The organism is Nocardia sp. NPDC058480 (assembly GCF_042720495.1).
Taxonomy (GTDB): domain Bacteria; phylum Actinomycetota; class Actinomycetes; order Mycobacteriales; family Mycobacteriaceae; genus Nocardia.
Window position 1 is genome coordinate 47986 of sequence record NZ_JBHXMN010000002.1, and the last position, 56771, is coordinate 104756.

The window sequence follows — 56771 nt, forward strand, 5'->3', positions numbered from 1 at the left end:
CGGGTGCGTCGTGGGTGTTCGCGTTTGGTCGCGGCCTAACCCCCCCGACTTGGCCCAACCATACACGCCGGCGCGCGGGGCCCAATCAACCCGCCCCGCCGCGCGGCGACTGCCATCCACCTGGCACCGATGAGCCTGACGGCCGGTAACTCCGAACTATCGGCGGCGGACCACCGCCGACTGACTGACCGGCCATCGACGTGTGGTGCGGAGTTCCCGGGCGGTGTCGGTGTGCGGGCTTAGGCTGAGCGAGTGTCGGTGCTACCTCTGATCTTCACCGCGGGCTGGGCCAGCGGGATCAACGCGTACGCGGTGGTGTTTCTGCTCGGGTTGTTCGGTCGGATCGGCTGGGCCGGTGACGTGCCGCCGGGGCTGCAACGCACCGATGTACTCGTCGCCGCCGGTGTGTTGTTCCTGATCGAAGCGGTCGCGGACAAGATCCCGTACCTGGACTCGTTCTGGGACGCGGTGCACACGGTGGTGCGACCTGCCTCCGGCGCGATCGTCTCGGCTCTGATTGCGGGCCAGGATGATTCACTGCCGACGATGTTCGCCGCGGCGGTGGGTGGAACAACCGCGTTGCTCAGCCACATCGTCAAGGCGGGCACGCGGATGGCGATCAATACCTCGCCGGAACCGGTCACCAATATTGCGATGAGCACCGCCGAAGACGCCACTGTCGGCGGTGTCATCACCCTGGCGGTGTTCTTCCCGGTGCTGGCGGCGGTGATCGCCGCGGTCCTCTTGGCGATCGGCCTGTGGGTGGTCTACCTGTGCGCCAGCCGAATCCGCCGCTATCTCCGACGACGGCGAGAACGCCGCGCGACCGGCGTCGACTCAGCGCTCGAATAGAACTCCGCCTGCCGAGAATCCGGTGAGTGGGTCGAAGAACCGGGCCCGGCCCCGATCGCCATTCGCCGGATCCGACCTCATCGCACCTGCGGTGCGACCTTCGTCCCCAGCAGGTCGATGCTGTGCAGCACCTGCTCCGGCGGCAGCGTCCCCACGCTGGTGTGCAGCATGAATCGGTCGAGGCCGAGGGTGTCGCGGACCTCGGCGATCTTGCCCGCCACGTAGTCGGGGGTGCCGACGAACAGCGAACCATCCTGCGAGCGCAGGGCGTCGAACTGTGCGTGCGTCATCGGACCCCAGCCACGTTCCCGGCCGATGGTCGACATCGCCAGGGCGTACGGCTCGTAGAACTCGGCAACGGCCTGCGCGTCGGTATCGGCGATATAGCCGTGCGCGTGCACCGCCACCGGCTGCTTCTCGTGACCGCCCTCGGCGAGCGCCCGGTGATACAGCTCGACCAGCGGTTTGAACCGCGCGGGCTCACCGCCGATGATCGCGATGGCGAGCGGCAACCCGAGCAGCCCGGCACGGATCACTGATTCAGGACTGCCGCCGACCGCGATCCACACCGGCAGCGGGCGATCGTCGGTGCGCGGATACACCGTCGCGTCGTGCAGCGGCGCCCGGAATCGGCCCGTCCAAGTAACCGGACCTTCCTCGCGCACACGCAGCAGCAGTGCCAGTTTCTCCTCGAACAGCGCGTCGTAATCGGCGAGGTCGTATCCGAACAGCGGGAAAGACTCCGTGAACGACCCGCGCCCCGCCATCAACTCTGCCCGCCCGTTCGACAACCCGTCCAGCGTCGCGAAGTCCTGGTACACCCGTACCGGATCGTCGGAGCTGAGTACTGTCACCGCGCTGGTCAACTGGATGCGCTCGGTCCTGGCGGCGGCGGCGGCGAGTACGACAGCGGGGGAGGACGCGGCGAAATCCTGGCGATGATGTTCGCCGACGCCGTACACATCGAGCCCGGCAGCCTCGGTCGCGACGGCCTCGTCGACCACCTGACGCAGCCGCTCGGCGGCGGTCGGCGCAGGCCGGTCGCCGGTGGGGTACAGCTCGGCGAAGGTGGTGAGCCCCAGTTCCATGTGAACCTCTCTTCGGGATGCGATCCTCTTCTAAACGGACCGCAGTCCGATAACATTCCCCCGGTTTATGGATGGATGCGGATTATCTATGACAAAACTATAGTGAGCGGTATGACCGCCCTGGCGCCGACGCGCACCGAACCCGATCTGTCCTTCCTGCTCGATCGCACCAGCCATGTTCTGCGCACGCAGATGGCCGCGGCGCTGGCCGAGATCGGGCTGACGGCCCGCATGCACTGCGTGCTGGTCCACGCACTGGAGGCCGAACGCACGCAGGCCCAGCTCGCCGAGCTCGGTGACATGGACAAGACGACCATGGTGGTCACCGTCGACGCGCTGGAAAAGGCAGGTCTGGCCGAACGTAAACCGTCGAGCACCGACCGCCGTGCTCGCATCATCTCCGTGACGCCCGCGGGTGCGGAGCTCGCCGCGCGCAGTACCGAAATCGTCGACGGCGTCCATCAGCACGCACTCGGTTCGCTGCCGAAGGCGGAGCGGGAATCTCTTGTACAGGCACTGAATCACCTGGTGGAGGGGTATTTGTCGACGGTGGTCGAAGCGGCGCCCGCGCGTCGCGCCAGGCAATAGTCCGTAATAGATTGTCTAGTACGGAACTATCTAGTACGGTCTCTCTTGTTCGCTTCTAGCAGGAGATGACCCATGACCAAGTCCCAGCGCACTGCCCTCGCGGTGCTGTCGGCCGCGATGCTGATGACCATCCTCGACGGCAGCATCGTCACCGTCGCCATGCCGGCGATCCAAGAAGATCTCGGCTTCTCGCCCGCCGGTCTGAGCTGGACCGTGAACGCCTACCTGATCGCTTTCGGCGGTCTGCTCCTGCTGGCCGGACGCCTCGGTGACCTGATCGGCCGCAAGACGATGTTCGTCACGGGCAATATCGTCTTCACCGCCGCCTCGGTGCTGGCAGGCGTGGCGAGCACCCCCGCGGTGCTGGTCGCGGCCCGATTCCTGCAGGGTGTCGGCAGCGCGATCGCCGCTTCGGTGGTGCTCGGCATCCTGGTGACGATCTTCACCGAACCACGTCAACGGGCCACGGCTATCGGTGTTTTCAGCTTCACCGGTGCTGCGGGCGCCTCCATCGGGCAGGTGCTCGGCGGCGTCCTCACCGACGCGTTGAACTGGCACTGGATCTTCCTGATCAACGTGCCGATCGGCGTGCTCACCGTGCTCGTCGCGAGCAAGGCGCTGCCCGCCGACCGTGGACTCGGCTGGTCCGCCGGTGCCGATGTGCTGGGTGCCGCCCTGGTCACCGCCGGTCTGATGCTGGGCATCTACACCGTCGTCGAGGTCGAACGCTACGGCTGGGTCTCGGCGCACACCCTCGGCCTCGGCGCGCTGGCCGCCGCCCTGCTCGCCGCCTTCGTCATCCGTCAGGCCACCGCGGCCAACCCACTGTTGCCGCTGCGAATCTTCCGTTCCCGCACGGTCTCCGGCGCCAATGTGGTCCAGATGCTCACCCTGGCGGCCATGTTCGCCTTCCAGATCATCGTCGCGCTCTACCTGCAGAAAGTGTTGGGCTACAACGCATTGCAGACCGGCCTTGCCATGCTGCCCGCCGCCGTCGCCATCGGCGGGGTGTCACTGTTCGCCTCGGCCCGCCTGATCACCCGTTTCGGTGAGCGGACCGTGCTCATCGCCGGTCTCGCCCTGCTGCTGGGCGGGATGTCGTGGCTGATGCGCCTGCCCGTCGACGCCGAGTACCTCACCGACGTGCTGCCGGTGATGGTGGCCATCTCCGGTGGCGGGCTGGTGCTGCCCGCACTCACCGCGCTGGGCATGTCGGGCGCCGAAGCCGACGACGCGGGTCTGGCCTCGGGGCTGTTCAACACCACCCAGCAGGTCGGCATGGCGATCGGCGTCGCGGTGCTTTCCACCCTCGCCGCCGCGCGGACCGGTACCGAACTGGTGGCCGGTGCCTCCGATCCCGTTGCCCTGACCAGCGGTTATCGGCTGGCGTTCACCGTCGCGGCCGGACTGCTCGCCGTGGCCCTTGTCGTCAGCGCCACCGTGCTGCGCAAGCAGCACACGTCCCAGGCAGCACCGGCCGCGCAGGCGGTCCCCGCCCTCTGACGCGACGAATCGCCGGGAACTACCCCTGCGATTCACCCCCCGGGTGGATGTCCGCCCGGGGGGTTCGGTGGTGTTCTCGAAGGATGCTGACCGATCGCACGACGTTGACCAAATTCCTCATCGAAGAGCGCCGCCGCCATCCCGGTTCCAGCGGTGAACTCAATTCCCTGATCCTCGACGTCGCGCTGGCCTGCAAGGCGATCTCCCAGCGCATCGCCTCCGGTGCGCTCACCGGCGTCCTCGGTGGCGCCGGCGTGGTGAACGTGCAGGGCGAGCAGCAGCAGAAGCTCGATGTGGTCGCCAACGACCTCTTCCTCCGTGCCAACGAATGGGGTGGTCAACTGGCCGGCATGGTGTCGGAGGAACTCGATGACCCCTACCCGATCCCGCCGGACTACCCGCGCGGCAAATACCTCCTGGCCTTCGATCCCCTCGACGGCTCGTCCAATATCGACGTGAATGTCGCGGTGGGCAGCATCTTCTCGATCCTGCGCGCACCGAACCCCGGCGTACACGCGACGACGGCGGACTTCCTCCAGCCCGGCACCGAGCAGGTCGCCGCAGGCTATGCGATCTACGGCCCCGCGACGCAACTCGTGCTCACCGTCGGCACCGGTGTGCATGCCTTCACCCTCGATCCCGAGCTCGGCGAGTTCTTCCTCACCGGACAGAACCTGCGACTGCCGGAGTCCACGTCGGAGTACGCGGTCAACAGTTCCAACCGCCGCTTCTGGGAACCTGCCGTGCGCCGCTACATCGATGAATGCCTGGCGGGCGCGACGGGCCCGCGCGAGAAGGACTTCAACATGCGCTGGGTGGCGTCGCTGGTGGTCGAAACCCACCGCATCCTCACCCGCGGCGGCGTGTTCCTCTATCCGCGCGACTCGAAGGACCCGGCCAAAGCGGGCCGGTTGCGCCTGCTCTACGAGGCCAATCCCATTGCTCTTCTGATCGAGCAGGCAGGCGGTCTCGCCTCGACCGGCCGTGACCGGATCCTCGAGGTGACTCCCACCGAGCTGCACCAGCGGATCGCGTTCATTTTCGGTTCCCGCGACGAGGTTGCCCGCATCGTGAGTTACCACGCCGAAGCGGCTGAGGAGCCCGACGGCCCGTGGAATCCGCTGTTCGGTCTGCGCGGTCTCTACCGTTCCACCACCTGAGGAGGAGATTCATGTCCGCCAAGCACCCCGTTGTCGCCATCACCGGATCGTCCGGTGCCGGAACAACTTCGGTGATGCGCACGTTCGATCAGATCTTCCGCAGGGAAGGCATCGATGCCGCGTACGTCGAGGGTGACAGTTTCCACAAGTTCGACCGTGCCGGTATGAAGGAGGAGCTGGCACGCGCGCTGTCGAACGGCGACCACACCTTCAGTCACTTCGGGCCCGAAGCGAACCTTTTCGAAGAGCTCGAGAAACTGTTCCGTGGCTACGGCGAGACCGGTACGGGCCGAGTGCGAAAGTACCTGCACGACAAGGAAGAAGCCTCGCCACACGATCAGGATCCCGGCACGTTCACGCCCTGGGAGGACCTCCGTTCCGGCACCGACCTGCTGTTCTACGAAGGCCTGCACGGCGCGGTGGCCAACGACCGGGTCGATGTGGCGCAGTACGCGGATCTGCTCATCGGGGTGGTGCCGGTGATCAACCTCGAGTGGACCCAGAAGTTGCACCGGGACAAGGACAAACGCGGCTACTCCACCGAGGCGGTGACCGAGACGATCCTGCGCCGCATGCACGACTACGTGAACTTCATGTGCCCGCAGTTCTCCCGCACCCACGTGAACTTCCAGCGGGTGCCCGTGGTGGATACATCGAATCCGTTTGTGGCCCGGACGATTCCGACGCCGGACGAATCGATGCTGGTGATCCGATTCGCCGACCCGCACGGCATCGACTTCCCGTACCTGCTGTCGATGCTGCACGATTCGTTCATGTCCCGCCCGAACACGATCGTGTGTCCGGGCGGGAAGATGGACTTGGCCATGCAGCTGATCTTCACGCCGATGTTGTTGCGGCTCATGGAACGTCGCGGCCGCACACGCTGATCGATGCGACGACCACGTCACGCGAGGTGGTCGTCGAACCAGGCCACCAGCTCCGGATCGTCGAGCCCATCGGCGACGAGCACCGCCGCCGAGAGGTCGTCGGTGCGCGTGTAGGCGTTCTGCGCGGCCACGCACCGCAGCCCGGCGGCCACCGCGGACCGCACGCCGTTCGCTGAATCCTCCACGGCCACTACTCGATCGGCGGGCAAGCCCGTCTGGATCAGCACGTCCAGGTACACCGCGGGGCTCGGTTTCAGCACGGGCACTTCGGTTCCGGTGGTCACGGTGTCGAAGGGCTCGCCGAAAGCGTGCTTCAGCAGGGGCTCGACCCACGCACGGGTGCCGGTGGTCGCCACATGCAACCGAACGCCACGCGACCGGAGCCGTTCGATCAGTTCCAGCGCCCCGGGACGGGGAAGGATGTGCCCGTCCGAGGCCATCTGCCGCATGATGCGGGTCTTGTTGCGGTGCAGCCTCTGTGCGAGTTCGCGTGCTGGCTCGGCGGGCATGGCGTGCTGTTCGAACCAGAACGCCAGCCGCTGCGCGCCACCGGCGACCTTCAGTAACCGCCCGTATTCCTTGACGTCCCAGCGGTCGGGGAGCCCTGCCTCGGCGAATGCCGTGTTGAAGGCCACCCGATGGCCGTCTCGTTCGCTGTCGACGAGGGTGCCGTCGACATCGAAGATCACCGCGTGCAATGGAGTCATGGTGCGCCGTCGAGGTATTCGCGGATCCGGTCGAGCACGGCCCGCACGGTGAACCCGTGGTGGGCCATGACCTCGCCGCCCGGGCCGCTGTGCCCGAACTCGTCGATGCCGATCGCCAGGTCGACCAGTCCCGCCCAGCCAGCGGTACTTCCTGCTTCGATGCTGACGGTGTGCGCCGACGGGTCCGCGGTGAAGCGCGAACGATCCAGTGCCGATACCACCCGCACGTCGTGACCTTCGGCCCGCAGCTGATCGGCCACCGCCGCCGCCAGCGCGACTTCCGAACCGGTAGCCACGATTTCGAGCACGCGTGCGGTGGCAGACGATGATTCGCGCGCCGTCGCTCCGACAGCGGTGGGGCAGGCTGCCGCACCCTCGGCCAGAGTGGTTCGGGCGCCGTCGGCACCCGCCTCGGCGTCCAGCTGGGGGAGCGACTGCCGGGAGAGAATCAGTGCGGTCGGCCCATCGACGCGGGTCAGCGCGAGTTCCCAGGCGAGAGCGGTCTCCACATCGTTGGCCGGCCGCAACACCTGAACGCCGGGAATCACCCGCAGCGACTCGACGTGCTCGACCGGCTGATGCGTCGGCCCGTCCTCGCCGACCGCGATCGAATCATGGGTCAGCACATAGATCACCGGCTGCCCCATCAACGCCGACAACCGCAGCGCGGGCCGCAGATAGTCGGCGAACACCAGGAAGGTACTGCCGAAAACCCGGAACCCACCGTGCAGGCTCATGCCGTTCAGAATGGCCGCCATCCCGAACTCGCGAACGCCGAAAGCGATAGCACTGCAGGTGAAGTCGTCCCGACTCACCACATCGCCACATACCGTGCCTGTCGACCCGGCGAGGTCGGCCGACCCGCCGACCAATTCCGGCATCGTCGACAGAGCCGCGTTCAAACAGGCCTGTGAGGACTGCCGGGTGGCCCGGGGTGCCTGCGCGGCAACGGCTTCCAGTGCGGCAGACAATTCGGCAGGCAGCAGTCGTGCACGGGCACGCCGGAACTCAGCGGCACGCTCGGGCGCGACCGCGTCGAACGCCGCGAATTCCTCGAGCCAGATCGCGTGTTCCTCGCTACCGATCGCGGCGAGCACGGCACACGCCGTGCCGACCTGCGCCGGCACCGCGAACGGCGGAAGCGTCCATCCTGCGAGCTCTTTGGCCTGCGCAAGCCGTTGCGCACCCAGCGGGGAGCCATGCGCCTTCGAGGTGCCGGCGACACCGGGCGCACCATGTCCGATCACCGTGCGCACCGCGAGAAAACTCGGCCGAGGATCGCTCTTCGCCCGGGTGATTGCGGCGTCGATCGCCTCGATGTCGGTCCCGTCGGCCACCACCTCGGTGTGCCACCCGTAGGCCGCGAACCGTGCCACCTGATCGTCGCTGCACGAACGCCCGACGGCTCCGTCGATGGTGATCTCGTTGTCGTCCCAGAGCACAATCAACCCGCCGAGCCCCACATGCCCTGCGAACGAGGCGACTTCGTGACTGACACCCTCCATCAAACATCCGTCGCCGACGATCGCGTACGTGCGATGCCCGGTGATCTCCGGATACCGGGCAGCGGTCATCCGCTCGGCGAGGGCCATCCCCACCGCCATCGCCAGCCCCTGACCCAACGGTCCGGTGGTGCACTCCACGCCCGGCGTGTCACCGAACTCGGGATGACCCGGCGTGCGCGACCCCCACTGCCGGAACCGCCGCAACTCCTCGACGGGCAGGTCGTACCCGAACAGGTGCAACAGCCCGTACAACAGCGCCGAGCCGTGCCCGGCCGAGAGCACGAACCGGTCCCGATCAGCCCACTCGGGGTCGGCCGGATCATGGCGCAGGTGCCGGCTCCACAGCGTCCACGCCATCGGTGCCGCCCCCATCGGCATGCCGGGATGGCCCGACTGCGCGGCCTCCACCATGTCGGCCGCGAGGAACCGCAGGGTGTCGACGGCGAGCAGGTCGGTCTCCACCGACGACACGTTGGTCGGGTGCGCGAGGTCGGTCAGTTGGGTGCCGCTCGCGGCATCGGCGGGCACTATGAGCGGGCGGCGAACTGAGGACTCCGGCATGGCGCGGCCTTTCTGATCGGGTCCGTTCATCGGACCGCATCAGCGCCCCCGCCGCACTCCCCCTCGGGGGTGGGGACCCGGGTGAGATCTCGTCAATGCCCGTAACCCGGGTGCTGCCCGCCGTAGGGTGGAGGGATGCCGGAGTTACCTCCGACCCCGTTGAGGCTTGCGCTCGTCGACGATCACGAGATGGTGCTGCACGGGCTCGACGCCATGCTCGGTCACTTTCCCGACGAGGTCGTCATAGTCGGCCAGTCCACCACCGACACCGCCGCGCTGCGGATGGTGGCGCAACATCGGCCCGATATCGTCCTGTGCGACGTGCGGATCGGCAAGGCCAGCGGCCTCGACCTGTGCCGTCAGATCACCCTGCAGTACCCCGAAACCAAGGTCGTGCTGCTCACCGTCTACGACGACGAGCACTACCTGTATCAGGCGTTGCGGGTGGGGGCGTCGGGCTACATTCTCAAGCGGGTCGACGGGCGCGAACTCGTTGCCCAGCTGCGCCGGGTCCGCGAGGGCGAGACGGTGGTCGACGCCGCACTGGCCGGGCGGGTGGCGCTGGCCGCGGCCCGGCTCAGCGCGGGCCAGTTCTGGTCCGGCGCGCACCTCGGACTGACCCAGCGTGAATCAGAAGTGTTGGGGCTGTTGGTATCCGGTCATTCCAATCGGGCGGTCGCGAGCAAGCTGGTGGTCAGTGAGGACACCGTGAAAACCCATATTCGCGGTCTGTATCGCAAGCTCGGGGTGTCCGATCGCAGCGGGGCAATCGCAGTCGCGTTGCGCGAGGGGCTGTTTCGGTGAGCAACGTGGGCGGCGCGGTCCCCACGGCGGCAGAACTCGCCCCACACCTCGGCGCCGAAGGCGTGCTGCTCTACGCCGTCGACGGCCAGGATCTGAGCATCGTCGATCTGTGGCCCCCGCATCCCTCGGCGAGTTCCTTGCGACTACAGGTCGGTTTCGGGGTGACCGGGTCGGTGGCCCGCACCGGCAAACCGGTGCTGCTCGACAACGACTCGCCACGTAATGCCCTGCACCGCAGACTCTTACATCTGGATCCGCACCAGACGGTGGCGCGGATGTGCCTGCCGTTGCCGGGGCTGGAAGGTGAGGTGGTCGGCGTGCTGGCCGCGCACCGCGGGCCACGGAACCCGTTCGGGCAGCACGACCTCGATGACGCGCGACAGCACGCCGCCGTGCTCGGCCTGTGGCTGCACGCGCGGCGACTGTTCCGCACCGTCAACCGGCAGCGCACCGAGCGGGATCGCTTGGTCGAGCAGGCGATCACCGCCCAGGAAGCCGAACGCCGACGCATCGCCTTCGATCTGCACGACGGTGTCACCACCGCCCTGGCCTCGATGTCGTTCCACCTGTCCGCCGCCGACCTCACCGTCTCCGAACTCCGCGCCCACGTCGACATCACCGACGAGGCCAGCCTGCGCGACCTCGCCAGGGCCCGCGCCGAGCTCGTCAGCGCCCGCGAGCTGGCCGATTTCGCCTACAACGAGACCAGAGCGGCGATCTCGGGCCTGCACAGCCTCGTCCTCGACGACCTCGGCCTGGTCGCCGCGATCGAATCGTTGGTGCGCACGGTGAGCGGCGACGGGCCGCCGGCGATCGAGTTCCTCGTCGACCACGCCGCCGCCATCGACGACATCCCCGACCACGCCGCGGCCACCCTGTACCGAATCGCGCAGGAATCCCTCAATAACGCCGTGAAACACGCTGGGGCACAGCGGATCGTGCTGTCGCTGCGCCGGGTCGGCGACTCGGTCATCCTCGGATGTTCCGATGACGGTGAGGGTTTCGACCCGGCGCAGCGGCGCGCCGACCGCGCCGCCGACTCCGACGGCGAACAGCACTTCGGCCTGACCTCGATCGCCGAGCGCTGCGCCATCATCGAAGCTTCGCTGCGCGTGGAGTCGATGCGGGGACGCGGAACCACCTTGCTGGTCGACCTACCGTTGAGATAGCCGCTGTCCGACCGACGAACGCAGCAGCGGTGCCCGAGGGGTGGCGCCGCTGCTGCGCGTTGCCGCCGCGCTCACCGAGGCGCTGCCGAACGCATCACACCTACGTGGCGGGCTCGGTGGCATCGGCGGCGTTGCGGCAGTTTTCGAGCAGAACCTGTTGTGCTACGGCAACTTCGGAATCTGATCCACCCCAAGTGTGCAGGGCCGCGCTCACGAGCGCACGTCCGAAGGAGAATGTCACAGGCCACGCCCGCTCGTCGATGGTGACCAGCTCGCTCAGGAATTCACACACCCGGGCCGTCGGATGCCCACCGGACAGGAACGCGATCCCTGCCACCTCGGCGGGCACCAGGTCACGCAGTACCGCGAAGGTGGCGGCAGCGACCTCGGCAGGCGGCGTGGCCGCGGCAGCCAGGCCGGCAGTGACGAAGTTCGGCTTGAGCACGATGCCGGTGAGATCCACTCCGGCATCGACGAGTTCGGTGAACAGCGCGCTCAGGGCGAGCCGAGTCGCCCGCGCCGAGGCCGCCGAATCGTGGTCACCGGTGCACAGCACCTCGGGCTCGACGATCGGGACGATGCCGTGCTGCTGACACAGTGCCGCGTAGCGGGCCAGCGCGTGCCCGTTGGCGTCGGCGGAGTAGGGGGTGATCGTGCGCACGTCGAACACCGCCCGCCACTTGGCGAACGCGGCACCGCGATCGGCATAGGAGGCCAGCCGCGCGCCGAGGCCGTCGAGCCCTTCGGTGATCAGCGCACCGCCCTGGCCGGGCAGTGCGGTGGTGCCGGTGTCGACCTTGATGCCGGGCAGGATGCCGAGTTCGCGCGCCGCGATCGGGAACGGGCGCCCGTCGGCGAGATCCTGGCCGAATGTCTCGTCGCACAGGATGATTCCACTGATCCACGCCGACAGGCCGTCTGCGGTGAGCAGCAGTTCGCGATAGTCGCGACGGGTGGTCGCGCTCGCGGGCACCCCTTCCTGTGCCAGCCGCGATGACATGGTTTTGATCGACTCGTCGGCGGCGAGAATGCCGCGGCCGCCGCTGGTCAGCTGCTGGGCGACGTCGGCGAGGGCGGTGGCGGGGAGTGTCGTCATGACGAACAGCATGCGAGCACCCGCGCCCGCCGTCCTCACCCCTTCGGGCGAGACCGGGTGTGAAATGCGGCCGCGCCCACCCGCTCCGGATCGCACAGGTGGGCCACGAACAACCGGGTCGCCGAGGTGGGTTCCTGGGTCGTGCAGACGTGCCACGGCCGGTCGAGAGGGGTGCCCGGCACGGCGTAGGAGACCAGTTCCCCCGAGGCGAGTTGTTCGCGTGCCGCTTCCTCGTGCACCAGCGTGACCCCGAGCCCTTCCCGTGCGGCGGCCACGGCGGCGCCCGAGGTGCCGAGGGTGAGCAGCGGCGGCGCGGCCTGCAACCGGCTCAGCAACGACAGCGCGGTATCGCGGGTGCCGGAGCCGATTCCGGTGAGCAGCCAGGGCGTGGTGAGCGGGTCTTCGACGAGTCCGGGCCGTCCGACCAGCAGCAGTCGATTCGAACGCCGGGCGGCGGTGACCAGCCCGGACCCGCGCGGAGGTCGCCCGGCCAGGGCGATATCGAAGACGTGGTCGGCGGCGCGGGCGAACAGCTCGCCGCGCGTCAGTACCGACAGTGACAGTTCGACATGCGGATGGGCTTGGGCGAATGTGGCCATCAGCACCGGGAGCACATATTCACTGGCCGTCGCGACCGCGCCGATGCGCACCCGTCCACGGTCGGCATCGTGCACCGCCCCGGCCGCTTCGGCGAGTAACCCGAGCAATTTGCGCACATATCCGGCGAAGATCTCGCCCGAATCCGTCGCCACGATGCCACGGCCGGACTTCCCGAACAGCCTGGTGCCCAACGCGTCTTCCAGTGCGGCGATCGCGGCCGACACCGCGGGTGGCGTCACGTGCAGCGTCTCGGCCGCGGCCCGCACGCTGCCGGTCTCGTACACGGCGAGGAAGGTGCGCAGCCGACCCCAGGTGGCGGCGGCGGGCAGGTCGGGACTGGCGAACATCGTTCAATGATGCCTGAACTGTGCGCAGTAAAGATTCCATTGTCGTTGAACAGTCCGCGCCCACACACTGAGAGTGCTTCATAGGCGTGACCCGGAAGGAACGGCGATGACGACGATCGACAACGACGGCGCGGCGACCAAAGAGCGTTGGGATCCGGGCGTACAGAGTTACGCCGGAATGGGTTACTGGAACCCCGATTACGTCCCCAAGGACACCGATGTCCTCGCCGTTTTCCGGGTCACCCCACAGGACGGCGTCGACCCCATCGAGGCCGCGGCCGCCGTCGCGGGCGAATCGTCCACCGCCACCTGGACGGTCGTGTGGACCGACCGCCTCACCGCGAACAGCCATTACCAGGCCAAGGCGTACCAGGTCGACGAAGTTCCCGGCAGGCCAGGCGAGTACTTCGCCTACATCGCCTACGACATCGACCTTTTCGAGGAGGGCTCCATCGCGAACCTGACCTCCTCGATCATCGGCAACGTCTTCGGATTCAAGCCCCTCAAGGCACTGCGCCTGGAAGACATGCGCATCCCCGTCGCCTACACCAAGACCTTCCAGGGCCCCGCTCACGGCATCGTCATGGAACGGGAAATGCTCAACAAGTACGGTCGCCCGCTGCTCGGCGCCACCATCAAGCCCAAGCTCGGCCTGTCGGCCCGCAACTACGGGCGCGTGGTCTACGAGGCCTGTCGCGGCGGCCTCGACTTCACCAAGGACGACGAGAACATCAACTCCCAGCCCTTCATGCGCTGGCGTGACCGCTTCCTCTACGCGATGGAGGGGGTGAACCGGGCGATGGCCGAAACCGGCGAGATCAAGGGCCATTACCTCAACGTCACCGCGGGCACGATGGAGGAGATGTACCGCCGGGCGAACTTCGCCAAAGAGATCGGCAGCGTGGTGGTGATGATCGACCTCACCATCGGTTACACCGCCATCCAGTCGATGGCGCACTGGGCCCGCGAGAACGGCATGCTGCTGCACCTGCACCGCGCCGGGCACTCGACCTACACGCGGCAGAAGACGCACGGCGTGAGCTTCCGGGTGATCGGGAAGTGGTGCAGGTTGATGGGTGTCGACCACGTCCACGCGGGCACCGTCGTCGGCAAGCTGGAGGGTGACCCGGCTACCACTCGCGGTTTCTATGATTCGTTGCGTGAGAACACTGTTCCGAGGAATCTGGGCAACGGCATCTTCTTCGACCAGGACTGGATCTCGATGCCCGGCGTGATGCCGGTGGCCTCCGGCGGCATCCACGCCGGCCAGATGCACCAGCTGCTCGATCTTTTCGGCGATGACGTGATCCTGCAGTTCGGTGGCGGCACCATCGGTCACCCGTACGGCATCGCCGCGGGCGCCGAAGCCAATCGGGTGGCGCTCGAGGCAGTTGTCAAGGCGCGCAACGAAGGTCGCGATCTGCTGATCGAAGGGCCTGACGTACTGCGCAGGGCGGCCAAGCACTGCACACCACTGGAAGCGGCCCTGAACACCTGGGGCGACGTCACTTTCGACTACACCAGCACCGACGCGCCCGATGTGGTGGCGACGCCGGTGCCCTCGATCTGACCAGGAGCACCTGATGAGACTTCGCTACGGAACCTTCTCCTACCTGCCCGATCTCACCGACGACGAGATCGCGGCCCAGGTGAAATACGCCCTCGACCACGGCTGGCCGGTATCGCTGGAGTACACCGACGACCCGCACCCCCGCAATGTCTACTGGGAGATGTGGGGGCTGCCGATGTTCGACCTGGTCGAACCCGACGGCGTGCTCGCCCAGCTCAACGCCTGTCGGGCCACGTTCCCCCAGCACTACATCCGGCTGCTGGCCTACGACGCGACCCTGGGCAGGCAGTCCACCGCGATGTCGTTCCTCGTCCAGCGCCCGGCCGAAGAACCCGGTTTCCTGCTCGAACGCGTCGAGGGCCCGGACCGCACCCAGCGGTACTCGGTGAAGTCCTACGCCACCACCCGTCCGACCGGTGATCGGTACGCGGGCGAGTGAACTGATGGACACACCAAAGGGATTCGGGTTCCATCGGCCGTCGGCAGGCGGCTCGGCGCAGACCACGGCCGTCGAGGAACAGACGCCCGAGCCTGCGATTCTCGGCGACGACGAGGTGCTCGATCTCTCGGCCGACGAGGCCGCGGCCAGGGTGGGCGACACCCTGGCAGCCCTCGACGCCGAACTGGTCGGGCTGGCCGCGGTGAAGCGTCGCGTCCACGAGATCGCCTCGCTGCTCCAGGTCGACCGGGCGCGGCGCCGGTTCGGGCTCACCACCACGCGACCCACGTTGCACATGAGTTTCACCGGTGGCCCCGGCACCGGCAAGACCACGGTCGCGCTGCGGATGGCGGCGATCCTGCACGCGCTCGGCTATATCAGGGCGTCGCGCGTGCACACCGTCACCCGCGACGACCTGGTCGGGCAGTTCATCGGCCACACCGCGCCCAAGACCAAGGAGGCGATCGCCCGCGCGGCCGGGGGAGTGCTCTTCATCGACGAGGCCTATTACCTGTTCCGGCCGGAGAACGAGCGGGACTACGGGCAGGAGGTCATCGAGATCCTGCTCACCGAGATGGAGAACGAGCGCGGAGATCTGGTGGTGATCTTCGCCGGCTACCCGGACCGGATGGCGACGTTCTTCGCCGCCAACCCGGGCCTGGGCTCCCGGGTGCCGCACCATCTCACCTTCGAGGACTACGACCACGCGGAGCTGACCCAGATCGCGGGCCTGATGGTGGAGTCGGAAGGGTTCGCCTTCGACGACGACGCCCACAAGGCGTTCGCCGAGTACCTCACCCTGCGCATGGGCCAGCCCCGGTTCGCCAACGCACGCAGCGTGCGCAACGCCATCGAACGCTGCCGGCTGCGGCAGGCCCGCCGATTGGTCGCGCTCGACCGGCCACTGGGCAAAACCGACCTCATCACCCTCACCGCCGAGGACGTCTACGGCAGCAGCGTGTTCGAACCGGACTGAGTCCTCGCAGGCCGAGCGGGAAGCCCGATTACCGAGATCTATCAGGTGATCGGGCTTCCGCTTTGACAAGGGTGGACAATGTGAGCAGCCTTTTGTCACAGATGTCGGCGCGCGCGATGCCGCGGAACTGAGGAGAGCGGATACATGACCTCGATCCAGGATCCAGCAGATGATCTGAGCGTGACCCCGCCCAAGACCTGGGCGGTCGGCGTTCCCGCCGTAGCGCACGCGCTCGAGTACTCGCTCTCGCAGAACTCCCCGGTGCGCACCGCGCTCACCTTGCTGAACATCAATCAGACCAAGGGCTTCGACTGTCCGGGGTGCGCGTGGCCCGAACCCAAGCACCGGGTCATGAACGAGTACTGCGAAAACGGTGCCAAGCACATCAATGACGAGGCCACCACCCGCCGGGTCACCAGGCAGTTCTTCGCCGAGCACCCGGTCACCGAACTCGACACCATGTCGGACTACTGGCTCAACCAGCAGGGCAGGCTCACCGAGCCGATGGTGAAGCGCCCCGGCGCCACCCACTACGAGCCCATCGCCTGGGGCGACGCCTTCGACCTGATGGCACGCGAACTGCGCGGCCTGGCCACCCCGGACGAGGCCCTGTTCTACACCTCGGGGCGGCTCAACAACGAGGCCGCGTTCCTGCTGCAACTGTTCGCCCGCGCCTACGGCACCAACAACCTGCCCGACTGCTCGAACCTGTGCCACGAGTCGAGCGGTTCCGCGCTGACCCAGACCATCGGCGTCGGCAAGGGCACCGTGTCATTGGATGACATCTACGAAGCCGACCTGATCTTCGTCGTCGGCCAGAACCCGGGCACGAACCATCCGCGGATGCTGACGGCGCTGGAGCAGACCAAACGCAACGGCGGCAAGATCGTCGCGGTGAACCCGCTGCCCGAGGCCGGGCTGATCCGGTTCAAGAATCCGCAGAAGGCGCGCGGCGTGATCGGGCGTGGCACCGAGATCGCCGATATCTTCCTCAAGATCCGCCCCGGTGGCGACCTCGCCCTGTTCCAGATGCTGAACAAACTGCTCCTCGACGCCGAGGACGCGGCGCCGGGCACCGTGCTCGACCACGACTTCATCGCCGCGCGAACCACCGGTTTCGACGCCTTCGCCGAGCATGCCAGGACGGTGAGCTGGGAGCACGCGCTCACCGCGACCGGGCTGGCGCGCGAGGAGATCGAGGCCGTCCACCAGCAGGTACTCGGCAGCAAGAAGATCATCGTGTGCTGGGCGATGGGTCTGACCCAGCACAAACACGGCGTCCCGACGATTCGCGAGATCGTCGACTTCCTGCTGCTGCGCGGCAATCTCGGTCGCCGGGGCGCCGGGGTATGCCCGGTGCGCGGGCACAGCAATGTCCAAGGCGACCGCACCATGGGCATCTGGGAGCGGATGCCGCAGTCGTTCATGGACGCGCTCGGCAAGGAATTCGACTTCACCCCGCCCGTCGAACACGGCCTCGACGCGGTCGGTTCCATCCGGGCCATGCGCGACGGCCACGCGAAGGTATTCGTCGGTGTCGCAGGCAATTTCGCGCGTGCGACGCCCGACAGCGAGGTCACCGAGGCGGCGCTGCGGCAGTGCTCGCTGACCGTGCAGATCTCCACCAAACTCAACCGCTCCCACACGGTCTGTGGCGGGACGGCGCTGATCCTGCCGACCCTCGGCCGCAGCGACCGCGATATCCAGGCCACCGGCGAGCAGTTCTACACCGTCGAGGACTCGATGAGCGAAGTCCACGCCTCGCGCGGACGCCTCGACCCGGCCGCACCCGACCTGCTGAGCGAGGTGGCGATCATCTCCCGGCTGGCGCGCGCCACGCTGGGGGCGGAGTCCGCGATTCCGTGGGAGGAGTTCATCGCCGACTACGGCACCGTGCGCGAACGCATCTCCCGGGTCGTGCCCGGCTTCGAGAACTTCAACGAACGCGTCGCCGAGCCGGGCGGGATGCTGCTGGTCAATCCGGTCAACGAGGGCATCTACCGCACCGCGAGCGGCAAGGCCGAGTTCACCCGCAACGACTTCGACATGATCGACGCCCCGCCGGGATACCTTGTGCTGCAGTCGCTTCGGTCTCACGATCAGTGGAACACCATTCCCTACGCGAGCAACGATCGCTATCGGGGCATCCACAACGCACGACGGGTGGTGATGGTGAACCCCGACGATCTGGCCGAGCGCGGAATCGCCGACGGGGATGTGGTCGACATCGTGAGTATCTGGCACGACGGCACCGAGCGGCGGGCGGCGAAGTTCGTCGCCGTCGGGTATCCGGCCAGCCGGGGGTCGGCGGCCGCGTACTACCCGGAGACCAATGTGCTGGTTCCGCTCGACAGCACCGCCGACATCAGCAACACGCCGACGTCGAAAGGCATCATCGTTCGTTTGGAACCTGTGGTCTGACGCACAGCTGCGCCTCGGCAGGCGCAGTGCCCGCCGCGAGCGCGGGCGGTGACGCACGGCAACGTGGGCGCATAGATACACTGCCCTTATGTCCGTGCGCACCCGTCAGCCACTAGTTCCCGGCACCCAGTCGCCGATCCGGGAAGTTCCCCGCTCCATCGAGCGCCCCGAATACGTGTGGAAGAAGACCGCGAACGAGGGCAACGAGCCCTGGGTGCAGACCGCCGAGACCATCGAGAAGATGCGGATCGCGGGCAAGATCGCGGCGCGGGCACTCGAAGAGGCGGGCAAGGCCGTGGTGCCCGGTGTCACCACCGACGAGCTCGACCGGATCGCCCACGAGTACATGTGCGACCACGGCGCCTACCCGTCGACGCTGGGCTACAAGGGTTTCCCCAAGTCCTGCTGCACCTCGCTCAACGAGGTCATCTGCCACGGCATCCCCGACTCGACGGTGGTCGAAGACGGTGACATCGTCAATATCGACGTCACCGCGTTCATCCACGGCGTGCACGGCGACACCAACCGGACCTTCCTCGCCGGCGATGTCGACGAGGAGGTGCGGCTGCTCGTCGAGCGCACCGAAGAGGCCACCAACCGGGCGATCAAGGCGGTCAAGCCGGGTCGCGCCCTGAATGTGGTCGGCCGCGTCATCGAGGCATACGCCAACCGCTTCGGCTACGGCGTGGTGCGCGACTTCACCGGCCACGGTGTCGGCCCCACCTTCCACAGCGGCCTGGTGGTCCTGCACTACGACCAGCCCAACATCGAGTCGGTGATCGAGCCCGGCATGACCTTCACGATCGAACCGATGATCAACCTCGGCGGCATCGACTACGACATCTGGGACGACGGCTGGACCGTGGTCACCCAGGACCGCAAGTGGACGGCGCAGTTCGAACACACCCTGGTCGTCACCGAGACAGGCGCGGAAATCCTGACCTTGCCGTGAGTTGGCGCAGTTCGAAGCTCACGTCGTTGGGTTGTCACCGAGACAGGCGCGGAAATCCTGACCTTGCCGTGAGTCGGCGCAGTTCGAAGCTCATGCGGTTGGGTTGTCACCGAGACAGGCGCGGAAATCCTGACTCTGCCGTGAGTCGGTACGCCGGTTCGGTGGGACCATCGCGGCTGCACGATTCCGGCCGACTGCCCAATCGGACCGGCGCGGGGTGCGCATCGTGACCGACGTGGCCCTGCGCGGGGCGCTGCTGATCGCCGGCACCACCTCTGATGCCGGAAAAAGCGTTGTAGTGGCGGGTATTTGCCGCATGCTCGCCCGGCGCGGGGTGCGCGTGGCGCCGTTCAAGGCGCAGAACATGTCGAACAACTCTGTCGTCACCCTCGACGGCGGGGAGATCGGGCGCGCGCAAGCGTTGCAGGCACGGGCCTGTGGGCTGGAGCCGAGCGTGCGGTTCAACCCGGTGCTGCTCAAGCCCGGTAGCGATCGCCGCTCGCAGTTGGTGGTTCGCGGCAAGGCGGTCGGAACTGTCGGTGCGCGTGACTATTTCACCCGACGGCAGGAACTGCGCGAAGTCGTCGCGGCCGAATTGGCTTCGTTACGTGACGAATTCGATGTCGTGATCTGTGAAGGAGCGGGTTCACCGGCCGAAATCAACCTCCGTGCCACCGATCTCGCGAACATGGGGTTGGCGCGCGCCGCCGACATTCCGGTCCTGGTGGTCGGCGATATCGACCGGGGCGGCGTCCTCGCTCACCTGTTCGGCACCGTCGCCGTCCTGGAAGCCGAAGACCAGCAACTCATCTCGGGCTTCATCATCAACAAGTTCCGCGGCGATGTGTCCCTGTTGCAACCCGGCCTGGACCAACTCGCCACCCTGACCGGCCGCCCCACCCTCGGCGTCCTCCCTTTCGCCGAAGATCTCTGGCTCGACGCCGAAGACTCCCTCGGCACCATCTCCGGCGCCCCGGTAGGCCGACCGGACCCACCCCACGGCACCGATTGGCTCACCGTCGCCGCCATCCGCCTGCCTCGAATCTCCAACTCCACCGACATCGAAGCCCTGGCCTGTGAACCCGGCGTATCGGTCCGCTGGGCCGACAGCCCTCACCAATTGGCCACCGCCGACCTCGTCGTCGTGCCGGGTTCGAAAGCGACCGTCTCGGACCTGGAGTGGCTGCGCGCCAACGGAATAGGCGAGGCCCTGCGCGCCCGCGCCGCGGCAGGCCGCCCCGTCCTCGGCATCTGCGGTGGCTACCAGATGCTCGGGCGGCGCATTGTCGACGGCGTCGAGTACCGGGCCGTGGAATCACCGGCGCCCACCTCGATACCGGATCACGCAGGTGTCGAGATGCCGACGAGGGCGCGACCCTGTGTGGTGGACGGCCTCGGCCTTCTCGGCCTCGACATCGAATTCGCCGACCCGAAGATCGCCCGGCAGGTGACCGGCATCGCGGGCTCGATTCCCGTGCACGGCTACGAGATCCACCACGGCAGAGTCACCCACACCGCCGATCCCGCATGGCTGACCATCGATGGCGACCCCGAAGGTAGTGCGCGAGAGGCGATCTGGGGCACCCATGTCCACGGCCTCCTCGAATCCGACGAATTCCGCCGCACCTGGCTCACCGAAGTCGCCGCCCGAGCCGGGCGCACCGGCTTCACCGTCGCCCCCGACACTTCGGTCGCGGCCGTCAGATCCGCGCAACTCGATCTGCTCGCCGACCTCATCGAACAACACGTCGACCTCGCCGCCCTGGACCACCTGATCCGCGACGGCGCCCCCACCGACATCCCGGTCATCCGAACCGCCCGGTGACCGGCAGTTTCGGTATTGCGCGGGTAACCGCGGACTACTCGCGGCGATGCCGCTTCGACCGCGGTCACGCACCCGCGAGTTGAGGCAAACCCGATCCGTGGAAGGTCGCGGAGCGAGGGAGGCGGCGATCGCCGACCGGCTCGTGGCGCCGATCGCCGCGTGCGCGGCGGTGTGCGGTCGGTCTCGCCTCACAGTCGGCGGTGCGCCGTTGTGACAGGGTTGGCAATTTCGGGGTCGCCGGCAGTGAAAGCCCAGCACACGGGGGTATGGCGATCGGCAGGGCGCGCCGGAACAGGCCGCGTTGTTCAGTCCGGCCGTGTACCGTAACCCGGCATGAAATCTCGGCAGATCACGGTCGGTGACCAGGCCTGGACGGTGCGGGTCGACGGGCCCTCTTCGCGGCACAATGTGCTGCTGCTTCCCGATGCGGACGACCCTGCTGATGTGTTCGACACGGTGTGCGCGCGGCTGCACGAGTCCGACTTGCAGACCATTGTCGTGGAGTCGGTCGAGGGGCTCGATCCCGCGGGTGTGCTCACGATTCTCGACGAGCTCGAACTGCCCTACGTGAATGTCGCGGGGCGTGGGTCGGGCGCGGAGTTGGCGTGGCGGGTGTGTGCGGGCCGGTTCGGGCGGTTCATGAGCCTGGTCGTCGCCGACCACGGTCACCCGGCGGTTCCCGACGCCGACGGCAATGTCGCCGACGCGTCCTGTCCGCCGCTGGAGCTGCCCGTCACCATGCTGGTCACCAAGAGCCTGCCCCGCGCCACCGCCGACGCTTCCGGCCGCTATGTCTACGGCGAATTCCGGGTCGTCCCCTTGGAAGTCGACAACATCGCCACCGAGGCGGGCCACGAATTCGCCACCGAAATCGTCCTCCGCACGAGCCTCTGGTAGACGCGGACCGCCAGGCTCTCGCGATGCTTACCCGAGAGCCTGGTGAAGGTCGGTCCTGATCAGGACTTGCGGTAGGCGGCCAGCCAGTCGAGCCAGTTGTCGGTTTCCTGGAAAGCGTTGGCGCGCACGGATTCCGAGGACAGGAACACGTCGTGGCGGGCGCCGTCGATCGGGACGATCGAGGTGCGCTCGCCCAGGCAACCGGCCCAGCGCTGGATCTGCTTCACATCGAGCACGGCATCGGCCACGTCGACGGCGGGGGAGTGCTCGCGGGCGAACTTGGTGATCCGTGAGCGCAGGAGCAGCGCGGGCACGCCGATGGCCAGGCCCTGGTGCAGGCGCGCCTGTCCGCGGCGGATGGCGCGTAGCCAACCCAGGCGCACCGGTTCACCGCGCAGCGGCTTCCAGTCCAGGTTGTAATCCCACTCACCCGAGCGGCTGGTGTGCAGGCTGTCGCCGTAGGCGGTGCTGACACCGCCGGGTAGCTGGGCGAAGGCGCGGAACCTGCCGACCGTGTTGATCACGGGGGTGCCGATGGTGCGGTAGAACGACGGTCCTTGCAGGTCGAACCAGGGACTGTTGAGGACGAGCCCGACCACACCCGCTGCCGCGCTGCCGCCCGCCCGCTGGAGCCGGTCCAGCCATAGCGGCACAATCAACCCACCGGTCGAATGCGCGACGATCAGCACCTCGTTGCCGGTCTCCTCGCGCGCGATCCGCAGCGCCTCGCTCAGCTCGGCGTCGTAGAACGCCAGGTCGCTGACATAGTGCGCGCTCTGCCCGTCCCGCCGCGAACGTCCGCATTTGCGCAGGTCGAGCGCATAGAATCGGTGCCCGCGCGCGGCGAAGTGCTCGGCCAGGTGCTCCTGGAAGAAGTAGTCGGTGAACCCGTGCACGTACAGCACAGTCGGCTCGACGGCCGGCGCCGCGGCATCGGGCAGATAGCGCACGAGGGTGGCAACCACCTCGCCCTCACCGTCGGGGTCGATACCGAGTGGGAGGGTCCGCTGCTGATACGCGGTGCCGAGAACATCGGGTTGCCACTGCTCGTCGGTCCGGTCGGCGAGGGTTTCGTTCGTCACACTGCTCAATCTATCCCGCGGTCCCGGCGACGTGCAGGCTTGGTTTTCATCACATTCGGGAGGTCCGTTGCAGAAGTGTGCTCGGCTGAGGTGCACAATTGGCATCAGGTGAACGACGGGTAACCTACCTCCCGGCGATTCACCGCGAGTCGCATGAACACCGCCAAAGCGCCCGCGCCAAGCGAACTCACCCGCCGGTGGGTAGCTGAGAAGGACAAGGAAGTCGATCTACCCGTGCCGAACGCTGCGAAGAGTGAAAAGACCGATGTAGTTCTCATCGGCGCTGGCATCATGAGTGCCACGCTGGGCGCGCTGCTGCGGCAGCTGCAGCCGGACTGGACGATCTCGGTGTTCGAGCGGCTCGACGCCGCCGCCGCGGAGAGCAGCGACCCGTGGAACAACGCGGGTACCGGCCACTCGGCGCTGTGCGAGCTCAACTACAGCCCGCAGAACGCCGACGGCTCGGTCGACGTGAGCAAGGCCGTCGACATCAACGAGCGCTTCCAGGTCTCGCGCCAGTTCTGGGCCTCCGCCGTCGACACCGGCGTGCTGGACGACCCCTCCGGCTTCATCAACCCCATCCCGCACGTCAGCTTCGTGCACGGCGCCGACAACGTCGACTACCTGCGCAAGCGCTACGAAGCGCTGGCGCCGCACCCGCTGTTCCGCGGCATGGAGTACATCGACACCCCCGACGAGTTCGCCGCGCGCCTGCCGCTGATGGCCAAGGGCCGCGACTTCAGCGACCCGATCGCGCTGAACTGGTCCGACGGCGGCACCGATATCGACTTCGGCGCGCTGAGCAAGCAGCTGCTCGCCTACATCGGCTACTCCGGCGGCGAGATCGCCTTCGGCACCGAGGTCCGCAACCTCGACAAGCAATCCGACGGGTCGTGGAACGTCACCGTCCGCAACCAGCGCACCTACAAGTCGCGCACCATCAACGCGAAGTTCGTCTTCGTCGGTGCCGGTGGTGGCGCGCTGCCGCTGCTGCAGAAGGCCGGCATCAAGGAGGCCAAGGGCTTCGGTGGCTTCCCGATCAGCGGCCAGTTCCTGCGCTCGACCAACCCGGAGCTGATCGCCGCGCACGAGGCCAAGGTCTACGGCAAGGCCGCCGTCGGCGCGCCGCCCATGTCGGTGCCGCACCTCGACACCCGCGTCATCAACGGCAAGAAGGGCCTGCTGTTCGGCCCCTACGCCGGCTGGACCCCCAAGTTCCTCAAGGACGGCTCCAACGCCGACCTGTTCAAGTCGATCAAGCCGAACAATATCGCGTCGCTCGTCGGCGTCGGTCTCACCGAACTGGGCCTGACCAAGTACCTGGTCGAGGAGCTGCTCAAGTCGCAGGAAGGCAAGGTGGGCGTGCTCGGGGAGTTCCTGCCGCGCGCGAAGGGCCGCGACTGGGAGCTGATCACCGCCGGTCAGCGTGTGCAGGTCATCCGTCGCAAGGGTGCCGGTGGTGTGCTGGAGTTCGGCACCGCGGTCATCTCCGCCGAGGACGGCACCATCGCCGGTCTGCTCGGTGCGTCGCCGGGTGCGTCGACCTGTGTCACCGCCATGCTCGACGTGATGCAGCGTTGCTTCCCGCAGCAGTACGCGGGCTGGACGCCGCAGCTGCAGCAGATGATCCCCTCGCTCGGACAGAAGCTGTCGGAGAACCAGGCTCTGTTCCAGGAAGTGTGGGACTGGACCAGCAAGTCGCTGAAGCTGGACGGCAACAACACGTCCGCGCACGAGCAGGTCGCGAGCTACGCGTAGGTGTGAGCGTCGAACTGAGACGGTCGTGGGCGGCGGATCTGGATGCCGCCACCCTCTACCGGCTGCTGCGATTGCGCGTGGACGTGTTCGTTGTCGAGCAGGAATGCGCCTATCCGGAGCTGGATGGGCGTGATCTCCTGTCGACTACGCGGCATTTCTGGCTCGACGACGGCTCGGTGCTCGGCACCCTGCGCCTGCTCGAAGAGGTCGTCGACGGTGTGACGAACTACCGGGTCGGCCGGGTGTGTGTCGCGCAGTCCTCGCGCAAGCACGGGTACACCGCTCGACTGATGCGGGCGGCGCTCGCTGAAACCGGTTCGGCCACTGTGCGATTGGATGCGCAGTCGCATCTGGTCGAGATGTACGCGAAGTTCGGGTTCGCCGTCGACGGGCCGGAATACGACGACGACGGAATCATGCATACGCCGATGCGGCGCGGCTAGGACTCTGACGGCGCAGATGCCCGGGGGTCGGCGTCGATCATGGCCCGCATAGAGTTGGTGTGTGCCTGGTTTTGCTGATGTTGCCGCTGGTCCGCACACCGTCGCGCGTGTGGCGGGTGAGTCGGGGTTCCCGTTCTCCGCTGTGGTGGGGCAGGAGCGGCTGCAGTTGGCGTTGATCTTGTCGGCCGTGCACCCCGGGATCGGTGGGGTGCTGGTGCGGGGTGAGAAGGGCACGGCGAAGTCGACCGTGGTGCGCGCGCTCGCGCAGTTGCTGCCGCCTGTGGTCGATGAGACCGGAGCCCGGCCCGCGCGGCTGGTGGAGTTGCCGGTCGGCGCCACCGAGGACCGGGTCGTCGGCTCGCTGGATCTCGAGCGGGTGCTGCGCGACGGGGAACAGGCGTTCCGTCCCGGGTTGCTGGCCGCGGCCCACCACGGCGTGCTCTACGTGGACGAAGTGAACCTGCTGCACGACCATCTGGTGGACGTGCTGCTCGACGCGGCGGCGATGGGGCGGGTGCACGTCGAGCGTGACGGTGTCTCGCACTCGCATCCGGCGCGATTCGTTCTGGTCGGGACGATGAACCCCGAAGAGGGGGAGTTGCGGCCGCAGTTGCTCGACCGGTTCGGGCTCACCGTCGACGTGGCGGCCTCGCGCGAGGTCGACGTGCGGATGGCGGTGGTGCGCCGCCGCCTGGACTACGAGGCCGACCCCGCCGCGTTCGCCGCCCGCTATGTCGACGCCGATCAGGTGGTGGCCGAACGCATTCTGACCGCGCGGGACCGGTTGCCCGAGGTCGCGCTGGACAATTCGGAGCTGCGCCGGATCGCGGCGCTGTGCGCGTCCTTCGACGTCGACGGAATGCGCGCCGACCTGGTGGTGGCCAGGACGGCGACCGCGCACGCGGCGTGGCGTGGACGGGATCGGGTCACCGAGGACGATGTGCGGATCGCCGCGGAACTCGCGCTGCCGCATCGTCGGCGGCGAGATCCGTTCGACGAGCCGGGGATCAGTGAGCAGCAGCTCGATGAGGCGATGGATGCCGCGGCCGCTGAGGTCGAAAAGGCTTCGGGGGATGAGGAATTCGACGGTCCGCGTGGATCGGGCGATCAGGGGAACGGTCGCCGGGACGAGGACGAACTCCAGGCCGACACCAGTGATTCGGGCCGTCCGGATGGGGTGGACCCCAGCGGTCCGGGCGATGAGAGGTCGCGGGGTGGCGGACCGGATGGCGGTCCGGATGACGAGGGGCCTGATGGTGGCCCCGACGGCGATGGTCCCGGCGGCGGACCGGACGGGTCCGGCCCGGATGGTGGGGGACCGAACGGTTCCGGCGACCGGTCGGACAGCTCCAGCCACGACGGCACCGGGAACGGTTCGCGACCAGGGCCTGAAAAGTTCTCGGGCACACCGACTTCGGCAGCAAAGCCTGCCCCACGCTGGGAGGTCCCCGGTATCGGCGAGGGTGCCCCCGGCCGACGTTCGCGCGCCCGGACCCGAACCGGCCGCACCGTCCGCCCCGACGCCGACCCCTCCACGGGCCTGCACCTGCTCGGCACGGTATTCGCGGCCGCGCCGAAGCAGTTCGAGCGTGGCAGGTTCAGCGGCCCACTCGCCCTGGCAACCGAAGACCTGCGGGGCGCCTATCGCGAAGGCAGAGAAGGTAACCTGGTCGTTTTCGTCGTCGACGCGTCCGGCTCGATGGCCGCCCGCGACCGGCTCACCGCCGTGACCGGCGCCATCGTCACCCTGCTGCGCGACGCCTACCAGCGCCGCGACAAGGTGGCCGTGATCAGTGTCCGCGGTAGTGAAGCCGAACTCGTCCTGCCACCCACCTCCTCGGTCGACATCGCCGTCCGCCGATTGGCCGGGATGCGCACCGGCGGCAAAACGCCGCTCGCCGCGGGCCTGCTGAAGGCGCGCGAGGTGATCGCCCGCGAACACGTCCGCGACCCCCGCCGCCGCCCCATGCTGGTCCTGCTCACCGACGGCCGCGCCACCGGCGGCATCGATCCCCTCCCGCGCGCCCGCACCGCCGCCGCCCTGCTGGCCGCCGATGGCCACACCGCGATGGTCATCGACTGCGAACGCGGCATGATCCGCCTCGGCCTGGCCGCCGAACTGGCCCGCGACCTGCGCGCCCGCTACCTGCGCTTGAACGAACTCACCGGCGAGACGGTCGCCGACGTAGTCCGGGCCACCGGCTCACTCGCCCGCGCGGCGTAGAGCCTGTGAGCGCCACGGGCGCGCCCTGATAGAAATGGTGACGAACTGGCCCCGCGGCCACCGTGCGCCGCGAACACGCGCGTCAGTGCGAATAATGACGAGGAGTGACCAGTGCCCAAAGGTGTTCCCGAGAGTGTGCCCGAGGACGGCATGACGACCCGTCAGCGGCGCAATCAGCCGGTCCTGGCCGTGCACACGGGACCGGGTAAGGGCAAGTCCACCGCGGCGTTCGGGATGGCGTTGCGAGCCTGGAATCAGGGCTTCGACGTGGCGGTCTTCCAATTCGTGAAGAGCGCCAAGTGGAAGGTCGGCGAGGAAGCCGCGTTCCGCACCCTCGGCACCCTGCACGAGGAGACCGGTGTGGGTGGCGCGGTCGAGTGGCACAAGATGGGCGAAGGCTGGTCCTGGACCCGCAAGCACGGCACCGAGGAAGACCACGCGGCCGCCGCTCTGTCCGGCTGGCAGGAGATCTCCCGCCGCCTCGCCGCCGAACAGCACCGCTTCTACGTCCTCGACGAGTTCACCTACCCCCTCAAATGGGGCTGGGTCGACATCGACGAGGTCGTCGAAACCCTCACCCATCGCCCCGGCAACCAGCACGTGGTCATCACCGGCCGCGACGCACCCCAGGCCCTGATCGAGGCCGCCGATCTCGTCACCGAGATGACGAAGGTGAAGCACCCCATGGACGCGGGCCGCAAGGGCCAGCGCGGTATCGAATGGTGAGCGCCCCCGCAGTGGTGATCGCTGCCCCGGCATCGGGAAGCGGGAAGACCACGCTGGCCACCGGGCTGATCGGTGCGCTGCGGCGGGCCGGGCATCAGGTGGCGCCGTTCAAGGTGGGGCCCGACTACATCGATCCCGGCTACCACGGGCTCGCGGCCGGGCGGCCGGGGCGAAATCTGGATCCCGTTCTGGTGGGCGAGGATCGGGTCGTTCCGCTGTATCGGCACGGCGCGCAGGGCTGCGATATCGCGATCGTCGAGGGCGTGATGGGCCTGTTCGACGGCCGGATCGACGAGAACCGGAGCGACGCGATCGCCGAGGGTTCCACCGCACAGGTGGCCGGGCTGCTCGGGGCGCCGGTGGTTCTGGTGGTCGACGCCCGCGGTCACTCCCAGAGTCTCGCAGCGCTCCTGCACGGTTTCGCCACCTACGACTCCTCGGTCCGCCTCGGCGGTGTGATCCTCAACCGCGTCGGCAGCGAACGCCACGAACAAGTCCTGCGCGCGGCCTGCGACCGCGTCGGCCTCCCTGTCCTCGGCGCCCTGCCCCGCATGGCCGAACTGGAAGTCCCCTCACGCCATCTCGGCCTCATCCCCGCCGTCGAACACGGCACCGCCGCCACCGCCGCCGTCGACGCGATGACCGAACTCGTTGCCGCACACGTGGATCTGCGCGCGATCGTTGCCCTGGCGGGTGGCTCGGTGCAGGGTCCCGCGTGGGACCCGCAGGTCGAACTCGCCGACGCCCACCATCAATCGACCTCGTTCGATACCGCGCCGGAATCCGCTGCCGAGCCGTCGACCGCGCGCCCAGATGTTGTCTCGGGCAGGGATCCATTGATCGCGATGGCGGGCGGTCCGGCATTCACCTTCGGCTATGCCGAGCATCGAGAACTCCTGGCCGCAGCCGGTGCCCGAGTGGCGGTTTTCGATCCGCTCTCCGACGAACTCCCTTCAGACACAGCGGGGTTGGTACTTCCCGGCGGCTTCCCGGAGGAGCATGCCGGGCAGCTTTCCGCTAACGAGCGCCTGCGCACCGCAGTGGCCGACGGTGCCGCGAGGGGCCTGCCGATCCACGCCGAATGCGCTGGACTGCTCTACCTCACCCGCTCCCTCGACGGCCACCAGATGGCAGGGGTCATCGACGCCGACGCCGAATTCGGCCCGCGCCTGACGCTCGGCTACCGCGACGCCGTCGCCCTGCACGACTCGGCACTGTGGCGTGCAGGGGACCGGGTGCGTGGTCACGAATTCCACCGCACCCGTCTGTCCCGCACCGGCGCGGAGAACGCTGCCTGGGGTTGGCGGACAACAAGTTCCATGACCGAAGGTGCCGTGATTCGCCAGGTGCACGCCTCCTACCTACACACCCATCCGGCGGGAAATCCCGCCGCCATCGCCCGATTCGTCAGCGCCGCAAGACGATTCGACCGCTGACGGCACACGGCGACGATGACGACCTCCGACGGCGAGCGACAACCGGCGACCGGTGATGCGCCGTCGGGTTCGGCGCTGGCCGTCGGCATCGGCGTACGGCCGGGAACCGAGGCGGAGCGGATCGTTCGCGCGGTGCGGGCGGTCGTCGGCGACACCACCATCGCCTGCTTGGCGACACTCGATCGGCGAGCCGGGGAGCTCGACGTTCTTTCCGCCGCAGCGACTCTCGGTGTGGCAGTCGTGGCGTTCACCGCCGAGCAGCTGGCCGAGGTCGACACCGAGCACAGTTCGGACCGTGTATCGGCAGCGGTCGGCACCCCCAATGTCGCGGAAGCGGCGGCGCTGCTCGCGGGCGGCGGTGAACTCGTCCGAGGGAGAACAATCGTCGATGGGATAGTCGTCGCAGCGGCATCGCTATCGCGTCGACCCTGATGCCCGAATCACTTCGCTGGGCAAGATCGACCGACCGCAGTGCTCGATCCGCTGGGACCGCGCACGGCCGCGATCTGCGTGCAGCTCGCCGATCCGGCGCGGCCGCGCAAGGCCCGGGTGCACCCGGTGCGGCCGCACAAGAAAATCGGAGCCGCCGCGACCTCGTTGTCGCGGCGGCGCCTTTTCTTCTCGCGCGAAAGTCCGTCAAGGGGCGACGGAGGACCAATCGGCGAAACCTGTGGGGTCGTGGCGGCCCATGGAGGCGTGTTCGAACAGGCCCCAGCCTTCGGCGTCGCCGCAGCGGGCGTAGCCGATGTGGTCGATCACGCCGTAGGGGGTGCGGGCCTTGATGGCGGGGTCGGTGAGGTCGTAGGCGCTCGACAGCGACCAGTTCTCGCCCATCCAGCGGCCGTGGGTCCAGTCGGGGTCGGCGCCGTAACCGCAGCCCACGTGCAGGGCGATGCCGGGGCGGGATTCGACCTCCACCTCGAGCGGTTTCCCGTCGGGCGTGGTCATGTCGAGGCGCACCGACTTCGGGTGCCGGGTGCCGGGCTCGTAGGTCCAGTGCATGCGGGGCCAGCCGAGCTGTTCCTTGCGGCCGTCGTTCCAGATCCGGACCGCGTTGTTGAGCGTGCGGGTGCCGTCGGGTTCTTCCTGCACGATCACCACGATCGAGAAGTCCTGGAACCGCAGCGGCGCGTACAGCCACCAGAAACCGTCCATGCCGGTCGGCCGACCGGCGGGTTCGGGCTCACCGGAGGGCCGGATGCCCCATGACCGGTCGCGGCTGCCCGTCCAGACCGCCGGGTCGACCGTGTAGTCGATCCCGTCGACGGCGAGAGTGCCCTCCCACGAACCCGACTGGGCGAAGCGTGAGGCCTCGATGATCGGTCGCGTGCCGGACAAAATCAGGTGCGGCTGCTCCTGCACCGCGGGCTGCGCGCCGGTCCAGGTCAGGTCGAAACCGAGATCGTCGTGCTCGCACACCACCCGCAGTTTCCGCAGCGGCTCGATCACCTCGATCCGGTAGCCACCGACGGCGGTGTTCAGATCGCGCGAGGTGAGCGCGTCGGAGAACCGCACGCTGCGTTGCGCGTCACCGTGGCGCACCGTCGCGAACGCGTCGACGACACCCAGATTCGGGTACACGCCGAAACCGGTGATCAGCATCGCCTCGCCCGCGGGGTCGAAGGCGTTGAAGTAGTAGCGGTCGTAGAAGTTCCGGTCGCTGGTGGCCACCCTGGCCAGCGACAGCGGGGTCTGATGGACCGGGTATTCGTCCAAGGGGACGGGCATGATCGCGCTCATAGTCAGTCCCACTCGTAGGTGCCGTCGAGCAGCGCCTCGAGGCTGAGGCGATGCATCACGTAGTCGTCGAGATCCTCGGGCACGGTGTCCTCACCGAAGTGGATCATCCGGCGCTTGATCCGTCCCATCACGATCGCGTGCCGCAGCGCGGCGTAGATGATGTAGAAGTCCAGATTCTGGACCGAATGTCCGGTCAGCTCTTCGTATTTCGCGACCATCGCGTCGCGGCGCAAGAAGTCGGGCAGGCCGGGCTGATCGAAGCGGGTGGCGATATCCTGGAAGAAGCGGTGGATGAAGATCACCCAGCCCAGGTCCAGCTCGCGCGGGCCGAAGGTGGCCATCTCCCAGTCCAGGATCGCGGCGGGGGTGAAGCCGTCGAACAGGATATTGCCGGGGCGGGCGTCGCCCCAGTTGAGCACCTCGAGGCCGGGCTCGGCGGGCCAGTTCGCTTCCAGCCACTCGAAAGTCCGCTCGATCAGCGGGATCTCGACGCCGTCGTCGGTGAGCGCCCACTTGTACCAAGCGCGCTGGGCCTCGAAATGCCTACGCAGCGCGCAACCTTCGCCGTCGAGCGACGGGAACCGCGTAGCGATGTCGTCGATCGCGTGTACCTGCGCGATCACTTCGACGGTGGAGTCGGCGATCTGCTCGCGCTCCGCCACTGTCGCGTCGAAAACCCAGCCGAAGAACACATACGGCGGATTGTCGGCCGGTACGCGGCCCTCGACCTTCTCCATCACGAAGAATGGCGTGCCGAAGACGGATTCGTCGAGCTCGAGCCAGCGCATCGGCGGCACCGCGACCGCCGAGGCGGCGGCCACACCCGTCATCACCTGATGCTGCAACGGCAGGTCGTAGGACTGGAAGACCGGGAACGAACCGTCCTCGGGAGCCATCCGCGCGACGAACGAACCGCTCTCGACGACACCGCCCACCGACCATTCCGCATCGAAGAGGATGGTGGTGCTCGACATGCCGCCGGTGGTCGGCTTGCTCAGGTCGGTGACCTTCGCGGGTGTGTCGGCGCCGACTTTGCCCGACAACCACTGCGACAACTGCTCGGCGAGTTCGTCGAGATCACGCTCGGTGACGGTGAGCGAGTGTTGCGCGGTGTGGTCCGGATCGTCGGACATAGGTGCGGTCCCCCTTTTCGCCGATATATAACGCGTTGCAGTACTGGCGTACCGGAAGACCGTCCGGAATGTAAGCCCGGCGTCGGTGAGTGAGATTCAGGGTTGACAGGGAAAAGATCGGGGTTTCCCGGACGCGCTCGGCAGCGACACCGATTAGCTTCGGTAACAATCGATCTCGACGGGGAGGCATGGGTGTCCACAGTGACCAGAGCGCACGCACGGCGATATCGCGAGTGCACCGCTACCCGCTCCGACCTGGCGTCCGATCACCCGGCTCGCCTTCCGCTTCAGTGTCGCCTACCTCGGACTGTTCTGTCTGTGGATGGCCCAGATCACCTTCGTCTTCCTCGGCGTCTTCGCGCTGTGGTTGCCCGAGAAGGTCATGCTCTGGCAGATGATCGCGCTCGAGCCGGTGAGCGGCTGGATCGGCGAGCACGTGTTCGGGGTGCGGGCCGAGCTGGCCATGAACGGCAGCGGTGACCAGGCGGCGATCTGGATTCAGTGCGGAGTGCTCCTGGTGGTCGCGGTGCTGATCACGGTCGTGTGGTCGGCGCTGGACCGGCGCAGGCGCGCGTATCCACGGCTGCTGAGCTGGTTTCTCACCGCGATGAGGTTGTTCGCGGGCGGGCAGATGCTGTTCTACGGTTTCGCGAAGCTGATCCCGACGCAGATGCCGGAACCTTCGCTGATAGCCCTGCTCACTCGCGTCGGTAATCTGACACCGATGGCGATGTTGTGGACGCAAGTCGGATCCTCACCCGCCTACGAGATCGCGCTGGGCGTGGCCGAAGTACTCGCCGGGCTGCTGCTGTTCTGGCCGCGCACGGCGACGCTGGGCGCCATGCTGAGCGTGATCAGCATGGCGCAGGTGTTCCTGTTCAATCTCACCTTCGACGTCCCGGTGAAGATGCTCGCCGGGCACCTGCTGCTGATCGGGCTGGTGCTGCTCGCCCCGCAGGCCTGCAGGATCGCGAATGTCCTTGTGCTGGAACGAGATTCGGGACCGGCTGTGCAACCACCGCTGTTCTCGTCCCGGCGGGCGAACCGGTCGGCCGCTGTGGTGCAAGTCGCGGTCGGGTTGTGGATCACCGTGGGGATGATCTTTGTCGGGATGGAGAGCTGGCGCGAATACGGCGGCGGCGCAACGAAACCCGAGCTCTACGGCATCTGGGAAGTCGGCGAGTTCAGCGTCGAAGGTGCCCCGGTCCCGCCGCTCACCACCGATCCGGTGCGCTGGCAACGCCTCGTCATCGACGTGGGTTCGGCGGGCTACCAGCGGATGGACGACACCATCGTGGCGGTGCTGGCGACGACCGACCTGGCGGCGAACACGATGACGCTCGCCGCCGCACCCGCCGGCGCGGATGAAACCCCCGCGCCCTACGCGACATTCACAATCGATCGAGCCCCCGACGACACGCTGACCCTGCGCGGCGAACTCGACGGCCGCCCCGCCGCGGTCACGCTCACCCGCACCGACCTGGAGAGCTTCCCGCTGCGCGGCACGGGGTTCCGCTGGGTGCAGAACCAGCCGTACTTCGGCTGATCTCGTGCCCGGTGGGTCAGCCGATGGTGATGGCATCCAACCGGATACGCAGGAAATCGGCCGATACCACCGGCGGGCCCTGCTCCACCATCCCGATCGGCGGGGCGACCGGCGTCACCACCGACCACCCTTCGGCCTCGGTGTACACCTGCAACCCGCCCGCGCCGCGTCGCCGCCCGCGCGCCGGCGGGCCAGATCGACCGAGGCGATGCTGTTCATGCTGGTGTCTCCTTCGGCGGTGCGACACCGATGTCCTCGAACCACAGATCGGGGCGTTCGGCGATGAAGTCGGTCATCAGGGACACACAGCGCGGATCGTCGAGGACGATCACCCGCACCCCCTGTTCGGCCAGCCAGTCGTGGCCGCCGTGGAAGGTCCGCGCCTCGCCGATGATCACGGTGCCGATCCCGAACTGGCGGACCAACCCGCTGCAGTACCAGCACGGGGACAGCGTGGTGACCATGATCGTCGGCCCGTAGTCGCGGCGGCGGCCCGCGGCGCGGAAGGCATCGGTTTCGGCGTGCGCGCTCGGGTCGTCGTTCTGAACACGGCGGTTGTGGCCACGCCCGAGCAGGGTGCCGTCGGCGTCGAACAGGGCGGCGCCGATGGGGACACCACCCTCGGCCAGCCCGAGCAGGGCTTCGTCGTAGGCCACGTCCAGGAGTGCGTGCGGCTGCGTCATGGCCTCCACTGTCCTGCCTGCGGGTACTGGGCGCACACCGCGCCGCGACATGATGGGCAGAAGCGGGGCTCCACCGTCGATCCGCGATGCGTCTGTCGGCGGGTGCGTTCGGGCCGTGGCGAGCCAGGAACTAGGCTGAGAAACTGTGCCGAACACCGCTGACACCGCATCGACCCCGCCCGCAGGCGACCCGAACTACCTGGTCGGGCTCGATCTTCGTGGACGTAGAGTAGTCGTGGTCGGCGGCGGCACCGTTGCCCAGCGCCGACTCGGGCTGCTCGTGGCCGCCGGTGCGGATGTGCACGTGATCAGCCGCGCGGTCACCCCGGCTGTCGAGGGCATGGCAACGGCGGGGCAACTCGGTGTCGAACTGCGCGCCTACGCCGACGGCGATCTCGACGGCGCCTGGTACGCGATGGCCTGCACCGACGAACCCGAGACCAATGCCGCCGTGGTCGCCGAAGCCACCGCCAAGCGCATCTTCTGCGTCCGCGCCGATATCGCCCGTGACGGCACCGCGGTCACCCCCGCGACCGCCCGCTACGACGGACTCTCGCTCGGCGTGCTCGCCGGTGGCGCGCACCGTCGCTCGGCCGCGGTGCGCAACGGTCTGCTCGAAGCGCTGCAATCCGGTGTGGTGACCGATGATTCGGAACCGGTGCCCCCCGGCGTCGCGCTCGTCGGCGGTGGTCCCGGCGATCCCGACCTGATCACCGTGCGTGGTCGCAGGCTGCTCGCGCGTGCCGACCTGGTCGTCGCCGACCGGCTCGCCCCGCCGGAACTGCTCGCCGAACTGGGCCCGCACGTCGAGGTGATCGACGCCGCGAAGATCCCGTACGGCCGGTCGATGGCGCAGGAGGCGATCAACCTCGCGCTTGTGGAGGGTTTCAAGGCGGGCAAGTTCGTGGTCCGGCTCAAGGGCGGCGACCCGTATGTGTTCGGCCGTGGGTACGAGGAACTCGAGGCGTGCACCGCGGCCGGTATTCCGGTGACGGTGGTGCCCGGCGTGACCAGCCCGATCTCGGTCCCCGGCGCGGCCGGTATTCCGGTGACCCATCGCGGGGTGACCCACGAGTTCGTGGTCGTGAGCGGACACGTCGCCCCCGAGCACCCCGATTCGCTCGTCGACTGGCCGGCGCTGGCCAAGCTGCGCGGCACCATCGTGCTGATGATGGCGGTCGAGCGGATCGACAAGTTCGCCGCCGCCCTGCTCGAAGGGGGTCGCCCGGCCGATACCCCGGCCGCGGTCATCCAGGAGGGCACGCTGCGCACCCAGCGGGTGGTGCGCGCCGACCTCGCCACGGTCGCCGACCGGGTCAAGGAAGAGGGCATCCGTCCGCCCGCGATCATCGTCATCGGCCCCACGGCGGGCTTCGGGCTCGACTAGCTTCGCGGGCCGCGCGCCCGCGCGTTGCCATCGCGCCAATTACACTGCCTCGTTGTGCTCGATAAACCCGCTGCGACGATGCAGTATCCGGTGACGGGGCGGGCCTTCGGTCTCGCCATCCTCGTACTGAGCGGCCTGCAGTTCATGGTCGTGCTCGACGGCACGGTCGTGATCTTCGCGCTGCCGCGGCTGCAGGAGGAGATGGGGCTGTCCAGTTCGGGCAGTGCCTGGACAGTGACCGCCTACGGCCTCACCTTCGCCGGACTGATGCTGCTCGGTGGCAGGCTCGGCGACGCGTTCGGGCGTAAACGGATGCTGATCATCGGCGTCGGGGTGTTCACCGCCGCGTCGCTGGCCTGCGGTCTGGCCAATAGCGAGGCGATGCTGCTGATCTCGCGCGCCTTCCAGGGCGCCGGTGCGGCCATCGCGGCGCCGACGGCCTTCGCGCTGGTCGCGACCACTTTCGCGCCGGGACCCGCACGCAATCAAGCCATCGCGATCGTCGGTTCGATGGCCGGTATCGGGTCGGTCGGCGGTCTCGTTGTCGGTGGTGCGCTCACGGAGTTCTCGTGGCGGTGGATCTTCCTGATCAACGTGCCGATCGGCGCGCTCATCGTGGCGGGCGCGGTCTACAAGCTGGCCGACACCGAGCACCATCGCACCCCACTGGACATCAAGGGCGCGATCCTGGGGACCCTGGCGTGCGCGACGATCGTGTTCGGCGCGACCGAGGGCCCGGCCATGGGCTGGACCAGCCCGATCATCCTCGCCTCACTGATCGGCGGATTCGCGCTGCTGGTGATCTTCGTGTTCACCGAACGCCGCGAGGCCGATCCGCTGCTGCCGTGGTCGCTGTTCGACAGCCGCGACCGGGTCGCCACCTTCGCGCTGATCTTCCTGGCCGGTGCGGTCCTCGGCGCGATGACGTTCTTCGTCGCCCAGCTGCTGCAGAACGTGCTCGGCTACAGCCCGTTGCAGGCCGGTATCGCCTCGATCCCGTTCACTGTCGGCATCGGTGTCGGTGGTGCGGTCGCGTCGAAGTTGGCGCTCGTGTTCGCGCCGCGCTGGTTGCTCGCCTCGGCCTCGGTCGTGCTGGCCATCGGGCTGCTGTTCGGCTCCACGCTGGACCGGCATGTGCAGTACCTGCCGACCCTGCTGGCCTTGCTGGTGGTGATCGGCTTCGGCGTCGGTGTCGCGATGGTGCTGGCACCGCTGTGCGTGCTCGTCGGCGTGCCGCAGTCGAATATCGGCCCGCTCTCGGCGGTCGGTCAGATGTTCATGAACCTGGCGACGCCGATCGCGATCGGCCTGCTGAGCCCGATCGCTGCCTCGCGCACGCTCTCGCTGGGCGGTAGCGACGGCCGCGCCGCGGACATGTCGCCTACCGAAATCGACGCACTGAACAGCGGATACACCCTGGTCTTGTTCGTGTGCGCGATCCTGGCGGTCCTGGCCGCCCTCGTCGCGCTGACCCTGCGGTTCACCCCGCAACAGCTGGTGCAGGCACAGCACGCGCAAGAAGAGGCTCAGCGGAGCTGACCGGCGCCGGGCGCGCTGCTCACAAGCGCCCGGTGATCTTGGTCGGAGTGACGCGGATGACGACTCGTTCGGCGTCGTGCACCGATGCCGGGTTGAACTCGCGATACGGCTTGCCGGTGTATTTGAGCGACATCTCGTCCGGCAACGCCCGTTCTGGATCCGGTGTGGTGGTAGCGGTTCCGCGGACCTCGGCATAGAGGAACGGCCGTTCCGGCGGGTTCACCATCACGGTGATCCGCGGGTCGCGCACCAGGTTCTTGGCCTGTTGCCGTGAGACGGTGGTGGAGAACAGTAGATCATCGCCCTCGCGTTTGATCCAGACGACGGTCAGATGCGGATGCCCGTTGGGCCCGACCGTGGCGACGGTCGCGTAGACCTTCTCCTCGTCGAGGTAGGACTTCAGCTCATCGGAAAGCACAGCGGTATCGGTCACGCCCTTGGACAACGCCTGCCCCCGCCCGGGAATTCCGGCGCCGATCCGATCCGGTAGCCGGGCAGCATTTCTCGTTCACGCGGCGGGCGCGTTCCGCCCGCCGCGTGTCGTGTCAGACGGTGTGCGCGTCGGCGACGGTGAGTGCCTGGTCGAGGATGGCGAGCCCTTCCTTGGCCTCGGCTTCGGTGATCACGCACGGCGGGACAACGTGCAGGCGGTTGAAATTGACGAACGTCAGTAGGCCGCCGACCCGGCAGGCGGCGACCAGTTCGGTCATCGCGGGACTGGTGCCGCCGTAAGGGGCGAGAGGTTCGCGGGTGGTGCGGTCGCGGACCAGTTCCAGTGCCCAGAAGACGCCGAGCCCGCGAACCTCACCGATGCTCCGATGCCGTTGCGCCAGTTCGCGAAGGCCGGGTCCGATGACCTTCGCGCCGATGTCGGCGGCGTTCTCGACGATGCGCTCCTCGGTCATCGCGTTGATCGTCGCGACGGCCGCGGCGGCGGCGAGGGGATGGCCCGAGTAGGTGAGCCCGCCGGGATAGGGTCGGTTGGCGAAGGTCGCCGCGATGGCCGCGCTGATCGCCACGCCCCCGAGCGGGACGTAACCGGAGTTCACCCCCTTGGCGAAGGTGATCAGATCGGGCACGACATCGAAATTGTCGATGGCGAACCACTTTCCGGTCCGCCCGAAGCCCGCCATCACCTCATCGGCGATGAACACGATGCCGTGCTTGTCGCACAGTTCGCGCACCCCACGCAGGTACTCCGTGGTCGGCACCATGATGCCCGCGGTGCCGGGCACCGACTCCAGGACGATCGCGGCGATGGTGGCCGGACCTTCCATTTCGATGGTGCGCTCGAGATGGGTCAGCGCCCGTTCGGTCTCCTGCGCCTCGTCGGTGGCATGGAATTCCGAGCGGTACAGGAACGGCCCGAAGAAATGCACGGTTCCGGTGTTGCCGTGGTCGTTGGGCCAGCGGCGCGGGTCGCCGGTGAGGTTCACCGCGGTCTCGGTGCCGCCGTGGTAGGAGCGGTACCGCGAGAGCACCTTGTAGCGCCCGGTGTGCAGACGCGCCATCCGAACCGCGTGCTCGACCGCGTCGGCGCCGCCGTTGGTGAAGAAGATCGTGTCGAGGTCGCCGGGCGTGCGTTCGCTGATCAGCCGGGCCGCTTCGGAGCGCGCGTCGTTGGCGAAACTCGGTGCGACGGTACACAGTGTGGCCGCCTGCTCCTGGATCGCGGCGACGACCTTCGGATGCTGGTGGCCGATATTGGTGTTCACCATCATCGAGGAGAAGTCGAGCAGGCGATTGCCCTCGCCGTCCCACACGTAGCAACCTTCGGCGGCGGTGAGCACCATCGGCGTGAGAGCCGCTTGCGCGGACCAGGAATGGAAGACGTGGCGGCGGTCGAGTTCGTAGGCGCGAGCGGCCTCATCGGAAAGCGTCATGGTGAGTCTCCCTCGAATTATTTGTTCTGCGGGAAGCCGAGTTCCAGCCCACCGTGGCTGGGGTCGAGCCAGCGGGCGGTGACCGCCTTGGTGCGGGTGAAGAAGTGCACGCCGTCGGTGCCGTGCGCGTGCGAGTCGCCGAACAGGGAGTTCTTCCAGCCGCCGAAACTGAAGTAGGCCATCGGCACCGGGATCGGGACGTTGATGCCGACCATGCCCACCTCCACCTCGTGCTGGAACCGGCGTCCCGCGCCGCCGTCGTTGGTGAAGACGGCGGTGCCGTTGCCGTAGCGGTTCGCGTTGATCAGCGCCACCGCCTCCTCGTAGGTGCCGACCCGCACGACCGACAGCACGGGGCCGAAGATCTCGTCGGTGTAGACGCTCATGGTTGGCGTCACCTCGTCGAGAATCGTCGGGCCCAGCCAGAATCCGTCCGGCGCGCCGTCGACGGTGAGGTTGCGACCGTCGAGAACCACACGGGCACCGGAGTTCTCGCCCGCGTCGATGTACTCGGCCACCCGGTCGCGGTGCGCGCGGGTGATCAGCGGGCCCATCTCGGCGCCGCTGGTGCCGTCGCCGGTGACGATGCCGCCGGCCCGCTCGCTGATCTTGGCGACCAATTCGTCGGCCACCCCGCCGACGGCGACGACCACACTGATCGCCATGCACCGCTCACCCGCCGATCCGAAACCGGCGTTCACGGCGGCGTCGGCGGCCAGGTCCAGATCGGCGTCGGGCAGCACCACCATGTGGTTCTTCGCGCCGCCCAGTGCCTGCACCCGCTTGCCCGCCACGGTGCCGCGCTGGTAGACGTACTTGGCGATCGGGGTCGAGCCGACGAACGACACTGCCTTGATCGCCGGATTGTCCAGGAGTTCGTCGACGGCGACCTTGTCGCCCTGCACGACGTTGAACACACCGTCGGGCAGCCCGGCCTCCTGCCACAGCCGCGCCAGCCACAGCGCCGCCGACGGATCCTTCTCGCTCGGCTTGAGCACCACCGTGTTGCCCGTGCCGATCGCCAGGGGGAAGAACCACATCGGCACCATCGCTGGGAAATTGAACGGTGAGATGATCGCGACCGGGCCGAGCGGCTGGCGGATCGAGTAGATGTCGACCTCGGTCGAGGCGTTCTCGGTGTACCCGCCCTTGAGCAGATGCGGAATGCCACAGGCGAATTCGACGACCTCGAGACCTCGGGTCACCTCGCCGAGCGCGTCGGCGGCCACCTTGCCGTGCTCGGCCGTGATGATCGCGGCCAGTTCCGTTCTGCGTTCGGCGAGCAGTTCGCGGAAGCGGAACAGCACCTGGGTGCGGCGGGTGAGCGAGGTGTCGCGCCAGGACGCGAAGGCCACCGTCGCGGCATCGATCGCGGCGCGGGTATCGGCCACATTCGCCAGCGCCAGCTCCCCGGTGACGACACCGGTGGCGGGATTGGTCACCGGCGCGGTGGTCTCGCTGGTCCCGCTCACCGATTTGCCGTCTATCCAATGGCCGATGGACTGCATGGATGCCTCGTTTCGCCCCAGTGGTGTGATGCTTCCACCCTGGTCTATCCCTCGCCTGGCGAGGGCCGACGATTTGTACACATTTTCGGGATTCGTATTACGATTCGTCAGTGCAGTTGACCGTGGCCGATGTGCTCGCGACGCCGGTGATGCAAGCCGGGCAACCCGAGGTCGTCTGTGCCGCGAACCTGGACCGGCCGGTGCGCTGGGTACATGTCAGCGATCAGGCCTCGGTGGCCGACCTCCTGGTCGGCTCGGAGTTGATCCTGACCACCGGGCAGGCACTCGCCGCTCCCGAGCAGGCGCGGATCGCCTACCTGCGATCCCTGTCCGCCGCCGGTATTGCGGGACTGGTCGTGGAACTCGGCAGCTATGTGAGTGAACTCGGACCTGTCGTCGCGGCCACCGCCGCCGAACTCGGGCTGCCGGTGATCGTGCTGCATCGGGTGACCCGCTTCGTGGAAATCACCGAAGCCGTCCACCGGGCGATCGTCGCCGACCAGTACGCCGAACTCGAGTTCGCGCGCACCGTGCACGAGACCTTCACCGAGCTGAGTGTGCGCCGCGCCGCGCTGGCCGAGATCGTGCAGACCGCCGCGAGCATGCTCGACGCGTCGGTGGTGCTCGAAGACCTCTCGCATCGAGTGCTGGCGGCCACCGCCCGCCACATCAGTTCTGCTGCGCTGCTGGAGGATTGGGAGTCGATGTCGCGGCTGCTGCCCGACGGATCCGGCGTGGTCGGCGTGGGCCCGCACACGCAACGCTGGGGCAGGCTGATCCTGCGCACCGGCCGAGCCCATACCGCGCGGGTCGACATGGTGCTCGAACGCGCCGCGCAAACCATCACCCTGCACCGGATGATCGACAAAGACCGCTTCGGGCTGCACCGGCAAGCCCAAACCGGCCTGATCGCCGACCTGGTGGAAGGACGGGTGACCGACGAGCGTGACGCACAGGCCCGCGCTGCCGCGCTCGGCCTGCACCGGCGGGCCCGCTACGTGCCGCTGGCGCTCGAGATCGATACCGAGTCGACGACGGATCCGGTGGCGGCGCAACGACGGAGCGAGTCGATCGTCGAAGCGGTGACCCATGCACTCGGCCTGGTCGGCGCTTCGGCGCTCAGTGCGGCAGAGCACCGGCGAACGCGCGGTGGTACCGACGGGGAACAGGTCACCGTGATCCTCGCGGTGTCGCGTGGCGGTGATGTCGATGATCGGCTGGCGCCGGTGTGTTCGGCGGTGCTGGCCGAGGTCCGCCGGGTCGAGGGCGTGCGTCGTGCGGTGATCGGCGCCGGCGCCGATTCCGATTCACTCCTCGATACCGCGGGCAGGCTCGCGCACGCGGCGGGTGTCGCCGAGGTGGCCCAGTCGATGACGACGGTGCCCAGCCGAATGTTCTTCCGCAGCGCCGATATTCGCCTGCGCGGCTTGCTCTCGTCGATCCGCGACGAGCCGGGCGTGCAGAGCTTCGCCGAGGCCGAACTCGGCGCGCTCCTGCGCTACGACATCCGGCACACGGCCGATCTCACCGGGACCCTGCGCCGCTTCCTCGACCTGGCAGGCAACAAGACCGACCTCGCCAAGGCGCTCGCGATCAGCCGACCCACCCTCTACGACCGCCTCGACCGCATCGAACGCATCCTCGCCGTCGATCTCGACGATGGTGAATCGCGGACTTCCCTGCACGCCGCGCTGCTCGTGCGCGACCTCACCGCGGGCGACAAACTCTAGGCCGTCCGCGGTCGGTTCTGAAGCGACGCAGGTGAACCCGCGTTGATATCGCGCTGGAAAGCGGCGAGCTCAGCGAGCGAGGACCCCGCTGGATTCGACGGCGGCGACGATCAGATCCGCGACGCCGCGCTGCCCGGCGCGGGTGGGGTGATAGGGGAGCAGGGTCTGATCGGCCAGCATCGGGTCGAACCAGCGGGTCGCCGGGTCGGCACACATCCCGAACTCGCGCGAGGCGGCGACGGTATCGATGTACACGGCGCCGTGGTCGGCGGCCGCCCGGGCGACGACGGTGTTGAGGCGTTCGAACTTGGACTGGATGTAGGCGGCATCGGCGGGGAGCAGGCCCAGCATGGCCGAGCAGCTGGTGTCGGTGAGATAGGTGGGCCAGCCGTCGACGAAGACGGTCGCATGCGGTGCGAGCCGGGTGATGTCGGCCAGCGCGGCGGCGTAGGCGGGCGCGATCGCGTCGATCTTGCTGTCCCACTCCGGATCTGCCTCGGCGGCGCACCCACCGCTGAGTGCTCTCGCATGACAATGGCCGAGGATGAACTCGGTCATGTCGGCATCATTGTCGCCCATGTGCAGCGTGACGATCTCGGTGGCGGGACCGAGCGCGTCGAACTGCGGGGCGATCCCGGCGCCCTGCGAGTTGTACAGATCGGGAATCTTCGCCGAGCTACATGTCCGGTCGTCCAGCACCAGCCCGAGTTTTTCGGCGACCAGTTTCGGTGCGTTGGACGTGGAACGGACGCATCGCAGCGGAGCTGCGAGGTCGAGATCGACCGCACCCGTCGTGGCTGCCCCGGAATCACCGAGCGCGACGTAAGTAGCACCCGCCTCGGCCTGTGCCCCGGCGTGCGTCGACACCGAAAACATCAGCGCTAGAGCACCGGCGAGCAGCAAGCTCTTCATCGAACATCCTGACGGTCGTAGTTCAGTCTTTGCGGCCGGTGAGAGCCAGCGACGTACCGAGCCCGATCATAACCAGGCCGCTGGTACCGCCGACGGCGGCGAGACGGCGTGGCGACCGCGCGAACCACGACCGTGCCGACCCCGCGACGAGCGCCCAGAGCGAGTCGAAGATCAGGCCGAACACCGGGATGCAGAGCCCGAGGATCAGCATCTGTTGTGGGACCGAACGCGTGGTGTCCACGAACTGTGGCAGCAGCGCCGCCAGGAAGACGATGTTCTTCGGGTTGGTGACCCCGACGATCAGCCCGTCCCGGAACGCGAGAATCGGCCGGTGCGGATCCACTCCCTGTTCGGAATGAAAGGCCGCCCGCAGTGCGTCACGATGCCGAATCGCCTGTACGCCGAGGTAGACCAGATAGGCGGCCCCAACGAGTTTGATCGCCGTGAACACCGCCGCCGACGCGGCCACCACCGCGCCCAACCCGAACGCGACCGCGACAACCTGTCCGTACACCCCGACCGAGTTGCCGAGCACGGTCATCAGCGCCGATCGTCGCCCCACGGTGAGCGCACGACCGATAGTGAACAAGACGCTCGGCCCGGGCACGATCACCAGCAGAAACGCCAAACCCGCGAACGAGGCCAGATGAGCCGAAGACACCATCGCCCCACGCTATCCGGCGGCTCGAGCGGTGACAATGGTCCACATGAGCCGGGGAACAATCGTGCGGTGGTGGCGGTTGTTCCGCGCATGACGACACTCGGATTGATCGGTAGCGGACATATCGGTTCCACCGTGGCGCGGCTGGCTGTGGACGCGGGCTATGACGTGGTCCTCAGCAACTCGCGTGGACCGGAGACCTTGGCGGATCTGGTCGCCGAGCTGGGTCCGCGGGCGCGGGCGGCTACCCCGGCCGCGGCGGCGGCCGCCGGTGATCTCGTGGTGGTGACCGTGCCGTTGAAGGCGTATCGGGAGGTGCCGGTCGCACCGCTCGCGGGCAAGGTCGTGGTCGACACCAACAACTACTATCCCGACCGCGACGGTGCGTTCCCGGAACTCGACGCTGACGAGACCACCACCAGCGAACTGCTGCAACAACACCTTCCCGAGTCGAAGGTGGTCAAGGCGTTCAACAACATCGTCTACGCCAACCTCGCCGAACTCGCCCGGCCCGCGGGCGCCGCGGACCGCTCCGCCTTGCCCATCTTCGGCGACGACCCCGACGCCAAGAAGCTGGCAGCCGACCTCATCGACACCATCGGCTATGACGTGGTCGACGGTGGCTCCCTCGCCGAAAGCCGTCGCTCCCAACGGGATACACCGGTCTACATCCACCCGTACGCCGTCGCCGACGGCAACTGGCCGCCCGCCTCGAAGCGCGGTAGTGCCGAGCAGGTGCGTGCGGCCCTCGCCGCTGCCGAGGTCTGAGCCCTTTCGGGGTGCGCGCCAGGTAGGAATCGGGGGTTGTGGGCGTCGGTGCCGACGACGAAACTTGTTGTATGAGTGCGTTGTCGCAGAACCTGATCGACCAGTGGATCGCGTTGGCCGGGGTCGAAGCCGAACAAATCGGTGCCGGGGTGGTGGGGCGGTACAGCGAGCCGCACCGCCGCTACCACACCGGCACGCACCTGGCGGTGATGCTCGCGGCCATCGACGAATTCGCCGGTGCCGCAGCTGATATCGATGCTGTGCGGTACGCGGCGTTCTTCCACGACGCGATCTACGCCGTCGCGCGGGCCGACAATGAGGAGCGTAGCGCGGATCTGGGCCGTGACATCCTCGAATCACTCGGTGCCGCACCGGAATTGGTCGAGGAGGTGGTGCGGCTGGTGGTGCTGACCCGCGGGCACAAGCCGCAGCCGGGCGATGCGAACGGCGCGGTGCTCTGTGATGCCGACCTCGTCGTTCTCGGCGGCACACCCGAGGAATACGCCGCCTACACCACCGCGATCCGTGGCGAATACGCCCACGTCCCCGACGACCTGTTCCGGGCGGGCCGCGCGTCGGTGCTGCGCAACCTGGCCAACCAGCCCCGCCTGTTCCGCACCGACCTCGCCCACGACCGCTACGAGGCGATCGCCCGTGCCAACCTCGCAGCTGAACTCGCCGAACTCACCGCGGTGATCGGCTGACGTGACCAGCTGCCCGGTTCTCCGAGAATCCGGCGTCGTGACCAGGCGGCAGCGGTCGCGGTCGTCGACGGTGGGGACATCGACAAACCGCGGCCGATCGGTACCGCCCTGACGGGTGCGTGGCCGTCGTGTCGTCAGAGAGCGGTGAGCATCTCGGCGGCCAGTGGGCTCGCGGAAGCGGGGTTCTGGCCGGTGTAGAGATTGCGGTCGACCTCGATGTGCGGGGCCCACGGGTCGCCTTCGCGGTAGTTGACACCGAGCGCGACCAGCCGGTCCTGGAGCAGCCACTTCGCCTTGTCGGCGAAGCCTGCCTGGGTCTCCTCGGCATTGCTGAACGCGGTGAGCCGGTAGCCGGCGAAGGGGGAGCTGCCCGACTCCGCGGTGGCGAGCAGCGCGGCGGGGGCGTGGCAGACGATCCCGAGCGGTTTGCCGGAGGCGAGTGCGTTGTTGAGGAGGGCGCCGGAGACATGGTCGACGGCGAGATCTTGCATCGGGCCGTGGCCACCGGGGTAGAAGACGGCGTCGTAGTCGGCGAGGTCGACCTTGTCGAGGGCGAGCGGACTCCGCAATGCGGTGGCGCCGGAGATGATCTCGGCGACCGCTGCCGCGCCGTCGGCGCCACCGTTGACCTCGGGGGCCAGGCTGGCCTGGTCGATGGCCGCGATCACGCCGTTCGGGGTGGCCACGGTGACGGTGTGGCCCGCCCCGGTGAAGGCCGCATAGGGTGCCGTGAATTCCTCGGCCCAGTAGCCGGTGGGATGTTCGGTGCCGTCGGCCAGTGTCCAATGATCGGCGCCGGTGAGAACGAACAGGATGTGTGCCATGGGAACAACGCTAGGGTCGATGGCATCTCCTGACCAATAGGATTGTCTATATGAGACATAGGTCAGCCGATGGCTCGATGGATCTGGTGCAACTGCGGACCTTCCTGGCCGTCTTCCGCACCGGATCGCTCACCGCGGGCGCGGCCCAGGTGGGGCTGTCCCAGCCGACCGTGACCACGCAGATCCAGGCGCTCGAAAGGCACCTGGGCAGGCCGCTGTTCGAACGCCTGCCCCGCGGGGTGTCGCCGACTGCCGCCGGTCACGAGCTCGCGGCACGGGTGAGCGCCCCACTCGAGGCGCTGGAAGCGGTCGTGAGCGGTGCGGCGACCGACCGTGCGGCGCCGCCCGAGCCGCCGGTGCTGCTCGGCGGACCGGCGGAGATGCTCGCCGCCAAGGTCGTGCCCGCGCTCGCACCATTGGTCGCCGACGGCGTACGGCTCACCGTCAGCACCGGGCTCACCGACGACCTGCTCGCCCGATTGCAGTCGGGCGCACTGGATCTGGTGTTCGCCACCACTCGCCCTCGGGGGCGGACCGTGCTGGCCGAACCGCTCGTCGACGAGGAATTCCTCCTCGTCGCCGCCCCCTCGATAGCCGACCGCATCGACACCGAACGTCTGCGCGCCGACGGCCCGATCGCGCTGGCGGGCATCCCGCTCGTCAGCTACGCCGCCGATCTGCCGATCCTGCGCCGCTACTGGCGCCACGTCTTCGAGACCCGCCTGGAAACCGAACCGGCCCTGATTGTCGGCGACCTCCGCGCGGTACTCGCCGCGGTCGCCGCGGGGGCGGGGATCAGCGTGCTTCCGCACTACCTGTGCGGCCGGGAACTGGCCGACGGAACGCTGGTGACGCTGCTCGATCCCGTCGACCCGCCGATCAACACCGGTTTCCTCGCTCGCCGGGTCGGCGCGCCGTCACGACCACACGTCGACCTGGTTCACGCCCGATTGGTGGACGCGGCACGAGGGTGGCGGGCGGGGTGCGGGGAATGACAGGCAAGCGGCTGCTTGCGCTTGACAGGCAAGTGTGAGCTTGCCTATGGTTCGAGGGAGTGAACGGAGCGTGCCGAGTGACCGATATTTTCACCGCACTGGCGGATTCGACACGACGCGCGCTTCTCGACGAACTGGCCGATCGTGATGGGCAAACCCTGTTCGAACTGTGCGCCCGCCTCGTGAGCAAGCACGACATCAGCTCGTCGCGTCAGGCGATCACCCAGCATCTCGGCGTGCTCGAGGAAGCCGGTCTCGTACACACCCGCCGGCTCGGCCGATACAAGTTCCATCACGCCGATTTCACGCCGCTGCGGGCGGTCTCGGCGCGATGGCCCATCCATCAGGAGGACACATGATCCGCATCGGAGTGACCAGCGTCTTCGTCGACGACCAGGCCAAGGCCGAGGCCTTCTACACCGACGTGCTCGGCTTCCAGGTCAAAGACAAGGTCCCCGTCGGCGAATTCGACTGGCTCACCCTCGTCTCACCGGCCGATGTCGACGGCATCCAGCTCCTGCTCGAGCCCGACCAGCACCCGGCGGCCAAGGCCTACAAAACGGCACTGAGTGCCGAGGGCATCCCCGTCATCGTCTTCACCGTCGACGACCTCGACGCCGAATACCGCCGCCTGCTCGACCGCGGCGTCTTCTTCACCCAGGCCCCCGCTCCCATGGGTCCGGTCAGTACCGCGGTCTTCGACGACACCTGCGGCAACCTCATCCAGCTCATGGCCTCCGTTACTCAGTAATGATCAGAAGTTCGGTGGGGGAGGCGATTTCGGCTCGCAGGCCCGCTTTGGTGGCTACCCGGGCGACGGCGCGGATGTCGGTGGGATCGGCGCGGGTGACGACGAGGGCGCGGGCGAGTAGGCCCTTGTGATGCTTGTTGAAGTGGCTGACGACGGTGCGTGAGCCGTCGGGGTGTTCGGTGAGGACATTGGCGGTGATGGCGTCGGGCACCCGGCCGAGTTGCTGGTAGGTGCCCGAGCGAAGGTCGATGACGAGTTCGCCTGCGGCCTCGCGGTAGAGGGCGTCGGGCAGCACATCGCGCCACACCGCCGAAAGTGTCGGCAACCCTGGGAGTTTGGTGCCGCCGGAGAGGCGGTAAGCGGGGATCGGGTCGGCTGCGCGGACTGCGCCGAACAGGGCCGAACCGATCCCCAAACGTGCGTACGCCTTGGTCCGCTGCACCTTGGTGAACGACTTCGCGTCCAGCGCGTCATAGAGGACACCGGTGTAGCGCTCCAGGGCGGGGCGGGTCGCCGACGTGCGCAGGCTCGCGTTGCGGGCGATCTCCGCATCGGCGCCTTTGCCCAAGCCGAGTACCTCGGCGGAGCAGGCCGGGTCGGCCGCCAGTTGCACCACCTCGGTGATCAGTTTGTCGCGAACCGCACTGAGCTGCGGCATCGCGAGATCGGCGAGGTCGAGCGGCGCGCCCGATCCGCCGTCGGACTTGGTTTCGGAGGGAGGCAGCAGCACCAGCACGATCGACAACGGTAATCGCCGCCGAAACCGCCACTGCGCCCCGCCCCGTCGCGGACCGGGCGGCCACCGTCAGCGGTCTCGTACGGCGCCCACCCGCCTCGATCAGGCGTCGAGCTCAGCGCACCGCTTCCAAGAACTTGCGAGTGCGCTCGTTGGTTGGTGCTTCGAAGATCTGCTCTGGCGGACCCTGCTCGATGATGCGACCGGAGTCGAACATCAGCACCCGGTCCGACACCTCGCGGGCGAAGCGCATCTCGTGGGTGACGATCAGCATGGTGATATCGGTGGTCTCGGCGATCGTGCGCAACACGTCGAGGACGTCACCGACCAGTTCCGGGTCCAAGGCCGACGTCACCTCGTCGAGCAGCATGACCTTCGGGTCCATCGCGCAACACCGCGCGATCGCGACCCGCTGCTGCTGCCCGCCCGACAGCTGCGAAGGATGCGCGTTCGCCTTGTCGGACAGACCGACCACGTCGAGCAGATGCCGAGCACGTTCGCGCGCTTCGTCTTTCGACTTGCCGAGCACGTGGATGGGCGCCTCGGTGATGTTCTCCAACACCGTCATGTTCGGGAACAGGTTGAACTGCTGGAACACCATGCCGATCTTGGTTCGCACCGCGCGCAGATGTTTCTCCTTGGCGGGCACCAGCTTTCCGCCGCGCTCGGTATGGGTGAGCGGTTCACCGTCGACCCAGATCACGCCGTCGCTGATCGTCTCCAGGGTCATCAGCAGCCGCAGGATGGTGGTCTTGCCGGACCCGGACGGCCCGATCAGCGTCACCTTCTCACCGCGCCGGACGCTGAAATCGAGTTCGTCGAGCACGGTGAGCGCGCCGAAGCGTTTGACCACCTGATCGAATCGGATCATCTCGTCATCAGTAGTAGGCAAGTCGCTTCTCCAGTCTTCTGATCAGCACAGACGTCGGGTAGCTGGCAACGAGGAAGAACACCCCGGCCATCGTGATCGACTCCAGGTACGCGAAGTTGCGTGCCCCGAATTGCTGTGCGGCGGTCACCAATTCGACGACCGAGATGGCGAACAGGAACGGTGTGTCCTTGAACATCGAGACGGCGTTGGTGCCGAGCGCGGGCAGGCTCGCCCGGATCGCCTGAGGCAGCACCACCGCACCCCAGGTGCGTATCGGCGGCAACGACAGCGCGCGTGCCGCCTCCCACTGCCCCTTCGGCACCGCCTCGATCCCGGCCCGGTACACCTCGGCCAGGTAACTCGAATAGTGGATGCCCAGCACCACGATGCCGATCTGCAACGCCGAGAACTGCGTGAGCAGCGTGTAGGCGAACAGCAGCTGCACGACCAGCGGGGTGAGGCGGATGAACTCGCTCACCGCGTGCACCGGTGCGGCGATCGGGCGCGGCATCGTGCGCCGGATCATCGCGATCGCCAGCCCGAGCACCGCGGCCAGCGCGAAGCCGAGCACCGTCGCCAGCAGCGTGATCTGGAAGCCGTCCCAGAGCACCGGCAGCGCCTCGCGGGCGCGCTCCCAACTCCATTCCGCGGTCATGGCGCCACCTTCGTGTCATCGGGCGCCAGGCTCAGCACATCCTTGAGCGTGGCCCCGCGACCCAGCTTGGTCTTGGCGCGGGTTTCGAGCAGGTTCATGCCGAGGGTGAGCAGGTAGCCCAGGACGAAGTAGATGACCAAGCCGACACCGAAGGAGAACAGGGTGTCGCTGGTGGTCTTGCGCAGGTCACCGATCTCGTAGGTCAGGTCGTGCAGGGTGATGTAGGACGCCACCGCGGTGCCTTTGAGTAGGTGAACCAGCAGATTGGTCAACGAGGGCAGCATCAGCGCCCACGCTTGCGGGAACAGCACCCTGCGCATCCGCTGCCACGGACTGAAATTCAGCGCGACCGCCGCCTCGAACTGCGCACGCGGCACCGCGTTGAGCGCGCCACGCACCACCTCGGCACCGTAGGCGCCGTAGTTCAGGCCCAGCGCCAGGATGCCGCAGAGGAGTGGTTCGAGTTTGTAGCCGAGCAGCGGGAGCACATAGAACAGCCAGAAGATCTGCACCAGAAGTGACGTGCCGCGGAAGAATTCGATCATGACCCGGGCGCTGCCGCGCGCCGCGAGATTGCGGACGCGGGCGGTGGTGCCGAGGGCGAGGGCGAGGACGAACGCGAGGAGCGCGCCGCCGATGGTCAGCTCCAGCGTGACGGCGATGCCCTTCCACAGTGCGGGAAGGGCATCGCGTACCGCGTCGAAATTGCTCATGCGTGGATCAGATTTCGCCCTTGCACAGCTTGGCCGTCGTGTACTTCGGATCCGGCAGTTCGCGCTCGGTGAACCCGAACTTCCCGACGATCGACAGGTACTTGTCCTTGTCGCTGGTGATCTTGGTCAGCTCGGCGTTGTAGGCGGCGAGCAGGTCGGGATCGGTGGTGCGGAACACAGTGCCACCGGCGCCGACCTGCGGCTTGCCGTCGATGACGGCCACGAACGACGGTGTCACGTCGACCGCGGCGTTGGGGGTGTGGCTCTCGAGCCAGTTCAGCGAGATCGCGGTGAGCGCGAACACGTCGGCGCGCCCGGAGGTGACCGCGTCCATGCCGTCCTGCGGGGTGCCGACCTGGGTGGCGTCGATGCCGAGCGAGCTGGCGTAATCGGATTCGATGGCGCCGGTCATCGCGGCCATCTTCGCGCCGCTCGCCTTGATCGACTGCATATCCGTCAAATTCATCGGATTACCGGGTTTCACCATCAGCGCGGTGGTGTACATGAATTCCGGTTCGCTGAAAGACGCCTGTTCACAGCGTTTCGGCAGGATAGACATGCCGGCGCTGACCGCATCGAATCGATTGGCCTGCAGGCCGGGGATCAGGGCGCCGAACTCGGTCTGTACACCGTCGACGGTCTTGATGCCGAGGTTGGCGAAGATCTCCTTGTGCAGGGCCACGGTCGCACCGGTGAGCTGGCCGCCGTCTTCGAACGAATAGGGCGCCTCACCGGCGAAACCCACGGTGATCGTGCCTTTGTCCTTCAGTGACTGCAGGAGCTGACCGCTCTCGTTGGGCTCGGTCTTGGTACATCCGGCGAGGGCCGCGGCCACCAACGCGGCACCGGCGAACACTGCTGTACAGCGCTTCGACATGGATTTCGTCTCAGCCATTGTGACCTCTCGCAAGGGCAGCGTCACCGCTACCAATTCTCTGTTGTAAGTGCGTAATTGACTTATAGGGAAAACCTAGTCATCTCAGAATTGCCAAGTGCGGTTACGTTATCAGGTTGTTATCTGATGATTGAAATAGATTTGTAATGGGTAACCTGATGCGCGCTCTTTACCGGAACCGGTTTTCGGGGTCTGGCGGAGCGCCCAGGTGGTAATCGGCTGTCGCCCGGCCAGGACCAGGGACTACCCTGTGCATCCGTGATCACCCGCCTCTCCCGCCTGTTCCTGCGCACCCTGCGAGACGATCCCGCCGACGCCGAGGTGCCCAGCCACAAACTGCTCGTTCGCGCCGGCTACGTCCGCCGGGTCGCCCCCGGCGTGTACTCGTGGCTGCCGCTCGGTCTGCGCACGCTGCGCAAGATCGAGGACGTGGTGCGCCAGGAGATGGACGCCACCGGCGCCCAGGAGATCTCGCTGCCCGCGCTGCTGCCACGCGAGCCCTACGAGACCACCAACCGGTGGACCGAGTACGGCCCCGGCCTGTTCCGGCTCAAGGACCGCAAGGGCGGTGACTACCTGCTCGGGCCCACCCACGAGGAGCTGTTCGCGCTCACCGTGAAGGGTGAGTACAACTCCTACAAGGATCTGCCGGTCACCCTGTACCAGATCCAGACCAAGTACCGCGACGAGGAGCGGCCCCGCGCGGGCATCCTGCGCGGGCGCGAGTTCGTGATGAAGGACTCCTACTCCTTCGACATCGACGACAACGGTCTGACCAACAGCTACGCCACCCATCGCAAGGCCTACGAGGCGATCTTCGAGCGGCTCCGGGTCGAGTACGTGATCGTGGCCGCCACCTCCGGTGCCATGGGCGGCAGCGCGTCCGAGGAGTTCCTCGCCGCCAGCCCCGTCGGTGAGGACACCTACGTGCGCTGCGTCGAGTCCGGCTACGCGGCGAACGTGGAAGCCGTGGTCACGCCCGCGCCCGCGTCGCTGCCCATCGAGGGTCAGGCCGCCGCGGTCGAGTACGACACCCCGAACACCCCCACTATCGCGACGCTGGTCGACTGGGCCAACGAGGCGAAGGTCCTCGACCGTACGGTGACCGCCGCCGACACGCTGAAGAACGTGATGGTGAAGCTGCGCCACCCCGACGGCAAGACCGAGATCCTCGGCATCGGCGTCCCCGGTGACCGCGAGGTCGACGACAAGCGTCTCGGCGCCGCCGTCGAGCCCGCCGAGGTGGAACTGCTCACCGAGGCCGACTTCGTCGCCAACCCCTTCCTCGTGAAGGGCTACATCGGCCCGAAGGGGTTGGCCGCCAACGGTGTTCGCTACCTCGTCGACCCCCGCGTCGTCGAGGGCACCGCGTGGATCACCGGCGCCGACGTCTCGGGCAAGCACGTGGTCGGCCTGGTCGCCGGTCGTGACTTCACCCCCGACGGCACCATCGAGGCCGCCGAGGTCCGCGACGGCGATCCCTCGCCCGACGGCGCGGGCCCGCTGGTGTCCGCGCGCGGCATCGAGATCGGCCACATCTTCCAGCTCGGCCGCAAGTACACCGACGCCTTCGACGTCGACGTGCTCGGCGAGAACGGCAAGCCGGTCCGCCTCACCATGGGCTCCTACGGCATCGGCGTCTCCCGCATGGTCGCGGTGATCGCCGAACAGCAGCACGACGAGAAGGGCCTGCGCTGGCCCGCCGAAGTCGCCCCCTTCGACGTGCACGTGGTGATCGCCAACAAGGACGCCGCCGCCCGCGACGGCGCCGAACACGTAGTCGCCGGCCTGGACGCCGAGGGCCTCGAGGTCCTCTTCGACGACCGCACCGCCTCGCCCGGCGTGAAGTTCAAAGACGCCGAACTCCTCGGCATGCCTTGGATTCTCGTCATCGGCCGCGGCTGGGCCGAAGGCAAGGTGGAACTGCGCAACCGCTTCACCGGCGAAGCCGAGGAGATCCCGGCCGAAGATGCCGTCAGCGCGGTAACCGCCAAGATCCGCGGCTGATCTCGTCTCACCGATCGCGCTGTCCCACTTCTTGGGGGGCAGCGCGATTTGCTGTCTCAGGCGCCGATGCCGGCTGAAACTCGCTGGAACCGAATGGGTCTATGGCGCGTCTAATCCAGTAGACGAGGCTGAGCAATAGGGGATGGTGTGGGTAGGTACCGGAGTACGTCTGATTTGCCGCTGCCGGAGGATTGGAAACGCAAGGCATTCGGCGCGTACCGCTATATGGTGCTGCCGTTCGTGTGCGCGCTGGCCTTGTGGCCGATGGTGTTCAGCGCGATCTTGGTGATGGTGACGGAATCGGTGGCGGGCGGATTCTTCCTTCTCGCGCTGATCGGCCCACTGGCCGCCGCGTTGACCTGGTGGGGATTGTCGGAGCTGCCACGATCCGCTCCGGTGGCCGCTGACATTCGTGCCACCGATACGGGTCCCGCACTCGCGTTGCCCGTGGCGCGCCCGTCCTCGGCCGGACGTTTGGTGTGCGTAACGTACGGAGTGGTCGTTCTCGGGGCTGGGTTGTGGCACTTCATCGCATCGTTGAACGACGACTGGTCGATGGGAGCCGCGTACTTATTCATGATCTCCTTGCCCGCATTGGTCGCTCTACTCATCGGCTTCGGCATCTACCAGCCCCCTCGAAAGACCCTCGGCAACGTCGGCATCGTGCTTACGCCGCAGGACATCGCGATCGACTACGGCAAGGGTCCGACCAGCGTTGCCTGGCAGGATGTCACGGCGGTCGGCGCCCAAAGCCGCAAGGAGTCCCGATTGAGCGGCGGCACCAATGTGATCACCCTTGTCATCGGAGATGCCGATACCGGCTACCGAACCATCGATATCGAACACACCGAGCTCGAGACCGACCCGACCCGTCTCTATCACCTGTTCGTCTTCTACGTGCGCAACCCTGGGATGCGAGCGGAGCTCGGGACCGAACTCGGGCTGGATCGCTTCCGGCGCGCCGGATATGTGGGCGAATACCAGACCCCGGCCACGCTGTGATCGCCCCGGCGCTGGGTGTCGTCGAACAGGAGGCCGGGCGGTCCGAACTTACGGCTACGTAGGCGAAAGTGCTGGTAGCGGGTTCGAGGGTCGTCGAGGCGAGTGGGCGGCGCTGATAAGTTAACGGCATGACGAGTTCGCCCAGCCTGCTGTTCAACCCGGCCACCTACGACCCGCAGCATTTCGATGCCGAGACGCGGCGGCTGCTGCGCGCCACCATCGAGTGGTTCGAGTCCAAGGGCAAGGCGCAGCTGCTGGTCGAGGATCGCGACGCCGTGTGGACCTCGGAGTTCCTCGAGTTCGTCGGCAAGGAGAAGCTGTTCGCGACCTTCCTGACCCCGGCCGCCTACGCCGACGGCGACCCGAACAAGCGCTGGGACGCGGCGCGTAACGCGGCCCTGGCGGAGATCTTCGGCTTTTACGGACTTGCGTATTGGTACGCGGAACAAGTCACGATTCTGGGCCTCGGCCCGATCTGGCAGAGCGACAACGAGATCGCCAAGCGCAAGGCCGCCGCCGATCTCGACGACGGTCAGGTGATGGCGTTCGCGTTGTCCGAGCGCGACCACGGCGCCGACATCTACAACACCGACCTGATCCTCACCCCGAGCGAGCCGGGCAGTGCCGACGCCGAGGCGGGCATCCTGTTCCGGGCGAGCGGCGAGAAGTACTACATCGGCAACGGCAATGTCGCCTCGATGGTGTCGGTGTTCTCCCGGCGCGGTGATGTCGAGGGCCCCGAAGGCTACGTCTGGTTCGCCGCCGACAGCCGCCACGACAACTACCACCTGATCGAGAGCGTCATCCACGGTCAGATGTATGTCAGCCACTTCCGGCTGGAGAACTACCCGGTGACCGCCGCCGACGTGCTCCACGAAGGGCCCGAAGCCTTCTCGGCCGCGCTCAACACCGTCAATGTCGGCAAGTTCAACCTCTGCCACGGCGGCATCGGCATGGTCGAGCACTCGTTCTTCGAAGCCATCACCCACGCCAACAACCGCATCCTCTACGGCAACCCGGTCACCGACTTCGCTCATGTGCGGGGCAATTTCGTCGACGCCTATTCGCGGCTGATCGCGATGAAGCTGTTCAGCGACCGCGCCGTCGACTACTTCCGCAGCGCCTCGCTCGAGGACCGCCGCTACCTGCTGTTCAACCCGATGACCAAGTCCAAGGTCACCTCCGAGGCCGAGGTCGCGATGACCCTGCTACTGGATGTGCTGGCGGCCAAGGGTTTCGAGAAGGCCACCTACTTCGCGCAGGCCTCGCGCTACATCAACCACCTGCCGCGCCTCGAGGGCACCGTGCACGTGAACGTGGGCCAGATCCTGAAGTTCATGCCGAACTACCTGCTCAACCCGAAGGAATACCCGGCGATCGGCACCAACCTCGAAGCAGGCGACCAGCCGTTCTTCTGGCAGCAGGGTCCGGCACGCGGAGCGGGCAAGGTGCAGTTCGCCGACTGGACCCCCGCCTACGAGCAGGCAGCCGAGGTCCCGAATGTCGGCCGGT

The 56771-nt window shown here is 67.6% G+C and carries 53 protein-coding genes (1 of these 53 running past the window's edge); 32 read left to right on the plus strand and 21 right to left on the minus strand.

Translation table 11 applies throughout. The features are described from left to right. Positions 1 to 252 precede the first annotated feature (252 nt). On the plus strand, positions 253 to 852 hold the full coding sequence (locus tag ACFWO8_RS05700; protein WP_378944075.1) for a DUF4126 domain-containing protein: 600 nt from the start codon (positions 253 to 255) through the stop codon (positions 850 to 852). A gap of 77 nt (positions 853 to 929) precedes the next feature. Here the strand turns inward: ACFWO8_RS05700 and ACFWO8_RS05705 are convergent, their stop codons facing one another. Continuing rightward, entirely contained in the window at positions 930 to 1940 is a 1011-nt protein-coding gene (locus ACFWO8_RS05705; RefSeq protein WP_378944080.1) for an LLM class flavin-dependent oxidoreductase, read from the minus strand. Between the two features lie 111 nt (positions 1941 to 2051). Here ACFWO8_RS05705 and ACFWO8_RS05710 point away from each other — a divergent pair, with 111 nt between their 5' ends. The 4 genes from ACFWO8_RS05710 (at position 2052) to ACFWO8_RS05725 (ending at position 6078) form a co-directional block, all read left to right on the plus strand. Further along, complete coding sequence (locus tag ACFWO8_RS05710; RefSeq protein WP_378944085.1) at positions 2052 to 2528, plus strand: MarR family winged helix-turn-helix transcriptional regulator; 477 nt, start codon at positions 2052 to 2054, stop codon at positions 2526 to 2528. 72 nt (positions 2529 to 2600) lie between these two features. Beyond that, positions 2601 to 4031 carry an MFS transporter gene (locus ACFWO8_RS05715; RefSeq protein WP_378944089.1) on the plus strand — a complete coding sequence of 477 codons (1431 nt, stop codon included), beginning with the start codon at positions 2601 to 2603 and terminating at the stop codon, positions 4029 to 4031. An 83-nt stretch (positions 4032 to 4114) separates the two neighbouring features. After that, entirely contained in the window at positions 4115 to 5191 is a 1077-nt protein-coding gene (locus tag ACFWO8_RS05720) for a class 1 fructose-bisphosphatase (RefSeq protein WP_378944093.1), read from the plus strand. An 11-nt stretch (positions 5192 to 5202) separates the two neighbouring features. After that, a complete protein-coding gene (locus ACFWO8_RS05725; RefSeq protein ID WP_378944096.1) occupies positions 5203 to 6078 on the plus strand; it encodes a phosphoribulokinase in 876 nt (291 codons plus the stop codon). 17 nt (positions 6079 to 6095) lie between these two features. Here the strand turns inward: ACFWO8_RS05725 and ACFWO8_RS05730 are convergent, their stop codons facing one another. Together ACFWO8_RS05730 and tkt are read right to left on the minus strand one after the other, a co-directional pair. Then, entirely contained in the window at positions 6096 to 6785 is a 690-nt protein-coding gene (locus tag ACFWO8_RS05730) for an HAD-IA family hydrolase (RefSeq protein ID WP_378944099.1), read from the minus strand. Beyond that, positions 6782 to 8881 (minus strand): transketolase, encoded by a 2100-nt coding sequence (gene tkt / locus ACFWO8_RS05735; RefSeq protein WP_378944104.1) that lies wholly within the window; start codon positions 8879 to 8881, stop codon positions 6782 to 6784. The genes ACFWO8_RS05730 and tkt overlap by 4 nt, the downstream gene beginning before the upstream one ends. Before the next feature lie 105 nt (positions 8882 to 8986). On the opposite strand from tkt, the gene ACFWO8_RS05740 reads away from it, so the two are divergent. Both ACFWO8_RS05740 and ACFWO8_RS05745 read left to right on the plus strand, forming a co-directional pair. Further along, complete coding sequence (locus ACFWO8_RS05740) at positions 8987 to 9655, plus strand: response regulator (protein WP_378944107.1); 669 nt, start codon at positions 8987 to 8989, stop codon at positions 9653 to 9655. After that, on the plus strand, positions 9652 to 10824 hold the full coding sequence (locus ACFWO8_RS05745; protein ID WP_378944110.1) for a GAF domain-containing sensor histidine kinase: 1173 nt from the start codon (positions 9652 to 9654) through the stop codon (positions 10822 to 10824). The genes ACFWO8_RS05740 and ACFWO8_RS05745 overlap by 4 nt, the downstream gene beginning before the upstream one ends. 100 nt (positions 10825 to 10924) lie before the next feature. Here the strand turns inward: ACFWO8_RS05745 and ACFWO8_RS05750 are convergent, their stop codons facing one another. Together ACFWO8_RS05750 and ACFWO8_RS05755 are read right to left on the minus strand one after the other, a co-directional pair. Next, positions 10925 to 11920: a class I fructose-bisphosphate aldolase gene (locus ACFWO8_RS05750; RefSeq protein WP_378944113.1), complete on the minus strand. Its 996-nt coding sequence runs from the start codon at positions 11918 to 11920 to the stop codon at positions 10925 to 10927. A 35-nt stretch (positions 11921 to 11955) separates the two neighbouring features. Continuing rightward, a complete protein-coding gene (locus ACFWO8_RS05755; RefSeq protein WP_378944118.1) occupies positions 11956 to 12867 on the minus strand; it encodes a LysR family transcriptional regulator in 912 nt (303 codons plus the stop codon). Between the two features lie 106 nt (positions 12868 to 12973). On the opposite strand from ACFWO8_RS05755, the gene ACFWO8_RS05760 reads away from it, so the two are divergent. From ACFWO8_RS05760 to ACFWO8_RS05790, 7 genes are all read left to right on the plus strand, one after another. Beyond that, a complete protein-coding gene (locus ACFWO8_RS05760; protein WP_378944121.1) occupies positions 12974 to 14437 on the plus strand; it encodes a form I ribulose bisphosphate carboxylase large subunit in 1464 nt (487 codons plus the stop codon). A gap of 13 nt (positions 14438 to 14450) precedes the next feature. Beyond that, complete coding sequence (locus ACFWO8_RS05765; protein ID WP_378944124.1) at positions 14451 to 14876, plus strand: ribulose bisphosphate carboxylase small subunit; 426 nt, start codon at positions 14451 to 14453, stop codon at positions 14874 to 14876. Positions 14877 to 14880: 4 nt separating this feature from the next. Continuing rightward, positions 14881 to 15852, plus strand: coding sequence for an AAA family ATPase (locus tag ACFWO8_RS05770; protein WP_378944129.1), 972 nt, complete (start codon positions 14881 to 14883; stop codon positions 15850 to 15852). A 144-nt stretch (positions 15853 to 15996) separates the two neighbouring features. Then, entirely contained in the window at positions 15997 to 18273 is a 2277-nt protein-coding gene (locus ACFWO8_RS05775; protein WP_378944134.1) for an FdhF/YdeP family oxidoreductase, read from the plus strand. Positions 18274 to 18361: 88 nt separating this feature from the next. After that, on the plus strand, positions 18362 to 19225 hold the full coding sequence (map, locus tag ACFWO8_RS05780) for a type I methionyl aminopeptidase (RefSeq protein ID WP_378944138.1): 864 nt from the start codon (positions 18362 to 18364) through the stop codon (positions 19223 to 19225). 241 nt (positions 19226 to 19466) lie between these two features. Then, positions 19467 to 21050, plus strand: a complete 1584-nt coding sequence (locus tag ACFWO8_RS05785) for a cobyric acid synthase (protein WP_378946121.1) — start codon at positions 19467 to 19469, stop codon at positions 21048 to 21050. Between the two features lie 333 nt (positions 21051 to 21383). After that, positions 21384 to 21947 (plus strand): alpha/beta hydrolase, encoded by a 564-nt coding sequence (locus ACFWO8_RS05790; RefSeq protein WP_378944141.1) that lies wholly within the window; start codon positions 21384 to 21386, stop codon positions 21945 to 21947. A 59-nt stretch (positions 21948 to 22006) separates the two neighbouring features. Here the strand turns inward: ACFWO8_RS05790 and ACFWO8_RS05795 are convergent, their stop codons facing one another. Next, positions 22007 to 23029 (minus strand): alpha/beta hydrolase, encoded by a 1023-nt coding sequence (locus ACFWO8_RS05795; protein ID WP_378944144.1) that lies wholly within the window; start codon positions 23027 to 23029, stop codon positions 22007 to 22009. Positions 23030 to 23182: 153 nt separating this feature from the next. Here ACFWO8_RS05795 and mqo point away from each other — a divergent pair, with 153 nt between their 5' ends. From mqo to ACFWO8_RS05825, 6 genes are all read left to right on the plus strand, one after another. Further along, on the plus strand, positions 23183 to 24787 hold the full coding sequence (gene mqo, locus ACFWO8_RS05800) for a malate dehydrogenase (quinone) (RefSeq protein WP_378944147.1): 1605 nt from the start codon (positions 23183 to 23185) through the stop codon (positions 24785 to 24787). Between the two features lie 2 nt (positions 24788 to 24789). Further along, positions 24790 to 25230: a GNAT family N-acetyltransferase gene (locus tag ACFWO8_RS05805; RefSeq protein WP_378944152.1), complete on the plus strand. Its 441-nt coding sequence runs from the start codon at positions 24790 to 24792 to the stop codon at positions 25228 to 25230. A gap of 109 nt (positions 25231 to 25339) precedes the next feature. After that, a complete protein-coding gene (locus ACFWO8_RS05810; protein WP_378946124.1) occupies positions 25340 to 27454 on the plus strand; it encodes a magnesium chelatase subunit D family protein in 2115 nt (704 codons plus the stop codon). A gap of 111 nt (positions 27455 to 27565) precedes the next feature. Then, positions 27566 to 28180, plus strand: a complete 615-nt coding sequence (gene cobO / locus ACFWO8_RS05815) for a cob(I)yrinic acid a,c-diamide adenosyltransferase (RefSeq protein WP_378944155.1) — start codon at positions 27566 to 27568, stop codon at positions 28178 to 28180. Continuing rightward, positions 28174 to 29616 carry a cobyrinate a,c-diamide synthase gene (locus tag ACFWO8_RS05820; protein ID WP_378944158.1) on the plus strand — a complete coding sequence of 481 codons (1443 nt, stop codon included), beginning with the start codon at positions 28174 to 28176 and terminating at the stop codon, positions 29614 to 29616. The genes cobO and ACFWO8_RS05820 overlap by 7 nt, the downstream gene beginning before the upstream one ends. Positions 29617 to 29631: 15 nt before the next feature. Further along, the gene (locus ACFWO8_RS05825; protein WP_378944161.1) at positions 29632 to 30048 is read left to right on the plus strand and encodes a cobalamin biosynthesis protein; all 417 of its coding nucleotides are present in this window, start codon (positions 29632 to 29634) and stop codon (positions 30046 to 30048) included. Positions 30049 to 30252: 204 nt separating this feature from the next. On the opposite strand, the gene ACFWO8_RS05830 is transcribed toward ACFWO8_RS05825, so the two are convergent. Together ACFWO8_RS05830 and ACFWO8_RS05835 are read right to left on the minus strand one after the other, a co-directional pair. Beyond that, positions 30253 to 31344: a hypothetical protein gene (locus tag ACFWO8_RS05830; RefSeq protein WP_378944164.1), complete on the minus strand. Its 1092-nt coding sequence runs from the start codon at positions 31342 to 31344 to the stop codon at positions 30253 to 30255. Positions 31345 to 31358: 14 nt separating this feature from the next. Then, the gene (locus ACFWO8_RS05835; RefSeq protein WP_378944168.1) at positions 31359 to 32489 is read right to left on the minus strand and encodes a phosphotransferase family protein; all 1131 of its coding nucleotides are present in this window, start codon (positions 32487 to 32489) and stop codon (positions 31359 to 31361) included. 322 nt (positions 32490 to 32811) lie between these two features. On the opposite strand from ACFWO8_RS05835, the gene ACFWO8_RS05840 reads away from it, so the two are divergent. After that, a complete protein-coding gene (locus ACFWO8_RS05840) occupies positions 32812 to 34035 on the plus strand; it encodes a DoxX family protein (protein ID WP_378944171.1) in 1224 nt (407 codons plus the stop codon). Between the two features lie 16 nt (positions 34036 to 34051). Here ACFWO8_RS05840 and ACFWO8_RS05845 read toward each other — a convergent pair whose 3' ends face one another. Together ACFWO8_RS05845 and ACFWO8_RS05850 are read right to left on the minus strand one after the other, a co-directional pair. Then, positions 34052 to 34183: a hypothetical protein gene (locus tag ACFWO8_RS05845; protein WP_378944174.1), complete on the minus strand. Its 132-nt coding sequence runs from the start codon at positions 34181 to 34183 to the stop codon at positions 34052 to 34054. Between the two features lie 67 nt (positions 34184 to 34250). After that, positions 34251 to 34718 (minus strand): nucleoside deaminase, encoded by a 468-nt coding sequence (locus ACFWO8_RS05850; RefSeq protein WP_378944181.1) that lies wholly within the window; start codon positions 34716 to 34718, stop codon positions 34251 to 34253. 145 nt (positions 34719 to 34863) lie between these two features. Between ACFWO8_RS05850 and cobA the strand changes: the two genes are divergently transcribed. Both cobA and ACFWO8_RS05860 read left to right on the plus strand, forming a co-directional pair. After that, complete coding sequence (gene cobA / locus ACFWO8_RS05855; protein WP_378944184.1) at positions 34864 to 36105, plus strand: uroporphyrinogen-III C-methyltransferase; 1242 nt, start codon at positions 34864 to 34866, stop codon at positions 36103 to 36105. 78 nt (positions 36106 to 36183) lie between these two features. Beyond that, complete coding sequence (locus tag ACFWO8_RS05860) at positions 36184 to 37644, plus strand: MFS transporter (protein ID WP_378946128.1); 1461 nt, start codon at positions 36184 to 36186, stop codon at positions 37642 to 37644. Between the two features lie 19 nt (positions 37645 to 37663). On the opposite strand, the gene ACFWO8_RS05865 is transcribed toward ACFWO8_RS05860, so the two are convergent. The 3 genes from ACFWO8_RS05865 to ACFWO8_RS05875 form a co-directional block, all read right to left on the minus strand. Next, positions 37664 to 38077 (minus strand): PPOX class F420-dependent oxidoreductase, encoded by a 414-nt coding sequence (locus ACFWO8_RS05865; protein ID WP_378944187.1) that lies wholly within the window; start codon positions 38075 to 38077, stop codon positions 37664 to 37666. A gap of 112 nt (positions 38078 to 38189) precedes the next feature. Further along, positions 38190 to 39527: an aspartate aminotransferase family protein gene (locus tag ACFWO8_RS05870; RefSeq protein ID WP_378944190.1), complete on the minus strand. Its 1338-nt coding sequence runs from the start codon at positions 39525 to 39527 to the stop codon at positions 38190 to 38192. Between the two features lie 17 nt (positions 39528 to 39544). Then, complete coding sequence (locus ACFWO8_RS05875; protein ID WP_378944195.1) at positions 39545 to 41035, minus strand: CoA-acylating methylmalonate-semialdehyde dehydrogenase; 1491 nt, start codon at positions 41033 to 41035, stop codon at positions 39545 to 39547. Between the two features lie 110 nt (positions 41036 to 41145). Here ACFWO8_RS05875 and ACFWO8_RS05880 point away from each other — a divergent pair, with 110 nt between their 5' ends. Continuing rightward, positions 41146 to 42765, plus strand: coding sequence for a PucR family transcriptional regulator (locus tag ACFWO8_RS05880; RefSeq protein WP_378944198.1), 1620 nt, complete (start codon positions 41146 to 41148; stop codon positions 42763 to 42765). A gap of 69 nt (positions 42766 to 42834) precedes the next feature. Here ACFWO8_RS05880 and ACFWO8_RS05885 read toward each other — a convergent pair whose 3' ends face one another. Both ACFWO8_RS05885 and ACFWO8_RS05890 read right to left on the minus strand, forming a co-directional pair. After that, positions 42835 to 43677 (minus strand): SGNH/GDSL hydrolase family protein, encoded by an 843-nt coding sequence (locus ACFWO8_RS05885; protein WP_378944201.1) that lies wholly within the window; start codon positions 43675 to 43677, stop codon positions 42835 to 42837. Positions 43678 to 43699: 22 nt separating this feature from the next. Then, entirely contained in the window at positions 43700 to 44341 is a 642-nt protein-coding gene (locus ACFWO8_RS05890; protein ID WP_378944204.1) for a LysE family translocator, read from the minus strand. A gap of 87 nt (positions 44342 to 44428) precedes the next feature. Between ACFWO8_RS05890 and ACFWO8_RS05895 the strand changes: the two genes are divergently transcribed. Both ACFWO8_RS05895 and ACFWO8_RS05900 read left to right on the plus strand, forming a co-directional pair. After that, positions 44429 to 45106 carry an NADPH-dependent F420 reductase gene (locus ACFWO8_RS05895; RefSeq protein WP_378944207.1) on the plus strand — a complete coding sequence of 226 codons (678 nt, stop codon included), beginning with the start codon at positions 44429 to 44431 and terminating at the stop codon, positions 45104 to 45106. Positions 45107 to 45177: 71 nt separating this feature from the next. Then, positions 45178 to 45810: a metal-dependent phosphohydrolase gene (locus ACFWO8_RS05900; RefSeq protein WP_378944210.1), complete on the plus strand. Its 633-nt coding sequence runs from the start codon at positions 45178 to 45180 to the stop codon at positions 45808 to 45810. 134 nt (positions 45811 to 45944) lie between these two features. Here ACFWO8_RS05900 and ACFWO8_RS05905 read toward each other — a convergent pair whose 3' ends face one another. Next, the gene (locus ACFWO8_RS05905; RefSeq protein WP_378944215.1) at positions 45945 to 46634 is read right to left on the minus strand and encodes a type 1 glutamine amidotransferase domain-containing protein; all 690 of its coding nucleotides are present in this window, start codon (positions 46632 to 46634) and stop codon (positions 45945 to 45947) included. A 50-nt stretch (positions 46635 to 46684) separates the two neighbouring features. Between ACFWO8_RS05905 and ACFWO8_RS05910 the strand changes: the two genes are divergently transcribed. From ACFWO8_RS05910 to ACFWO8_RS05920, 3 genes are all read left to right on the plus strand, one after another. Then, positions 46685 to 47629 carry a LysR family transcriptional regulator gene (locus tag ACFWO8_RS05910; protein ID WP_378944219.1) on the plus strand — a complete coding sequence of 315 codons (945 nt, stop codon included), beginning with the start codon at positions 46685 to 46687 and terminating at the stop codon, positions 47627 to 47629. 77 nt (positions 47630 to 47706) lie between these two features. Then, complete coding sequence (locus tag ACFWO8_RS05915; protein WP_378944223.1) at positions 47707 to 47988, plus strand: ArsR/SmtB family transcription factor; 282 nt, start codon at positions 47707 to 47709, stop codon at positions 47986 to 47988. Then, a complete protein-coding gene (locus tag ACFWO8_RS05920; protein ID WP_378946131.1) occupies positions 47988 to 48380 on the plus strand; it encodes a VOC family protein in 393 nt (130 codons plus the stop codon). The genes ACFWO8_RS05915 and ACFWO8_RS05920 overlap by 1 nt, the downstream gene beginning before the upstream one ends. Here ACFWO8_RS05920 and yaaA read toward each other — a convergent pair. The 5 genes from yaaA to ehuB form a co-directional block, all read right to left on the minus strand. Then, the gene (gene yaaA, locus ACFWO8_RS05925) at positions 48370 to 49116 is read right to left on the minus strand and encodes a peroxide stress protein YaaA (RefSeq protein WP_378944226.1); all 747 of its coding nucleotides are present in this window, start codon (positions 49114 to 49116) and stop codon (positions 48370 to 48372) included. The genes ACFWO8_RS05920 and yaaA overlap by 11 nt on opposite strands. Before the next feature lie 115 nt (positions 49117 to 49231). Beyond that, positions 49232 to 49987, minus strand: coding sequence for an ectoine/hydroxyectoine ABC transporter ATP-binding protein EhuA (ehuA, locus tag ACFWO8_RS05930; protein ID WP_378946135.1), 756 nt, complete (start codon positions 49985 to 49987; stop codon positions 49232 to 49234). 7 nt (positions 49988 to 49994) lie between these two features. Beyond that, the gene (ehuD, locus tag ACFWO8_RS05935; RefSeq protein ID WP_378944231.1) at positions 49995 to 50642 is read right to left on the minus strand and encodes an ectoine/hydroxyectoine ABC transporter permease subunit EhuD; all 648 of its coding nucleotides are present in this window, start codon (positions 50640 to 50642) and stop codon (positions 49995 to 49997) included. Continuing rightward, positions 50639 to 51355 (minus strand): ectoine/hydroxyectoine ABC transporter permease subunit EhuC, encoded by a 717-nt coding sequence (gene ehuC / locus ACFWO8_RS05940; RefSeq protein ID WP_378944235.1) that lies wholly within the window; start codon positions 51353 to 51355, stop codon positions 50639 to 50641. Before ehuC ends, ehuD begins: the two co-directional genes overlap by 4 nt. A 7-nt stretch (positions 51356 to 51362) precedes the next feature. After that, positions 51363 to 52250 carry an ectoine/hydroxyectoine ABC transporter substrate-binding protein EhuB gene (ehuB, locus tag ACFWO8_RS05945; protein ID WP_378944240.1) on the minus strand — a complete coding sequence of 296 codons (888 nt, stop codon included), beginning with the start codon at positions 52248 to 52250 and terminating at the stop codon, positions 51363 to 51365. 258 nt (positions 52251 to 52508) lie between these two features. Here ehuB and ACFWO8_RS05950 point away from each other — a divergent pair, with 258 nt between their 5' ends. The 3 genes from ACFWO8_RS05950 to ACFWO8_RS05960 all read left to right on the plus strand — a co-directional run. Further along, entirely contained in the window at positions 52509 to 54257 is a 1749-nt protein-coding gene (locus ACFWO8_RS05950; RefSeq protein ID WP_378944243.1) for a proline--tRNA ligase, read from the plus strand. A 174-nt stretch (positions 54258 to 54431) separates the two neighbouring features. After that, a complete protein-coding gene (locus tag ACFWO8_RS05955) occupies positions 54432 to 55259 on the plus strand; it encodes a hypothetical protein (RefSeq protein ID WP_378944248.1) in 828 nt (275 codons plus the stop codon). 128 nt (positions 55260 to 55387) lie between these two features. Further along, positions 55388 to 56771 carry the 5' portion of an acyl-CoA dehydrogenase family protein gene (locus tag ACFWO8_RS05960; protein ID WP_378944254.1) on the plus strand. Its footprint extends 368 nt past the window's final position, so 1384 of the gene's 1752 nt are visible here — the first part of the coding sequence; its start codon is at positions 55388 to 55390; its stop codon lies off the right edge, out of view.

Bases quoted from the DNA above. Each gene is read 5' to 3' on its own strand.
- ACFWO8_RS05860 (WP_378946128.1), top strand. From the start codon at position 36,184: ATGCAGTATCCGGTGACGGGGCGGGCCTTCGGTCTCGCCATCCTCGTA.
- ACFWO8_RS05760 (WP_378944121.1), top strand. From the start codon at position 12,974: ATGACGACGATCGACAACGACGGCGCGGCGACCAAAGAGCGTTGGGAT.
- ACFWO8_RS05715 (WP_378944089.1), top strand. From the start codon at position 2,601: ATGACCAAGTCCCAGCGCACTGCCCTCGCGGTGCTGTCGGCCGCGATG.
- ehuB (WP_378944240.1), bottom strand. From the start codon at position 52,250: ATGGCTGAGACGAAATCCATGTCGAAGCGCTGTACAGCAGTGTTCGCC.
- ACFWO8_RS05710 (WP_378944085.1), top strand. From the start codon at position 2,052: ATGACCGCCCTGGCGCCGACGCGCACCGAACCCGATCTGTCCTTCCTG.
- ACFWO8_RS05765 (WP_378944124.1), top strand. From the start codon at position 14,451: ATGAGACTTCGCTACGGAACCTTCTCCTACCTGCCCGATCTCACCGAC.
- mqo (WP_378944147.1), top strand. From the start codon at position 23,183: ATGAACACCGCCAAAGCGCCCGCGCCAAGCGAACTCACCCGCCGGTGG.
- ACFWO8_RS05875 (WP_378944195.1), bottom strand. From the start codon at position 41,035: ATGCAGTCCATCGGCCATTGGATAGACGGCAAATCGGTGAGCGGGACC.
- ehuA (WP_378946135.1), bottom strand. From the start codon at position 49,987: ATGATCCGATTCGATCAGGTGGTCAAACGCTTCGGCGCGCTCACCGTG.
- ACFWO8_RS05840 (WP_378944171.1), top strand. From the start codon at position 32,812: ATGGCCCAGATCACCTTCGTCTTCCTCGGCGTCTTCGCGCTGTGGTTG.
- ACFWO8_RS05790 (WP_378944141.1), top strand. From the start codon at position 21,384: ATGAAATCTCGGCAGATCACGGTCGGTGACCAGGCCTGGACGGTGCGG.
- ACFWO8_RS05820 (WP_378944158.1), top strand. From the start codon at position 28,174: ATGGTGAGCGCCCCCGCAGTGGTGATCGCTGCCCCGGCATCGGGAAGC.
- ACFWO8_RS05705 (WP_378944080.1), bottom strand. From the start codon at position 1,940: ATGGAACTGGGGCTCACCACCTTCGCCGAGCTGTACCCCACCGGCGAC.
- ACFWO8_RS05850 (WP_378944181.1), bottom strand. From the start codon at position 34,718: ATGACGCAGCCGCACGCACTCCTGGACGTGGCCTACGACGAAGCCCTG.
- ACFWO8_RS05835 (WP_378944168.1), bottom strand. From the start codon at position 32,489: ATGTCCGACGATCCGGACCACACCGCGCAACACTCGCTCACCGTCACC.
- ACFWO8_RS05890 (WP_378944204.1), bottom strand. From the start codon at position 44,341: ATGGTGTCTTCGGCTCATCTGGCCTCGTTCGCGGGTTTGGCGTTTCTG.
- ACFWO8_RS05770 (WP_378944129.1), top strand. From the start codon at position 14,881: ATGGACACACCAAAGGGATTCGGGTTCCATCGGCCGTCGGCAGGCGGC.
- ACFWO8_RS05825 (WP_378944161.1), top strand. From the start codon at position 29,632: ATGACGACCTCCGACGGCGAGCGACAACCGGCGACCGGTGATGCGCCG.
- ACFWO8_RS05885 (WP_378944201.1), bottom strand. From the start codon at position 43,677: ATGAAGAGCTTGCTGCTCGCCGGTGCTCTAGCGCTGATGTTTTCGGTG.
- ACFWO8_RS05870 (WP_378944190.1), bottom strand. From the start codon at position 39,527: ATGACGCTTTCCGATGAGGCCGCTCGCGCCTACGAACTCGACCGCCGC.
- ACFWO8_RS05830 (WP_378944164.1), bottom strand. From the start codon at position 31,344: ATGCCCGTCCCCTTGGACGAATACCCGGTCCATCAGACCCCGCTGTCG.
- ehuD (WP_378944231.1), bottom strand. From the start codon at position 50,642: ATGACCGCGGAATGGAGTTGGGAGCGCGCCCGCGAGGCGCTGCCGGTG.
- ACFWO8_RS05900 (WP_378944210.1), top strand. From the start codon at position 45,178: ATGAGTGCGTTGTCGCAGAACCTGATCGACCAGTGGATCGCGTTGGCC.
- ACFWO8_RS05740 (WP_378944107.1), top strand. From the start codon at position 8,987: ATGCCGGAGTTACCTCCGACCCCGTTGAGGCTTGCGCTCGTCGACGAT.
- map (WP_378944138.1), top strand. From the start codon at position 18,362: ATGTCCGTGCGCACCCGTCAGCCACTAGTTCCCGGCACCCAGTCGCCG.
- tkt (WP_378944104.1), bottom strand. From the start codon at position 8,881: ATGAACGGACCCGATCAGAAAGGCCGCGCCATGCCGGAGTCCTCAGTT.
- ACFWO8_RS05895 (WP_378944207.1), top strand. From the start codon at position 44,429: ATGACGACACTCGGATTGATCGGTAGCGGACATATCGGTTCCACCGTG.
- ACFWO8_RS05755 (WP_378944118.1), bottom strand. From the start codon at position 12,867: ATGTTCGCCAGTCCCGACCTGCCCGCCGCCGCCACCTGGGGTCGGCTG.
- ACFWO8_RS05725 (WP_378944096.1), top strand. From the start codon at position 5,203: ATGTCCGCCAAGCACCCCGTTGTCGCCATCACCGGATCGTCCGGTGCC.
- ACFWO8_RS05750 (WP_378944113.1), bottom strand. From the start codon at position 11,920: ATGACGACACTCCCCGCCACCGCCCTCGCCGACGTCGCCCAGCAGCTG.
- ehuC (WP_378944235.1), bottom strand. From the start codon at position 51,355: ATGAGCAATTTCGACGCGGTACGCGATGCCCTTCCCGCACTGTGGAAG.
- ACFWO8_RS05775 (WP_378944134.1), top strand. From the start codon at position 15,997: ATGACCTCGATCCAGGATCCAGCAGATGATCTGAGCGTGACCCCGCCC.
- ACFWO8_RS05905 (WP_378944215.1), bottom strand. From the start codon at position 46,634: ATGGCACACATCCTGTTCGTTCTCACCGGCGCCGATCATTGGACACTG.
- ACFWO8_RS05720 (WP_378944093.1), top strand. From the start codon at position 4,115: ATGCTGACCGATCGCACGACGTTGACCAAATTCCTCATCGAAGAGCGC.
- ACFWO8_RS05910 (WP_378944219.1), top strand. From the start codon at position 46,685: ATGAGACATAGGTCAGCCGATGGCTCGATGGATCTGGTGCAACTGCGG.
- ACFWO8_RS05730 (WP_378944099.1), bottom strand. From the start codon at position 6,785: ATGACTCCATTGCACGCGGTGATCTTCGATGTCGACGGCACCCTCGTC.